At 59.1% G+C, this 57671-nt stretch carries 51 protein-coding genes (2 of these 51 running past the window's edge); 28 read left to right on the top strand and 23 right to left on the bottom strand.

Annotated features, from left to right (window positions below):
• The 11 genes from urtC to ureG form a co-directional block, all read left to right on the top strand.
• Window positions 1–154, top strand: the final stretch of a protein-coding gene (gene urtC / locus KHO30_RS28900) for an urea ABC transporter permease subunit UrtC (RefSeq protein ID WP_211703031.1). The gene continues 1031 nt to the left of window position 1, outside the view; only the last 154 of its 1185 coding nucleotides appear in the window; its start codon lies off the left edge, out of view; its stop codon occupies window positions 152–154.
• Window positions 151–1014, top strand: a complete 864-nt coding sequence (gene urtD / locus KHO30_RS28895; RefSeq protein ID WP_093636302.1) for an urea ABC transporter ATP-binding protein UrtD — start codon at window positions 151–153, stop codon at window positions 1012–1014. Before urtC ends, urtD begins: the two co-directional genes overlap by 4 nt.
• A 56-nt stretch (window positions 1015–1070) precedes the next feature.
• Complete coding sequence (gene urtE, locus KHO30_RS28890) at window positions 1071–1763, top strand: urea ABC transporter ATP-binding subunit UrtE (protein ID WP_074286084.1); 693 nt, start codon at window positions 1071–1073, stop codon at window positions 1761–1763.
• Between the two features lie 174 nt (window positions 1764–1937).
• The gene (locus tag KHO30_RS28885; protein WP_211703030.1) at window positions 1938–2819 is read left to right on the top strand and encodes an urease accessory protein UreD; all 882 of its coding nucleotides are present in this window, start codon (window positions 1938–1940) and stop codon (window positions 2817–2819) included.
• A 227-nt stretch (window positions 2820–3046) separates the two neighbouring features.
• Window positions 3047–3850, top strand: a complete 804-nt coding sequence (locus KHO30_RS28880; protein WP_211703029.1) for a transporter substrate-binding domain-containing protein — start codon at window positions 3047–3049, stop codon at window positions 3848–3850.
• Window positions 3851–4022: 172 nt separating this feature from the next.
• Complete coding sequence (gene ureA, locus KHO30_RS28875; RefSeq protein ID WP_054041799.1) at window positions 4023–4325, top strand: urease subunit gamma; 303 nt, start codon at window positions 4023–4025, stop codon at window positions 4323–4325.
• 17 nt (window positions 4326–4342) lie between these two features.
• A complete protein-coding gene (locus KHO30_RS28870) occupies window positions 4343–4648 on the top strand; it encodes an urease subunit beta (protein ID WP_200618785.1) in 306 nt (101 codons plus the stop codon).
• Between the two features lie 55 nt (window positions 4649–4703).
• Entirely contained in the window at window positions 4704–6410 is a 1707-nt protein-coding gene (gene ureC, locus KHO30_RS28865) for an urease subunit alpha (RefSeq protein WP_093636312.1), read from the top strand.
• A 3-nt stretch (window positions 6411–6413) separates the two neighbouring features.
• A complete protein-coding gene (ureE, locus tag KHO30_RS28860; protein WP_211703028.1) occupies window positions 6414–7085 on the top strand; it encodes an urease accessory protein UreE in 672 nt (223 codons plus the stop codon).
• On the top strand, window positions 7072–7752 hold the full coding sequence (locus KHO30_RS28855) for an urease accessory protein UreF (RefSeq protein WP_093636316.1): 681 nt from the start codon (window positions 7072–7074) through the stop codon (window positions 7750–7752). The genes ureE and KHO30_RS28855 overlap by 14 nt, the downstream gene beginning before the upstream one ends.
• Before the next feature lie 11 nt (window positions 7753–7763).
• Window positions 7764–8417 carry an urease accessory protein UreG gene (ureG, locus tag KHO30_RS28850; RefSeq protein WP_054041789.1) on the top strand — a complete coding sequence of 218 codons (654 nt, stop codon included), beginning with the start codon at window positions 7764–7766 and terminating at the stop codon, window positions 8415–8417.
• A gap of 4 nt (window positions 8418–8421) precedes the next feature.
• Here the strand turns inward: ureG and KHO30_RS28845 are convergent, their stop codons facing one another.
• The 5 genes from KHO30_RS28845 to KHO30_RS28825 all read right to left on the bottom strand — a co-directional run bounded on the left by KHO30_RS28845 (window position 8422) and on the right by KHO30_RS28825 (window position 14278).
• Complete coding sequence (locus KHO30_RS28845; RefSeq protein WP_244864153.1) at window positions 8422–9129, bottom strand: Fic family protein; 708 nt, start codon at window positions 9127–9129, stop codon at window positions 8422–8424.
• Between the two features lie 170 nt (window positions 9130–9299).
• Window positions 9300–10616: a lipid IV(A) 3-deoxy-D-manno-octulosonic acid transferase gene (gene waaA / locus KHO30_RS28840; protein ID WP_211703026.1), complete on the bottom strand. Its 1317-nt coding sequence runs from the start codon at window positions 10614–10616 to the stop codon at window positions 9300–9302.
• 76 nt (window positions 10617–10692) lie between these two features.
• Window positions 10693–11577, bottom strand: coding sequence for a Kdo hydroxylase KdoO (kdoO, locus tag KHO30_RS28835; protein ID WP_211632217.1), 885 nt, complete (start codon window positions 11575–11577; stop codon window positions 10693–10695).
• Between the two features lie 61 nt (window positions 11578–11638).
• Entirely contained in the window at window positions 11639–12640 is a 1002-nt protein-coding gene (waaC, locus tag KHO30_RS28830) for a lipopolysaccharide heptosyltransferase I (RefSeq protein WP_211703025.1), read from the bottom strand.
• Window positions 12641–12883: 243 nt separating this feature from the next.
• Window positions 12884–14278 carry a phosphomannomutase/phosphoglucomutase gene (locus KHO30_RS28825; RefSeq protein ID WP_200650691.1) on the bottom strand — a complete coding sequence of 465 codons (1395 nt, stop codon included), beginning with the start codon at window positions 14276–14278 and terminating at the stop codon, window positions 12884–12886.
• Window positions 14279–14582: 304 nt separating this feature from the next.
• On the opposite strand from KHO30_RS28825, the gene KHO30_RS28820 reads away from it, so the two are divergent.
• The 4 genes from KHO30_RS28820 to galE are packed head-to-tail and all read left to right on the top strand — an operon-like array spanning window position 14583 to window position 18913.
• On the top strand, window positions 14583–15845 hold the full coding sequence (locus KHO30_RS28820; protein WP_211703024.1) for an oligosaccharide flippase family protein: 1263 nt from the start codon (window positions 14583–14585) through the stop codon (window positions 15843–15845).
• Window positions 15842–16672, top strand: a complete 831-nt coding sequence (locus KHO30_RS28815; RefSeq protein ID WP_211703023.1) for a glycosyltransferase — start codon at window positions 15842–15844, stop codon at window positions 16670–16672. The genes KHO30_RS28820 and KHO30_RS28815 overlap by 4 nt, the downstream gene beginning before the upstream one ends.
• A 51-nt stretch (window positions 16673–16723) precedes the next feature.
• Window positions 16724–17872, top strand: a complete 1149-nt coding sequence (locus KHO30_RS28810; RefSeq protein WP_211703022.1) for a glycosyltransferase family 4 protein — start codon at window positions 16724–16726, stop codon at window positions 17870–17872.
• 12 nt (window positions 17873–17884) lie between these two features.
• Window positions 17885–18913 (top strand): UDP-glucose 4-epimerase GalE, encoded by a 1029-nt coding sequence (galE, locus tag KHO30_RS28805; RefSeq protein ID WP_211703021.1) that lies wholly within the window; start codon window positions 17885–17887, stop codon window positions 18911–18913.
• Window positions 18914–19019: 106 nt separating this feature from the next.
• On the opposite strand, the gene KHO30_RS28800 is transcribed toward galE, so the two are convergent.
• A complete protein-coding gene (locus KHO30_RS28800; RefSeq protein WP_244864152.1) occupies window positions 19020–20516 on the bottom strand; it encodes a hypothetical protein in 1497 nt (498 codons plus the stop codon).
• Between the two features lie 184 nt (window positions 20517–20700).
• Window positions 20701–22254 carry a methyl-accepting chemotaxis protein gene (locus tag KHO30_RS28795; RefSeq protein ID WP_211703019.1) on the bottom strand — a complete coding sequence of 518 codons (1554 nt, stop codon included), beginning with the start codon at window positions 22252–22254 and terminating at the stop codon, window positions 20701–20703.
• Window positions 22255–22523: 269 nt separating this feature from the next.
• On the opposite strand from KHO30_RS28795, the gene KHO30_RS28790 reads away from it, so the two are divergent.
• Both KHO30_RS28790 and KHO30_RS28785 read left to right on the top strand, forming a co-directional pair.
• Window positions 22524–23624 carry an MraY family glycosyltransferase gene (locus tag KHO30_RS28790; protein ID WP_054041755.1) on the top strand — a complete coding sequence of 367 codons (1101 nt, stop codon included), beginning with the start codon at window positions 22524–22526 and terminating at the stop codon, window positions 23622–23624.
• A gap of 75 nt (window positions 23625–23699) precedes the next feature.
• Complete coding sequence (locus KHO30_RS28785) at window positions 23700–24701, top strand: glycosyltransferase family 9 protein (RefSeq protein ID WP_211703018.1); 1002 nt, start codon at window positions 23700–23702, stop codon at window positions 24699–24701.
• Between the two features lie 72 nt (window positions 24702–24773).
• Here KHO30_RS28785 and KHO30_RS28780 read toward each other — a convergent pair whose 3' ends face one another.
• From KHO30_RS28780 to KHO30_RS28770, 3 genes are read right to left on the bottom strand one after another with little or no spacing between them, the layout of a single operon-like run.
• Window positions 24774–26660 carry a polysaccharide biosynthesis protein gene (locus KHO30_RS28780; RefSeq protein ID WP_200621934.1) on the bottom strand — a complete coding sequence of 629 codons (1887 nt, stop codon included), beginning with the start codon at window positions 26658–26660 and terminating at the stop codon, window positions 24774–24776.
• Between the two features lie 11 nt (window positions 26661–26671).
• Window positions 26672–27694, bottom strand: a complete 1023-nt coding sequence (locus KHO30_RS28775; protein WP_200621933.1) for an MraY family glycosyltransferase — start codon at window positions 27692–27694, stop codon at window positions 26672–26674.
• A gap of 10 nt (window positions 27695–27704) precedes the next feature.
• A complete protein-coding gene (locus KHO30_RS28770; protein ID WP_211703017.1) occupies window positions 27705–28664 on the bottom strand; it encodes a UDP-glucose 4-epimerase family protein in 960 nt (319 codons plus the stop codon).
• Window positions 28665–29270: 606 nt separating this feature from the next.
• Between KHO30_RS28770 and KHO30_RS28765 the strand changes: the two genes are divergently transcribed.
• From KHO30_RS28765 to KHO30_RS28730, 8 genes are read left to right on the top strand one after another with little or no spacing between them, the layout of a single operon-like run.
• Window positions 29271–30248 (top strand): glycosyltransferase family 4 protein, encoded by a 978-nt coding sequence (locus KHO30_RS28765; protein ID WP_211703016.1) that lies wholly within the window; start codon window positions 29271–29273, stop codon window positions 30246–30248.
• Window positions 30249–30252: 4 nt separating this feature from the next.
• Window positions 30253–32427: a glycosyltransferase family 2 protein gene (locus KHO30_RS28760; RefSeq protein ID WP_211703015.1), complete on the top strand. Its 2175-nt coding sequence runs from the start codon at window positions 30253–30255 to the stop codon at window positions 32425–32427.
• A gap of 4 nt (window positions 32428–32431) precedes the next feature.
• Window positions 32432–34774 (top strand): glycosyltransferase family 4 protein, encoded by a 2343-nt coding sequence (locus tag KHO30_RS28755; protein WP_211703014.1) that lies wholly within the window; start codon window positions 32432–32434, stop codon window positions 34772–34774.
• Window positions 34771–35838 carry a glycosyltransferase family 4 protein gene (locus KHO30_RS28750; protein WP_093636359.1) on the top strand — a complete coding sequence of 356 codons (1068 nt, stop codon included), beginning with the start codon at window positions 34771–34773 and terminating at the stop codon, window positions 35836–35838. Before KHO30_RS28755 ends, KHO30_RS28750 begins: the two co-directional genes overlap by 4 nt.
• The gene (locus tag KHO30_RS28745) at window positions 35835–36818 is read left to right on the top strand and encodes a glycosyltransferase family 4 protein (protein ID WP_093636361.1); all 984 of its coding nucleotides are present in this window, start codon (window positions 35835–35837) and stop codon (window positions 36816–36818) included. The genes KHO30_RS28750 and KHO30_RS28745 overlap by 4 nt, the downstream gene beginning before the upstream one ends.
• Window position 36819: 1 nt before the next feature.
• The gene (locus KHO30_RS28740; RefSeq protein ID WP_093636363.1) at window positions 36820–37875 is read left to right on the top strand and encodes a glycosyltransferase; all 1056 of its coding nucleotides are present in this window, start codon (window positions 36820–36822) and stop codon (window positions 37873–37875) included.
• 17 nt (window positions 37876–37892) lie between these two features.
• Window positions 37893–38486 (top strand): histidine phosphatase family protein, encoded by a 594-nt coding sequence (locus tag KHO30_RS28735; protein ID WP_211703013.1) that lies wholly within the window; start codon window positions 37893–37895, stop codon window positions 38484–38486.
• Window positions 38483–39361 (top strand): hypothetical protein, encoded by an 879-nt coding sequence (locus tag KHO30_RS28730; protein ID WP_211703012.1) that lies wholly within the window; start codon window positions 38483–38485, stop codon window positions 39359–39361. The genes KHO30_RS28735 and KHO30_RS28730 overlap by 4 nt, the downstream gene beginning before the upstream one ends.
• A 37-nt stretch (window positions 39362–39398) precedes the next feature.
• On the opposite strand, the gene KHO30_RS28725 is transcribed toward KHO30_RS28730, so the two are convergent.
• Complete coding sequence (locus KHO30_RS28725; RefSeq protein ID WP_211703011.1) at window positions 39399–40127, bottom strand: class I SAM-dependent methyltransferase; 729 nt, start codon at window positions 40125–40127, stop codon at window positions 39399–39401.
• Between the two features lie 157 nt (window positions 40128–40284).
• Complete coding sequence (locus KHO30_RS28720) at window positions 40285–41457, bottom strand: phytanoyl-CoA dioxygenase family protein (RefSeq protein WP_211703010.1); 1173 nt, start codon at window positions 41455–41457, stop codon at window positions 40285–40287.
• A gap of 441 nt (window positions 41458–41898) precedes the next feature.
• Here KHO30_RS28720 and KHO30_RS39600 point away from each other — a divergent pair, with 441 nt between their 5' ends.
• The 3 genes from KHO30_RS39600 (at window position 41899) to KHO30_RS28710 (ending at window position 45553) form a co-directional block, all read left to right on the top strand.
• Window positions 41899–42030, top strand: a complete 132-nt coding sequence (locus KHO30_RS39600; protein WP_280531449.1) for a hypothetical protein — start codon at window positions 41899–41901, stop codon at window positions 42028–42030.
• Complete coding sequence (locus tag KHO30_RS28715) at window positions 42027–43967, top strand: hypothetical protein (protein WP_211703009.1); 1941 nt, start codon at window positions 42027–42029, stop codon at window positions 43965–43967. The genes KHO30_RS39600 and KHO30_RS28715 overlap by 4 nt, the downstream gene beginning before the upstream one ends.
• A gap of 572 nt (window positions 43968–44539) precedes the next feature.
• Window positions 44540–45553: a methyltransferase domain-containing protein gene (locus KHO30_RS28710; RefSeq protein ID WP_211703008.1), complete on the top strand. Its 1014-nt coding sequence runs from the start codon at window positions 44540–44542 to the stop codon at window positions 45551–45553.
• Between the two features lie 11 nt (window positions 45554–45564).
• Here KHO30_RS28710 and KHO30_RS28705 read toward each other — a convergent pair whose 3' ends face one another.
• The 11 genes from KHO30_RS28705 to KHO30_RS28655 all read right to left on the bottom strand — a co-directional run.
• On the bottom strand, window positions 45565–45987 hold the full coding sequence (locus KHO30_RS28705; RefSeq protein ID WP_211606030.1) for a GtrA family protein: 423 nt from the start codon (window positions 45985–45987) through the stop codon (window positions 45565–45567).
• Window positions 45988–45989: 2 nt separating this feature from the next.
• Entirely contained in the window at window positions 45990–47273 is a 1284-nt protein-coding gene (locus KHO30_RS28700; RefSeq protein ID WP_211703007.1) for an NAD(P)/FAD-dependent oxidoreductase, read from the bottom strand.
• Window positions 47274–47287: 14 nt separating this feature from the next.
• The gene (locus KHO30_RS28695) at window positions 47288–48226 is read right to left on the bottom strand and encodes an NAD-dependent epimerase/dehydratase family protein (RefSeq protein WP_211703006.1); all 939 of its coding nucleotides are present in this window, start codon (window positions 48224–48226) and stop codon (window positions 47288–47290) included.
• Window positions 48227–48392: 166 nt separating this feature from the next.
• Window positions 48393–50057, bottom strand: coding sequence for a hypothetical protein (locus KHO30_RS28690; protein WP_211703005.1), 1665 nt, complete (start codon window positions 50055–50057; stop codon window positions 48393–48395).
• A complete protein-coding gene (locus tag KHO30_RS28685) occupies window positions 50054–50794 on the bottom strand; it encodes an SDR family oxidoreductase (RefSeq protein ID WP_211703004.1) in 741 nt (246 codons plus the stop codon). Before KHO30_RS28685 ends, KHO30_RS28690 begins: the two co-directional genes overlap by 4 nt.
• A complete protein-coding gene (locus KHO30_RS28680) occupies window positions 50791–52110 on the bottom strand; it encodes an FAD-binding oxidoreductase (RefSeq protein ID WP_211703003.1) in 1320 nt (439 codons plus the stop codon). The genes KHO30_RS28685 and KHO30_RS28680 overlap by 4 nt, the downstream gene beginning before the upstream one ends.
• A complete protein-coding gene (locus KHO30_RS28675) occupies window positions 52107–53531 on the bottom strand; it encodes a UbiA family prenyltransferase (protein WP_093636394.1) in 1425 nt (474 codons plus the stop codon). Before KHO30_RS28675 ends, KHO30_RS28680 begins: the two co-directional genes overlap by 4 nt.
• A 25-nt stretch (window positions 53532–53556) precedes the next feature.
• Window positions 53557–54684, bottom strand: a complete 1128-nt coding sequence (locus KHO30_RS28670; protein ID WP_093636396.1) for a glycosyltransferase — start codon at window positions 54682–54684, stop codon at window positions 53557–53559.
• Window positions 54681–55937 carry a glycosyltransferase gene (locus KHO30_RS28665; protein ID WP_093636398.1) on the bottom strand — a complete coding sequence of 419 codons (1257 nt, stop codon included), beginning with the start codon at window positions 55935–55937 and terminating at the stop codon, window positions 54681–54683. Before KHO30_RS28665 ends, KHO30_RS28670 begins: the two co-directional genes overlap by 4 nt.
• Complete coding sequence (gene wecB, locus KHO30_RS28660) at window positions 55930–57051, bottom strand: non-hydrolyzing UDP-N-acetylglucosamine 2-epimerase (protein ID WP_211703002.1); 1122 nt, start codon at window positions 57049–57051, stop codon at window positions 55930–55932. The genes KHO30_RS28665 and wecB overlap by 8 nt, the downstream gene beginning before the upstream one ends.
• Window positions 57048–57671 carry the final stretch of a polysaccharide deacetylase family protein gene (locus tag KHO30_RS28655; protein ID WP_211703001.1) on the bottom strand. It continues 954 nt past the right edge of the window, so only the last 624 of its 1578 coding nucleotides appear in the window; the start codon falls outside the window, past its right edge; it ends in the stop codon at window positions 57048–57050. Before KHO30_RS28655 ends, wecB begins: the two co-directional genes overlap by 4 nt.

Genomic DNA, 57671 nt, shown 5'->3' with positions numbered 1-57671 from the left:
TGCGGTGAACGGCGCGAAGAGCTTTTTTACAGCGAACTTCCCCGAATACTGGCTGTTCTTTCTTGGTCTGATTTTCGTACTGGTCCCGCTGTTGTTGCCGAACGGCATCATGGGCCTGATCGAGATGGTCACGCGCAAGAGGAACCGCTCATGAACGAAAACCCGATGGTTCCTGATCTTGCATTGCCCGAAGAGCCTGCTGAACGGTCGCTGAGCGGTGTCGCGAGCATGGGGCACGCGGTGGTGCCGGGCGAGATCGATATTTCGCACGGGACGATTCTGTACCTTGACGACGTGACCGTGAGTTTCGATGGATTTCGCGCGTTGAATGCGCTGACTCTATCGATCAACGCGGGTGAATTGCGTTGCATCATCGGGCCGAATGGGGCCGGCAAGACGACGATGATGGATGTCATCACCGGGAAGACGGAGCCGGATTCCGGGAAGGTTTTTCTGGGGCAGTCGATTGATCTGACGCGGATGAATGAGCCTTCTATTGCGCGCGCCGGGATTGGGCGCAAGTTTCAGAAGCCTACTGTTTTTGAACAGCATCCTGTGTGGGAGAACCTTGAGTTGGCCATGAAGGCTGACAAGGGATGGTGGGCTTCTTTGCGTGCGCGATTGGATCGTGAGGCGCAAGCGCGAATTGAAGAGACGTTGGCCTTGATTGGCCTGGAGAGCGAAGCGCGGCGGCTTGCCGGTGAGTTGTCGCATGGACAGAAACAGCGGCTCGAGATCGGCATGTTGCTGATGCAGAAACCGGCGCTGCTGTTGCTCGACGAGCCCGCCGCAGGTATGACCGACGACGAGACCATGCAATTGGCTGAACTGCTCAATCATTTGCGCGGGAGTTGTTCGATGATGGTTGTCGAACACGATATGGAGTTTGTCGCGGCGCTATCGGGTGAGAAGGGCAAAGTCACGGTGATGGCCGAAGGGCGAGTGCTCGCCCACGGCACGCTTGATGAGGTGAAGAGAGATGAGACGGTGATCGAGTCTTATCTCGGGCGGTAATGGCCGCAATCAAACCACGGCCGCAGCAAGCCACCAGAATTCAAGGATCGACCAACATGCTAGAAGTAGAAAACCTCAACCAGTACTACGGCGGCAGCCACATTCTTCGTGATGTGAAACTCACCGTGCCTGACGGCAAGCTCACCGTGTTGCTCGGTCGCAATGGCGTGGGCAAGACGACCTTGCTTCGATGCCTGATGGGCGTCGTCCAAACCAAGAGCGGCTCGATCGCCTGGCGCGGTGCGCCGATCACCAAGCTGCCGACTTACTCGCGCGTTGAGAAAGGCCTCGCCTACGTCCCGCAAGGCCGTGACATCTTCCCGCGGCTGACCGTCGAAGAAAATCTGTTGGTCGGTGCGGCCAGCAAAAAAGCCCCGAAGAAAATCCCGGATCGTATCTACGAACTCTTCCCCGTTCTGAAGGACATGCGCAGCCGCCGCGGCGGCGACCTCTCAGGTGGTCAGCAACAACAGCTCGCGATCGGCCGTGCGCTGATGAGCGATCCGCAATTGCTGATCCTCGATGAACCAACCGAAGGTATCCAGCCGTCGATCATTCAGGACATTGGCCGCACGCTGCGTCAGCTGGTCGAAGAAATGGGCATGACCGTGCTGCTCGTCGAACAGTATTACGACTTCGCCAAAGAGATTGCCGATCGGTATTGGGTGATGAGCCGCGGTGAAATCGTCGCGGGCGGTGAAGGCGCCAACATGGATACGGATGGCGTGCGTGCATTGATTGCCGTCTGAGCGGCACAAGCAGTACAAACAGCGCAGCGTGCTATTCTCGCCGCATCCTGTGGCAACGCGGCTCGTCGTTGCCTAACGCGTGCGGGCACGCTGCACATTGACGCGTCAGTTGCCGCGTCCGCTACTGTGCCCAATACCGCGCCCAGCCGCTCATTCATTCGCAAGTCCGCTCGCATGTCGCTTCACGAAAACCACGCTGCACTCGCCACCGCGCAACCCACCGCGCACTCACAATGGCGCGCGCGCCTCGAACTCGGCTTCGTCAAAGACGGCGAACGGACCACGCTCAAGCATCGGCTGCATGACGGTCCGTTGCGCGTGCAACGGCCGCTCTATCCGGAAGGCCATGCGATCTGCCACGCCGTGATCGTGCATCCGCCGGGTGGAATCGCGGGCGGCGATCAACTCGATATCGAAGTGGATGTCGGCGAAAGCGCGCATGCCGTGATCACTACGCCCGGCGCAACCAAGTGGTACAAATCCAATGGCCGTGCGGCACGACAGAATATTGCGGTGCGTGTCGGCCCGCAGGCGAAACTCGACTGGCTGCCGCAGAACAATATCGTTTTCGATCAAGCCAACGCGATGCTGGATTTTTCGCTGACGCTTGGCGAAGGCGCTACCGCGATTGGGTGGGACGCGACTCAGCTCGGGCGGCAAGCGGCCGGTGAGCGATGGTCAAACGGGCAGTTGCGAGCCGTATCGCGGATCGTTGGCGCGAATGGCGAGGCACTGTGGCTCGAGCGTGCGAGCCTCAGCGCGGAAGATTCATTGCGCGATGCCGCGCAAGGGCTTGCCGGGTTTCCTGCGTATGGGACGCTCTGGGCTGTCGGGGCGGCCTGCGATGACGCGCTCACTGAAAAGCTCACTGCCCAGCTACCGTTTGATGATTCGTTGCGGGCGGCCGCTTCCTGTGTCACTGAAGGGGTTTTACTCGTGCGAGCGGTGTCGCGGTCAATGGAGACGCTGCAGCGTGCGCTGACTCAATGCTGGCTTCAGTTGCGCCCAGTCGTGCATGGTGTAGACGCGATGCCACTCCGAATCTGGTCAACCTAATCCGCGCATCAGCAACGGCGCCTTGCAGCGCGAGCGCACCTTTCACCTTCGTAAGACGTCACAAGCACCAATCCAGCGCATCCGACCGCTCCAAGTCGGTGCGTCATCGTGTCTTTCGCCCCGCGAAGCCATGCTGCACCGCCATGGCACATACCTTGCGTCGAATCCCCCACGATGCTGCCGCGTCCTGACGACAGCCGACCACCCGCCACCACCGCTCGCACAACATGACCCGATCGACCCTTCGCCCTGCGCGTCGCGCCTGGCTCGCCGCACTGCTGCTCTCGCCCGTCCTCGCCATCAATGCGCCCGCCGCCCACGCGGATACGCTCGACAACATCACCAAAGCCGGCGTGCTGAAAGTCGCAGTTCCCGAAGACTATCCGCCGTTCGGCTCGGTCGGCGCGGATATGAAGCCGCAAGGCTATGACATCGATACCGCCGCGATGCTCGCGAAGTCGATGAACGTGAAGCTCGAACTCGTGCCGGTCAATAGCGCGAACCGCATTCCGTATCTGCAAACGGGTAAGGTCGATCTGGTGATTTCGTCGCTCGGCAAAACGCCTGAGCGTGACAAGGTCATCGACTTTTCGACGGCCTATGCGCCGTACTACCAGGGCGTGTTCGGTCCCGCCGACATCAAGGTCACCGGCCCCGCCGATCTCACCGGCAAGACGGTCGGCGCCACGCGCGGCGCGCTCGAAGAAATCGGCCTCACGCAAATGGCGCCGAACGCCACCATCAAACGCTTCGAAGACAACAACGCGACCATCGCCGCGTTTCTCTCGGGCCAGGTGCAGTTGATCGCTGCCGGCAATATCGTCGCCGCCGCGATCAATGCGAAGAATCCGCCGCGCCGTCCGGAACCTAAGTTCGTTATAAAGGATTCGCCATGTTTCATCGGCATGAACAAGAATGAAAGCCGGCTGCAGGCGAAGGTCAACGCCGCCATCGCCCAAGCGAAGGCGGACGGCACGCTCAACACGATGTCGAAGAAGTGGTTCGGCGCGCCCTTGCCGACCAGTCTGTAAGCGGGTCGTTAATTCAGCTTGATATCTTTGTAAGCTGATCTGGCAGTAAGCTTGTCGCGGTTTGTTTCGCGTCGTATTTCGATGCGGCCGCGATGGCGCACAACGAAGCGCGACCTCGATCGCATCCAACGCCTGTCCTCGCTGGGACAGGCGTAACCCAACCTGATATCCGATGAAGCTGACACCTCGCGAGAAGGACAAGCTGCTGATCTTCACCGCCGCGCTGCTCGCCGAACGGCGCCGTGCTCGCGGCCTCAAACTGAACTACCCCGAAGCGATCGCTTTCATCACCGCCGCGCTGATGGAAGCGGCCCGTGACGGCAAAACGGTCGCCGAGGTCATGCACTACGGCACCACGCTGCTGACGCGCGCCGACGTGATGGAAGGCGTGCCGGAAATGATCCCCGACATCCAGGTCGAAGCCACGTTCCCCGACGGCACCAAGCTCGTCACCGTTCATCACCCGATCCCCTAATCACGCAAGGCAGCCCCATGATTCCCGGCGAACTCCTCACCGACGACGGCGAACACGAACTCAACGCGGGCCGCGCCACCGTCACGGTGGTCGTGTCGAATACCGGCGACCGTCCGGTGCAAATCGGCTCGCACTATCACTTCTATGAAGTGAACGAGGCGCTCTCCTTCGATCGTGAAGCGGCACGCGGCTTCCGGCTCAACATCGCAGCGGGCACAGCCGTACGCTTCGAGCCCGGCCAGGAACGCACCGTCGAGTTGGTCGAACTGGCGGGCGACCGCGTCGTCTACGGCTTCAACGGCAAGGTGATGGGCAAACTCTGATGCGCGACCCGCGCACGCTTGCTCTGACCACCCTGCTCATTTCCGGACCCACACCATGACATTACGCATCGGCCGCCGCGCATACGCGGAAATGTTCGGCCCCACCACCGGCGACCGCGTGCGCCTCGCCGATACCGAGTTGCTGATCGAAGTCGAACGCGACTTCACGACTTACGGCGAAGAAGTGAAATTCGGCGGCGGCAAAGTGATTCGCGACGGCATGGGCCAGTCGCAACGCGTGCATGCCGACGTGGTCGATACTGTCGTGACGAATGCTGTGATTCTCGATCACTGGGGCATCGTCAAGGCCGACATCGGTATCAAGAACGGCCGCATCGCCGCGATCGGCAAAGCGGGCAATCCCGACATTCAACCGAACGTGACGATCGCGATCGGCGCGTCTACTGAAGTGATCGCGGGTGAAGGCCTGATCGTGACCGCGGGTGGCATCGATACGCACATCCACTTCATCAGCCCGCAGCAAATCGAAGAAGCACTCGCGAGCGGCGTGACGACGATGCTCGGCGGCGGCACGGGTCCGGCAACGGGTACGAACGCGACGACTTGCACGCCGGGTCCGTGGCATCTCGAACGCATGCTGCAAGCGGCCGATGGTTATCCGATGAATCTCGGCTTTCTCGGCAAGGGCAATGTAAGTCAGCCACAGCCTGCTTTGGAGCAGATCGCTGCGGGCGCGATCGGTTTGAAGCTGCACGAAGATTGGGGCACGACGCCTGCTGCGATCGACAACTGTCTTTCCGTCGCCGACGATACCGACACGCAGGTCGCAATCCACACGGATACGCTGAACGAAGCGGGTTTTGTGGAAGCGACCGTGGCCGCGTTCAAGGGCCGCACGATCCACACGTATCACACAGAAGGCGCAGGCGGCGGCCACGCACCGGACATCATCAAGGTGTGCGGCGAAGCGAATGTGCTGCCCTCCTCCACCAATCCGACGCGCCCGTACACCGTCAACACGCTCGAAGAGCATCTCGACATGCTGATGGTGTGCCATCACCTGGACCCGTCGATTGCGGAAGATATCGCCTTTGCCGAATCGCGCATTCGTCGCGAGACCATTGCTGCCGAAGACATCCTGCACGACCTCGGCGCGTTGTCGATGCTGTCGTCGGATTCGCAGGCGATGGGGCGCGTGGGCGAAGTGATCATCCGCACGTGGCAGACCGCGCACAAGATGAAGGTGCAACGCGGCGCGTTGCCTGAAGACAATGCGCGACACGACAATTTCCGTGCGAAGCGTTATGTCGCCAAGTACACGATCAACCCGGCCATCACGCATGGCATCTCACATGAAGTCGGCTCGATCGAGCCGGGCAAGTGGGCCGATCTGGTGTTCTGGGAGCCGGCGTTTTTTGGCATCAAGCCGTCGCTGATTCTGAAGGGCGGCATGATCGCGATGGCGCAGATGGGCGACCCGAACGCGTCGATTCCGACGCCGCAGCCGGTCCACTATCGCGAGATGTTCGCGACGCGTGGCGGTGCGTTGGGACGTACTTCACTGACCTTCGTTTCGCAGTTGGCTGCGGACGCGGGTGTCGGCGAACGCTATGGCCTGAACAAGCGTATCGTTGCTGTGAAGAACTGCCGCAAGATCACGAAGGCGGACATGATTCACAACGCGTGGCGTCCGGCGATCAGCGTCGATCCTGAGACGTATCAGGTTATTGCTGATGGTCAGTTGCTGACCTGCGAACCAGCAACTGTACTGCCGATGGCGCAACGTTACTTTCTGTTCTAAACCATGCGCACTCTCGACAAACTGATTGCGCCGCATTTGAAGTTGGCGCCTGTGCTGGTGAAGCGTGCACCGACTTTGACGCTTGCTTTTGATGACCGCCGTAAGAGCCGTCTCGCGGCAACGCTGGATAACGGTGAGGAGGTCGCGCTGCTGTTGCCGCGCGGCACGGTGCTGCGCGACGGCGATGTTCTGGTCGCTGATGATGGTGGTTTGGTGCGCGTAGTCGCTGCTCCCGAAGCCGTGTTGGTTGTCCGCGCGAAAGATGCGCTGACTCTGACGCGCGCCGCTTATCACCTCGGCAATCGTCATACACCGGTCGAAGTCGGTGCGGATTATCTGAAGCTTGAATATGATCCGGTGCTGGCCGATATGCTGAAGCGCATCGGCGCAAGCGTGGATCAGGTGTCGATGCCGTTCCAGCCGGAATCTGGCGCGTACGGCGGTGGTCACAAGCATGGTCACGATGAGACCTTTGCTGAAGACTATGCATTAGCTCAGCAGGTGTTCGGCGAGCATCATGGGCATGAGCATCCGCACGATCATGAGCATGGGCACAGCCACGCGCACGGTCACTCGCATGACCACGGCCACGACCATTCGCACGATCCCAAAGACGACGATCACGTCCACGACGAATCGTGCGGCCACGGGCATCATCACCATGCGCATCGCTGAACTCACAGCGCTGCTGCATCTCGCGTCGCCGGCATTGCCGATCGGCGCGTTCAGCTACTCGCAGGGTCTCGAAGCGGCGATCGAAGCGCAACTCATCACCGATGCGGATTCCGCACGCGATTGGATCGCAAGCGGTTTAACCGACGTGCTCGCGCGTGGCGAATTGCCGTTTCTCGCACATCAAATGGAACGCTGGCGCGCGCATGACGCAGACGGCTTGCGCGAAGCAAACAGCGAGTTCCTGGCAAGCCGTGAGTCCGCTGAGCTACGACGCGAAACGGAACAGATGGGCTGGTCGCTGCGTCAGTTGTGCGTCTCGCTCGAATGGGGCGGCGCAGACCGACGTATGACGCTGGCATCGCTCAAACCCTTGGCCCAACCCACGGCTTTCGCATTCGCTGCTTTCGCCCACGACGCAGCGCCTGACGCCGCTCTTGCCGCCTACGCATTCAGCTGGGTAGAAAACCAGGCCGCTGCCGCATTGAAGGCGGTGCCGCTCGGTCAACTCGCGGGTCAACGCATCATCGTCGCATTACGCGAGCCGATCGACGCCGCCGTCACACGCGCCTTGGCCACTTCACCCGACAACATCAACACCTTCGCGCCGCAATTGGGCATTCTGTCGGCGCGTCACGAGTCGCAGTATTCGCGGCTCTTTCGCTCTTAAAAAGATCCATCATGAACGCACCTCATCACCCCGCTCACTCGTCTGTCCGCACGAAGAAACTGCCGCCGCTGCGCGTGGGCGTCGGCGGCCCCGTCGGCTCGGGCAAGACCACGTTGCTCGAAATGCTCTGCAAGGCGATGCGCGAGCAATACGACCTCGTCGCGATCACCAACGACATCTATACGAAGGAAGATCAGCGTCTGTTGACCGTAGCGGGTGCGTTGCCGGCCGAGCGGATCATGGGCGTGGAAACGGGCGGCTGCCCGCACACGGCGATTCGCGAAGACGCGTCGATCAACCTCGAAGCCGTCGACCGCATGCTGACGCGCTTCCCTGACGCAGACATTGTATTCATCGAATCGGGCGGCGATAACCTCGCGGCAACATTCAGCCCGGAACTATCGGACCTGACGATCTACGTGATCGACGTAGCAGGCGGCGAGAAGATTCCGCGCAAAGGCGGCCCAGGCATTACGAAGTCGGATCTGCTGGTGATCAACAAGACCGATCTCGCACCGATGGTCGGCGCAAACCTGGAGGTAATGGCTTCAGACGCGAAGAAGATGCGCGGCGAGCGCCCCTTCGTGATGTGCAATCTGAAGGCGCTCGACGGCTTGGATGTGGTGGTGAAGTTTATCGAGAAGAAGGGGCTGTTGAAGGCTTAAGGCCTCACTCACCCGGATGGCATTCAAGCAGGAATGCCATCATCTCCGTCGCGTCTTTCGACAGATAAAATCGCACCATCTTCTCGTTGAAGTCCCCAGCGCGCTGCGCTGGGACACTGATGGCGTCGATACCATTCGACATCAATACGCCGTTCATCATGAAACGTGACGTGCGTTTGTTGCCGTCGAAGAAGAACTGCTGCAACGCGCCAAACAGGAAGAACGCGCAACCCCGTTCAAATGCATTAGAAACCTGATCGGTCAGCGCGCGCGTGCCAGCGGCAAAAACCCGGTTGAGTTCAGGGGCACCCGCCAAGGTCGGTAGCGGTGTGTGCCGTCCTGCTTCACCTAACGCCACATCCGGCGTGTATCGCGTTTCCTCGCCTTCACCGCGGAATGCGCCGCCGCACCTTGATATCTCATCTGACGTGACAAGGCGGAGCAGGTCACAGAACGTCGCTTTGCCGAGCGTGAACCGGCCGTCCCGAACGATTGCAAGCAGGTGTTTGGACGCGCGGATCAGACCTAATATTTGCCCTTGGTCGGATATCTGCCGACCACCAACCGTTACACCATCCAACAGCGTTTTTACTTCCGTGAAGGTGAGTGGATTTCCCTCAAGTACGCCCGCATCCCACACGAATTCCGCAAGCATCCGATGAAAACGGAAGCACGCCCGGTTGATCGAATAAGTTGGGATATTTTGTGGCATCGCACCACGGTCCCATCGAAATCCGAGGTCTGTGAAAAGCGTCATCGCAGGCCGTAGTCAAGTTGCTCGCGTCACACAGCGCCGTTGGTCCAAGAGCCGACTCAGGCTATCCCTGTGGTCGGCGCGCGAAGCGATAACGCCAGCATCGCCTTGGCAGCGCTCTCGAACGACTACTCCGGCAACACCGCCATCAACACATCAACAGTCCGTGCCGTCGCGCCACGATGGCGCGCGGCAAACGCCGAAGCCGCGCCGCCCATCGCGAGCCGCCTCGCTTTGTCGCCGAACAGCTCGCGCAACGCCCGCGCCAGATCAGCCGGATCCTGCACCTGCACTGCTGCACCCGCCGCGACCGCATCCGCAGTCGCTTGCGTAAAGTTGAACACATGCGGCCCGATCAGCACCGGCACCCCAACCGCGCATGCCTCAATCAGATTCTGCCCGCCCAACGGTAGCAAACTCCCACCGATAAACGCCAGATCCGAGGCGGCATAGTAAGCGCCCAACTCGCCCATCGAATCGCCGAGCAGCACATTGACGTTGGAAGGCAAAGCAGGCACCCCACCGCCCACAGCTGAAGCAGCACCCGACGCCACCGTCGCAGCAGGCGCCCAAGCCGAGCGCCGTTCAAGACGCAAACCAGCCTTCTCAACCAGCCCCGCGACTTCATTAAACCGTTGCGGATGACGCGGCACCAGGATCAGCAACGCATCCTCGATACCCAGCGCCGCGAACGCCTGCAGCACCAGTTCCTCTTCGCCTTCACGCGTACTCGCCGCGACCCACACCGGCCGCGTGCCGATCGCCGCACGCCACGCATGGCCACGCGCCGCCAGTTCCGGCGGCGTGCTCATATCGAACTTCAAATTCCCGAGCACGGCGACATTACGCGCACCGAGTGCAGTGAGCCGTTCCGCATCCGAAGGGCTCTGCGCCAGCACTCGCGCAAATCCACCGAACACGCCTTTAGTCGCATGACCGAACTTGGCCGCACGCTTGTACGAGCGTGCCGACATCCGCGCATTCGTGAGCACCAACGGCACATCCGCGCGACGACATTCGTCGATCAGCGTGGGCCACACCTCAGTTTCCATCACCAGACCCAGCGACGGCCGCCACGCGCGCAAAAACCGCCGCACCGCATGCGGCATGTCGTACGGCAGATAACTGCGCAATACACGATCGCCGAAAATCTGCTCGCCGGTGGCGCGGCCACTCGGCGTCATATGTGTGAGAAGAATTCGCGCATCGGGACGCGCCTTCATCAACGCATCGATCAACGGTTGCGCGGCGCGCGTCTCGCCCACCGACACCGCATGCACCCAGATCAGCGGCGCATTGTCTTCCGGCAACCGACCACGCGAGTAACCGAAACGCTCGGCGATATGCTCACGATAGCCACGCTCCTTGCGCGAACGGATCAGCAAGCGCAGCACGGCAAGCGGCGCGACGATCCACCAAAGCGCGTTATAAATCGCCCTCAGCATCGGGACTCCGCACGCCCGAGCGCGAACCCGAAAGCAAACGCGCGTTTCACCGCGCGATCGAACCAGACAGCGGCGCTCAAACGAGAGCCCTGCCCTTCAGGCGCTCGAGAATGCCGAGCGGTGCGCAGTCCGGCTGCACCATCGCCTTGACCGGCAGGAAGAAGGTCTGCTCCAGCATGAACTGGCCGGACATCACCGCATGTGAAGTCTGGTCGGAGAAACACACCCAGACGCTACCCGGCGGAAACGGCATGGTCTCCTGCGGGCTCGACTTCTGATACTCGAGATCGGCCTTCATGCCGTCGTGCAGATTCAGCATCAAATGGTCGTATTCGCTGCGCGGCGATTTGGTCACATGCAGCAGGTTCAGCAGCCACGCCGAACCCGGCATCTGCGGTTTGATGCGCGGCAGGAAGCGCTTGGCCATATCCTCGAACGGTTCGCCGACGCGCCACACGCGCGGCGCGCCGTGCGGATTCACGTTGGTGAACACGCGCAAAATGCGCTCGCCGTAATTCGGCCGCGACGGAAAGGCATCTACATGCAGACGGCTATCGTCCTTACGCCAGGACGTCTCGCGCCCTTCCACCTGATGCAGCCGCAAGCTCGTCGGCGCGACGCGCAACTTGCTGTTGTATTCGGGAAAGAGCCCATCGACGAGCGTGCGCGCATTGGCCTGATAACGCGCGATCAACGCGCGCACGGCCGATTGCGTGACCGCATCACCGGCCACCCCATGCAGCGCGCCGCCATTCGGCTCAAGACTGATGTTCTTGCGATTCGGATCGGCCAATGCAGGATCGAGCAAGGCCTGTTCGCCGCCTTCGATGGCAAAGCGCAGATTCGGGAAATACAGCACCTTGCCGCGTTCGACGCCGGCCAGCAGCGTCTCGCGCGGCACGGACAGATTGCGTCCGTGCCAGTCGGCGTTCGCTACTTCGATGATCTGGGTTTCGTTCATGGTCGCCCTTAAAAACGGATGGAGCGTAAGGCGAAGCACACCGCATTACAGCGTTACGACATTAGAGCAGGCCGAATCCGGCCAACGCGGATTTGACCTCTTGCAGCGTGGGCGGCTTGCCAGCGGTGCCGAGATTGACAACGTTCGGCGACCAGTAGCCGCCAGTGCGCCACGCGGTGGCGAAATTGTACAACTCGACCGTCGGACGCTTCAGCGCCGCCGCAATGTGAACTAGACCTGTGTCAACGCCGACTGTCGCGGCGGCGCCGTCGATGAGGCCGACCACCGCCGGCAACGAGAGCTTGGGCGGCACGATCGCCGCGCCGCCGAATTCCTTCGCCAGACGCTCGCTGGTGACGCGTTCTTCCTCGCTGCCCCACGGCAGCACGATCGACGCGCCGCGCCGCACCAAAGACTGCCCAAGCTCGATCCAGGCGGTGTCGGGCCACTGCTTGTCGGCGCGCGAGGTGGCGTGCACGAACACCACGTAGGGCACCGGCAGATTCAGATTCGCTTCCGACAACGCCAGCGCCGCGCGCCCGGTGTCGATGCCGAAGTCGATGTCGTCGGTGGGTTGCGGCTGCGGGTCGTCCAGCGCGGCGGCCACCAGCTGGCGCGTGCGCTCGACCACATGGGTGCGCGGCTCGATCGGCACGCGCTTGTCGTAGAAGAAGCGCACCGGCCATTCGTAGCCCGCGCCCTCGGTCCGGTTCGCGAGGCCGACCAGCGGCCCGCGCGCCATGCTCGCGACCCACGCGGTCTTGATGAGCCCCTGGCAGTCGATCACGAGGTCGTAGTTCTCGGCGGCGAGCGCGCGGCGAAACGCGCCGATCTCGCGCCAGTTGTCGACCGAGAGGATGCGTTTGCGCCAGCGCCGCAGCGACACTGGAATCGCCCGCCGCACGCCGCTGACGAGCTCCACGAGCCCCACGAAGCTTTCCTCGACGAGCCAGTCGATCTGGGCCTCGGGATGGCGGCGTCGGATGTCGGCGATCACCGGCATGTTGTGAACGACGTCGCCCAATGACGACACCCTCACGATTAGTATCTTTTGCACGCTCAAGTGTGGGAAAACCGGCTATCCGGCCCGAAGATGCGTTGAGAAAGCCCCCAAACCTGTCGCTTCGCGCCAGGCCCCCCGAGGGGGAGTGAGAAAACTTGGGGCGGCCCGGCGTTTTCTCACGAGGACGGCAATTCTATCGCGACACAGGTAAATGGCACGAAAAAACGCGGCGCGGTAACTGAAACCCGCGCCGCGTTCGACTGCAACCGCGGTTCACGAAGAACCGCGCCGCCGCTAGAGCTTTTAGAACGGCAGCTTCGCGTCCGGCTTCTCAGCCATGATCACACGGCGGAAGTCCTCCTGGATGCGCTTGAGCGCTGCGTCGCTATCGGCTTCGAAACGCATGACCACCACCGGCGTGGTGTTCGACGAACGCGCCAGACCGAAGCCGTCCGGGTACTCGACACGCAAGCCGTCGATCTTCACCACATCGTCCGCGCCGGTGAACTTCGCGTTTTGCTGCAAACGCGCGATCAGCTCGAAGTTTTCACCTTCTTCGAGCTTCAATTGCAGTTCCGGCGTGGAATTCGAGTTCGGCAGCGAGTTCAGCAGCTTGCTCGGATCCGCCACACGCGTGAGGATTTCCAGCAGACGCGCGCCTGTGTACAGGCCGTCGTCGAAACCATACCAGCGGTCCTTGAAGAACACGTGGCCGCTCATTTCGCCTGCCAGCGGCGCGCCGGTTTCACGCAGCTTCGCCTTGACCAGCGAGTGGCCGGTCTTCCACATCAGCGGTTCGCCGCCCTTCTCCTTGATCCACTTGCCCAGATTGCGTGTGCACTTCACGTCGTAAATGATCTGCGCGCCCTTGTTGCGCGACAGCACTTCTTCGGCGAACAGCATCAGTTGGCGGTCCGGATAGATGATCTGGCCGTCTTTGGTGACGACGCCGAGGCGGTCGCCGTCACCGTCGAAGGCGAAACCGATTTCAGCATCCGTTTCCTTTAGCGCGCGGATCACGTCCTGGAGGTTTTCCGGGTGAGCCGGGTCCGGGTGGTGGTTCGGGAAGTTGCCGTCGATTTCGGTGAACAGTTCAACCAGTTCGCAGCCAAGCTTCTTGAAGAGCTTCGGCGCGAGGCCGCCAGCCACACCGTTGCCGGTGTCGACCACGATCTTGATCGGACGCGCGAGCTTGACGTCGCTGGTGATGCGATCCAGATAGGCGTCGGCGATGTCGTACTCGGTGTACGTACCGCTGCCCGCAGAGAAGTTTTCGTCGACGATGCGCTGATGCAGCGCGAGGATCTGTTCGCCGTAAATGGCCGCGCCGCGCAGGACCATCTTGAAGCCGTTGTAGTCAGGCGGATTGTGGCTGCCCGTCACGACGATGCACGAATCGACGCGGCGCTCGCCGCCGTCGAGCTGCAACGGCACGTTAGCCGCGAAGTAGCCGACCGGGGTCGGCACCATGCCGACGTTGACCACGTCGACGCCCGCCGCACGCAGACCGTCCGATAGCGCCTGGATCAGATCGGGACCCGACAGGCGGCCGTCACGCGCCACCACCACGGCGTCGCCGCCTTGCGCCCGCACTTCGCTGCCAAAAGCGAGACCGATCGAACGCGCTGCATCAGTGTCGAGCGTCTTGCCGATCACACCGCGAATGTCATACGCCTTGAAAATAGATTTGGAGATCATGATGGCTCACTTGCGTGCAATGGAAAATTTTGACCGGCGTATAGCCGAGGGATCGGTAAAACTACCTGCTAAACCGAGCGATGCGCCCTTGCCGGAAGCGATCCGGTTCCAACTTATAATTGCGCCTTCCGGACATGCCCTAATAGACGCCCATTCTAATGCTTAGACGCCCTGCTTTTGCAATGTTGCCGCGACAGTCGGCCAGGTCGGCTGTTACACATTGCGCCCTGGCGCACGTTGCGTCACCCGCACAACACCTGCAACACCTACCACGCGTGCAACCGCATAGGCGAGTGTCGACCGGATGCTGACGCTCAAACGCTTCGCCAATCCCGACGTCACCCGCGCCTTCACCAACATCGTCTGGCTCGGGCTGGAGCGGCTCACGCAGATCGGCGTGGCGATCGCGATCAGCGGCATGCTGGCGCGCTACTTCGGGCCTGACACCTTCGGCAAATGGCAGTACGCGAACACGCTGCTGCTGGTGCTGTCGCCGATTACCTGGGTGTGCGGGGCGGAAATTCTGGTTCCGACCATCGTCAGCCGGCCGCCCACCCAGCTGGGCACGGTGCTCGGCAGCGCCTTTGCGCTGCGCTTTTCGGTTTCCGTCGCGGCGCTGCTGCTCACGTGGCTCGGCATTGCGCTGCACTTCTTCGACCCGCTGGTGGGCGCCATGCTCGCCGGACTTGCGGTGACGATGCTGTTTCGCGAACCGTTCGTCGGCGTGATCAATGCGTGGCTGCAAAGCATGACTTACAGCAAGCCGCAGTTGCTCACCAGCATGAGCACCGCGGTGCTGAAGGCCGGCATCGTCTATCTGATGGTACGCGCCATAGCAACGCCCGCGCGCTTCGGCTGGCTGTGGGCCGCGGAATCGGCGCTCATTGGCGCGGTTCTCCTGATCTATTACACCCGCCGGCATGGCGGCAAGCTCGGCTGGCACGTCGACCGTTCGCTCTTCAAGCACTTCGCTACCGCAGGCACCGTGTTCTGGATCGGGCTGATCTGTATGTATCTGTTCCTGAAACTGGACCGACTGATGCTCGAGCGGGCGATTTCCTTCGCCGACCTCGGACGCTATTCCGCCGCGCAACAGCTCAACGAAAACTGGATCACGCTCGCGCTGATGCTTGCGCAGACGATTGCGCCCGCCTTCATCTACCGCGTGCAAGACGCCGCACAATTGCGCCGCAACGTGTGGCGGCTAACGGCCATGACCGCCGCGCTGATGGTGAGCGGTGCGATCGTGCTGGATCTGCTGGCGGGGATCATCATCCGCCGCGTGTTCGGACCGGATTTTGAAGGCGCCATCGAGATTTTCCGCTGGGCCGTCTGGCTTTCCGTGCCGGCCGGCATCGAAGCGATCGGCAATCTGATCGTGCTGAAATATCAGGCCAAATTCGTGTTGCTCTCGAAGTGGCTGCTGGCGCTGGCCGTCGCGTTCGTGGTCAATCTGCTGGCGATTCCGCGGCTTGGCGCTTACGGTGCGCTGGTCGGTCTCGCGGCCGGTTATCTCGCCGCCGCGTCAGTTAATCTTTATTACATTCGTTTCAAATTGCGCCCATGACGAATTCATCCGCCGCCGCGCAAATTTCTCTCGACGACGTCGCCGTCCTGATGCCCGCGTACAACGGCCAGGCCGACGTCGATCTCACGCTGGCCTCGTTCAGCGAAAGCGCGCTGATCCACGTATTGATCGTCGACGACGGCAGCACGCCGCCGATCGTCGCACCGTCGATCCCCAACATGAAGATCGAAGTGCTGCGCATGCCGCAGAACGGCGGCATCGAGCGCGCGCTGCAAACCGGCATCGACGCCCTTGCGCAGCGCGGCTTTCGCTACGCAGCACGCATCGACGCGGGCGACCGCAGCGTGCCGCAGCGCCTCGCCAAGCAACGCGTGTTCATGGAGTTGCATCCGCAAGTGGCCGGCCTCGGCATGTGGACGCAGGTCGTCACGCGTGAAGGCAAACCGCTTTTCATGCTGACGCCGCCCGCGGAACCGAACGAGATCCGGCGTCTGCGCTTCTTCCGCTCATGCCTCGCGCATCCTTCGATGATGCTGCGCGTTGACGCGGTTCGTGCGGTCGGCAACTATCGCGCGGCCTATCCTTCCGCCGAAGACCTCGATCTGTTCCTGCGCCTGATGGCACGCTACGACTGCGCGAACCTGCCGGAACTCGGGCTCTATTACGAGCTGAACGAAGGCGGCATCAGCGCGACCAAACGGCGCCGCCAGGTCAGCTCGACGCTGCGGCTGCAACTGCGCTACTTCAACGTCACCAATCTGTACGACTGGCTGGGTCTCGCCAAAAATCTGCTGCACTTCGTGACGCCTTACCGCGCCTTGCAGCGGGTCAAACGCACGCTGCTCGCGCCGCGTGTGGGCCACTGATTCCGCTACACCGTCATTCACCCTGTCATTCACCGTCGAGCCCGTTCCCGCATGAAGCCTGCCTTTAAATCGACGCCCGCGCTACGCATTACACTCGTCTGTAACACCGCCTGGGCAATCTATACGTATCGGCAAGGGCTGATCCGCATGCTGGTTGGCCGCGGCGTCGACGTGACGGTGCTCGCGCCGCGCGACCGCACGTTCGAGCTGCTCACCGCGATGGGGTGCCGCTGCATCGAATTGCCGGTGGCCTCCAAAGGCACCAGTCCGCGCGAGGACCTGCGCACACTTTTGTCGTTGTATCGTTTGTATCGAAGCATCCGCCCGCACGTTGTGTTCCACTACACGATCAAGCCGAACATTTACGGCTCGGTCGCCGCGAAACTGGCGGGTGTGCAGTCGGTGGCGGTGACGACCGGGCTCGGTTACGTATTCATCCAGCAGAGCCGCGCTGCGCAAGTCGCCAAAAAACTGTACCGTTTCGCCTTCCGCTTCCCGCGCGAAATCTGGTTTCTGAATCGCGACGACCAGGCCGCGTTTGTCGAGCAGAATTTGTTGGTGCATCCTGAACGTGCGCGTCTCCTACATGGCGAAGGCGTGGATCTCGAACAATTCGCCTTCACGCCGCTGCCGGAGCGGGCGGAATTCAAGTTCGTGCTGATCGGGCGGCTCTTGTGGGACAAGGGCGTGGCCGAATATGTCGAAGCCGCGCGGCGCTTGCGTGAACGTTATCCTCAGGCGCGGTTCCAATTGCTCGGTCCGGTCGGCGTCGACAACCCCAGCGCGATCACACGCGAAGAAGTAGCCGCGTGGGAGCAGGAAGGCATCATCGAGTATCTTGGCGAGGCGCACGACGTGCGGCCCTTTATCGTCGATGCGGACTGCGTCGTCCTGCCTTCCTATCGCGAAGGCGTGCCGCGCACGCTGATGGAAGCATCGGCGATGGGCCGGCCGATTGTTACGACGGATGTGCCCGGCTGCCGTGAAGTGGTGGCGGACGGCGTCAATGGATTGCTGTGCGAAGTGCGCAATGCCGCGAGTCTCGCGGAGAAGCTGGCGCAGATGCTCGACATGAGTGGCGCCGAGCGCCGTGCAATGGCTGAACGCGGCCGACAGAAAGTCGCGGAAGAATTCGACGAACGCGTGGTCGTCGAAACGTATAAAGACCTGGTGCAGAAAATGACGGGCGTTTTACTTTAACGGAGCAACAGCATGACCACGAAGGGTACGATTCTGGTAACGGGCGGTGCAGGATTTATCGGCTCGCACACATGTGTCGAACTGCTCAACGGCGGTTACGACGTCGTGGTAATCGACAATCTCGTGAACAGCAACCGCGAATCGCTGCGGCGCGTGGAGAAAATCACCGGCAAGGCCGTGAGCTTCTACGAAGCCGACGCGCGAGACGAAGCGGCGCTCAATCGTATTTTCGACGCACACCCGATCACCGGCGCGATTCACTTTGCCGCGCTGAAGGCGGTGGGCGAATCGGTCGCGAAGCCGATCGAGTACTACAGCAATAACGTCGGCAGTTTGCTGGCGCTGCTCGGCGTGATGCGCGATCGCAACGTGAAGCAGTTCGTGTTCAGTTCATCGGCAACGGTGTATGGCGTGCCGAAGAGCTCGCCGATCGACGAATCGTTTCCACTGTCGGCAACCAATCCTTATGGGCAGTCGAAGTTGATTGCCGAGCAGGTATTGCGTGATCTGGAATTGGCGGATGCGTCCTGGCGGATCGCGACGCTGCGCTATTTCAATCCGGTTGGCGCGCATGAGAGCGGGTTGATTGGCGAGGATCCGGCGGGTATTCCGAATAACCTGATGCCGTATGTGGCGCAGGTTGCTGTCGGCAAGCTCGAGAAGCTGCGGGTGTTCGGTGGCGACTATGAGACGCCGGATGGCACCGGCGTGCGCGACTACATCCACGTTGTGGACCTGGCACGTGGGCATCTGGCGGCACTGGATGCGCTGGTTAAGCGTGATGCCAGTTTGGTGGTGAATCTTGGGACGGGCCAGGGGTATAGCGTGATCGACGTCGTCAAGGCGTTCGAGAAGGCTTCGGGGCGCCCTGTGCCTTATGAGATTGTGGCGCGCCGGCCGGGCGATGTGGCTTCGTGTTTTGCGGATCCGGCGGCGGCTTTGAATGTACTTGGATGGCGCGCTGAGTTTGGGATCGAGCGGATGTGTGCGGATCACTGGCGTTGGCAGTCGGCGAATCCGCAGGGGTTTGCGCAGGCGTAACCTCGGATATACGTCTACGCTTCTGCGTGCGCTTGTGTTTTTACTTTTGCGCACGCAGAAGTCGTTGAATGGCGAAGGCAGCACCCTCACTACAGCAGCGATTCAGTTACTTCACGGCGCCTTCCGGGTAGAAATACAAACCCGCGACATTTGCCGCACTGACCAATCCTTCCTTCGGCACCGCTGACACAAGATAGCGTCCATGCGCGGCGCTGATTTGCGCCGCTGTGCAACGCGCCGATTGCGAGAAGACAAGCTGCCAGTTCTGTGCGATGCAAAACGGCGTGGCTCCCTGACGCAGCGCATAAACCCGCGTGCCCACCACGGTCGCCCAGAGGTGCTCCCAGTTTGCAGAACCGTCGAGATCGAACACAAGACCATCGGCTCCAAGCTGCTTGATCGCCGCGTAGACGGCTGGAATCTCCGGGTCGTTGTATTGAGAAACGTATTCAGGCGGCTGATGGATACGAACTCCGGCGAAAACAGCCACCGCGACACAGACGACCACCGTCACACGGATTGGCACGCCCGTCACGTTGTCGAAAACGCGCTTCAACAGCAACGTCAGTGCAAGCGCTGGCACCGCGTAATAGAAAATCCCGACGTAGATGAACGAAAAATTGTCGACGCCGAAGACAGAATAAAAAAGGAAGCCAACCGTCGCGCTCGCCAATGACAGCACGATTGCTCTCTCCGCCCCAATGCGATCTTCACTCTCCCGCCCCGAATTGTTGGTCGCGAGGACGGCACAGGCAGCGGCGCCGAACAGAATCCCAAAGAGGCCGTTACTCCAGAACAGACCAACGAAACGTATCGCGTCCCCGAGATGGTTCGCGTGATGCGCATGGCCAAAAGCGGCATATTCAGCCACTGGTCCAGGAAAATGAAGAATGGTCTGGATCGCGAGCGGGACAAGAAACAGTGCTGCAATCACGACAGCGATCGCAATCGCCCGAAAATTCCCTACGAGATAGTCACGACTCAATACCCAATTGCCCCGCGTGTTGCCGGTCCGAGCATAAAGCCACGTATTCGCAACGACCGCACATGCGAGCATGATTGCGGCTATCCCGAAGAAGGACGCATGACCATTCAAAAGGAACCCCAGGCTGACTGCAAGCAGCACGAGTCCGTCTCTGCGCCCCATGATCAGAGCAGCAAGGGCCACCGTAAAGGCGGCAAACGCAAAGTAGTAAAGATGCGGGAACCAGGTGCCCGCGAACGCCTGATAGTTGATGTACGCGGTGACACCGACAAACAGAGCCGTGGTAGTGACGGCAGCCGGCATCGACCCTTGCATCCTTCGCAAAAGCACACCGATCGAAGCAATCCAGAATCCGGAAAGCAACGCCACCGCATAAATCTGCCCGGAGAACGGCGAAGTGACCCAGCGCGTCAGATCAAAAAATGCGGCCTCGCCTGCTGCAAGCACATAAAGGAACGCCGGGCCCGGATGGTTGAATCCGATTCGAGAATAATTGCCGACTAACAGGCTGAATTGCTTGGCCTGAAGCACCAGCAGGGAATTCGCCGCAAAATCCCCGGTTTCATGAAGCTGGACGGACGAGAAGGTCTGCCCGAACACGATGATAAACAGCGCCACGCAAATCGCTGAGACGACAAAAGCCACCCACCCCTTGAGCACGGCGCACCTGTTTTCATGTTATTCGAATGCGGAGCTGTCTTTCGACGTCGTTCGGGCTACGCAACTCTTCGAATAGCCTCGCGAAATCAGCCGCAAGCGAAAACGGTTATGGAAAAACAGGATTGTAAATTAGACCGCCTTATCAAGCCTCATCGAGATGGAACACCGCAACGGCATCCTTCAGGATGATGACCTGCTCTTCGAGGGATTTTGCTGCGGCAGCGGCCTCCTCAACGAGCGCCGCATTGTGTTGCGTCACCTCGTCGATCTGTGTGATGGCCTTGTTGACCTGTTCGATACCGTCGCTCTGTTCATGCGCGGAAGCCTCGATCTCGTTCATGACGCCGGTGACGCGCTGAACCGCGTCCATGGCTTCGTGAATTGTCTTCTGTGCGTCGGACACGAGCGATGCCCCCTGCTCTACCTTGGCGGCCGATTCGCCGATCAATTCCTTGATTTCCTTCGCCGCCGAGCCGGAGCGCTGCGCGAGGCTACGCACTTCCGAGGCCACCACCGCAAAGCCGCGCCCTTGCTCGCCCGCACGGGCTGCCTCGACGGCCGCGTTCAAGGCGAGGATGTTGGTCTGAAACGCAATCCCCTCGATCATGCCGATGATCTCAGCCACCTTGCGCGACGATTCGCTGATCCCATCCATCGTCTCAGTGACGCGCGACACTACAGCGCCACCACGCGTTACCGTATCTAACGCACCCTGCGCCAACCGGTTTGCCTGCTTCGCGTTATCTGCATTCTGCTTCACGGTCGCGGAGAGCTGCTCCATGCTCGCCGCGGTCTGTTGAAGCGCCGCCGCCTGCTGCTCCGTCCGAGACGACAGGTCGGCATTGCCTGCCGCAATCTCGTTCGCACCTTGCGTAATCGCCGTCGTACTGCCGCGCACCTTCGCTACCGTCTCGACGAGACCGTCACGCATCTTCGTCAATGCGCCGAGTAACTGGCCCATCTCGTTGCGCGACTTGTTTTTGATTGAGATCGTCAGGTCACCCGCCGCAATGCGTTCGAAGTGTTTTATGGTCGCATTGACGGGCTTGACCACCGCCGCCGACAAGCCGACCCGCGCCATCACACCGATCACGATAGAAATCGCGCCGATCCCCGCGAACAGTAGCGTCGCAAGCTGGAACCGCTGAGCTCCCTTCTCGGCCTGCTTGTGCTGGCTGTCCGTCTGCAAGCGCTGCAGCGCGTCGATGGCCTTCGAATAGGTCGTGTAGAAGGCGTTCGCGGTTTCGCCCTGGATGTTGCGGAAGGTATTGAAGTCGAAGTCGTTGAGCGCCTTGAACGCCGGCTCGATCGCCTTATCGACGAGCGCGCTGCGCGCCTGCTCGACGTTCTGCGCGAGCTTCTTCTCGTCCTCGCTTGCGAACGGGCCGGTCATGTAATCGGCGAAGTCCTTGTTCGACTCGACCAGCACCTTATGCGCGGCCGGCAACAGGTCGTCCGTCTGCTTGCCGACGCTGAAGAGCGTCTGATAGGAGCCGAGCGCAAGCTGTACTTGCAGCAGCTTCTCGGAGCTCGCCTTCAGATGCGACAGCGCTGCGGCGCTGTGCTGGGTTTCGTCGAGGCTGCTATTCGCCAGTTTGAGCGCGCCGTAGCCGACGCCGATCACGGTCAGCAGGAAAACGACGAATACGCTGATCACTAGCGTCAGGCCGCCACGAATGGTGATGTTGTTAAGCATTGGTTCTCCGGAACGTCTCATTGATCGGCGGCGAACCCCGTGATGCGCCGGCGATCGTCTTTTTCGCCAGCAACCTACACCTCACCGCATCTAGGTTAACGGCCCTCGCGAGACCTCGCTGCATAGGTGGAATCCATGACAGGCGTGGCTTTGCGGGCTGGCAAAGCTTCACTATCTGGGATTTTTCGCCGGTTTGGCACGAGCGCTGCTTTTCTGGGCCTCATGCGTTTCGTTTGTATAATTCGGCGTCTTCGCTCAGGCCCACTTTCATGCTTAGTTTTGCGCTCGGCTTCCTCGTTTCACTGCTGATCACGCTGTTGATCGTGCGCTATGCGCATTTGCATGAAAAATTCTCGACCGATACCGATCTGGCCGGCGTGCAGAAATTCCATGTGCGCCCGGTGCCGCGCATCGGCGGGGCCGGAATTCTGGTCGGGCTGATCGTGTCTGCCGTGCAGTTGCATCACGCGTATCCCGCCGTGTCGGGCGGCATCCTAGGGCTGATCGCGTGCGGCATGCCGGCATTCGGTTCGGGATTGGTCGAGGATCTGACCAAGCGCGTCTCGCCGCTCGCACGGCTCGTCTGCACGATGGCGGCCGCCGCTCTCGCCTACTTCCTGCTGAATATCGCCGTGACGCGCATCAGCGTGCCGCCGCTCGACTTTCTGCTCTCGTATGCGGTGATCTCCTGTGCGGTCACCGTGCTGGCCGTCGCGGCGCTCGCCAACGCGATCAATATCATCGACGGCTTCAACGGCCTCGCTTCGATGGTCGCGTTCATGATGTTCGCTTCGCTCGCTTACGTGGCGTTCCAGGTGTCCGATCCGATCGTGCTGTCGGCTTCGTTCATGATGATGGGCGCGGTGCTCGGCTTCTTCATCTGGAATTTCCCGGCGGGGCTGATTTTCCTCGGCGACGGCGGTGCGTATTTCATCGGCTTCATGCTCGCCGAGCTTTCGATCATGCTGGTGATGCGCAATCGCGATGTGTCGGCGTGGTATCCGGTGCTGCTTTTCATGTACCCGATCTTCGAGACCTGTTTCTCGATCTACCGGAAGAAGTTCATTCGCGGGATGTCTCCTGGGATTCCCGACGGCGTGCATCTGCACATGCTGGTTTACAAGCGCTTGATGCGCTGGGCGGTGGGTGCCCGTACCGCTCGTGAGCTGACGCGGCGGAACTCGCTGACGTCGCCGTATCTGTGGCTGCTATGCCTGATCGCAGTCGTGCCGGCGACGTTGTTCTGGCGGCACACGCTGCATCTGTTCTGCTTTGTGGTGGTGTTTGCGGCGACTTATGTGTGGCTCTATATGAGCATCGTGCGGTTCAAGTCACCGAGGTGGATGGTGGTAAGGAAAGGGAAGCGATAGTCGAAGCACATATCTGCCTGAACGCAGGCGGCACGAATATCATCAGTTGCATCCATGAATCGCCAAGGGTCCGAAATGAACCGGACTTTTGGCGTTATCCCGATCGACATGATATCTATTTCGTCCGTCAAGCGAATCGCCTTGATGCTTCTCTCCGGCCAGCAGCTTTTGATAGCTCATGCCGCGCCACAGAAAGTCAAAAAATTACTCTGGTATTACGACTGGGCCACGATCGGTGACTCCATTATGGATCTGTCACAGAGGCTTCTGATCGACCCGCGCATATCCATCGATCTATGCATGCCACACGGTCCGGTGGAACTTTTTGTGAGGGATACCCGGTTCCGACGCGTGTCCCGTTCGCTGGACGATTGCGATGCGCGGTACGACATGGTGATCGTCCAAAGCCTCACTACGAAAACCATCTTAAAGAAGATTCAATACCATCCGTTCACTCCATGGTTTTCGATCATGGGGCACCGCAGGGACGAGAATTTTTCGAGAATTCAGCTTTCGTACGAACAGATTAAGCGCGTGTTCAAATCGACGCTCGAATCTGGCCCGATCGCACCCACGTTGACGATCTCTGACCAGGGCGCCGGAAGCGCTGAAATATTTACGATTGCGGTCGCGGTGGGGGGCGGCGACAAGCGACGCAGGTACGAAAACTGGGCGATGCTTATCAAGCAGATTTCGTCGAGTTGGCCTAAGCAGGTCCCGAGCCCGCGGTTCATTCTGATCGGCACGGGAGAAATTGCGCTCGATACGGTGAGAGCGGTCCGTGACGACATTGCTTGCGGCCATGTCGAGTCTTACGTAGACCTGCCGAATATCGCCGCGGCAGCCGAGTTGATAAAGCAGAGTTCCTTTTTTATCGGCGCGGATGGGGGGCTTATGCATATCGCCGCAGCACTCGGAAAGCCCGGTGTCGCGATCTTCTGTCAAATCAAGCCCGAGTGGCGACTCCATGCCCAATCGACGATACGGACCGTTTCCGCTGAGCAGGATATCGACAGCGTTCCGATCGAGAGAATCGCCAGCGAGGTGACTGATTATTGTCGCGAGTTGCTGCGGTAAACGAGGCTGGAAGGGACGGCGCGCTCTGGGGGCATCCGCGGGACACGCCCCCCCCCCAAGAGCACATACGATCTAGGAGGCCCGCGTGACTTGCGTGACGCTACCGACACTGCGCAAAGCGGGTGCAGCGGCCGGTTGATATTCCGGCACCCAGCGACGCAGGTCGCGGCGGACTTCGTCGTCGCTCGGCACGCGATGCTGCATTAGCCAGGGCAGAAGGTTGTCGATGAAGCTGTCCGGCACTTCACGCGCCCGCGCGATACGCAACTTCGGATGCGGCGTACGGGTGGTGGTTTCGTCGTCCGCCAGCAATTCTTCGTACAGCTTTTCGCCGGGGCGCAGACCGGTGAACACCACACGAATCTGCTCTTCCGTAAAGCCGTAAAGACGGATCAGATCATGCGCGAGGTCGGCGATCCGCACCGGCTTACCCATGTCGAGAATGAAGATTTCACCGCCGTGCCCCATGCTGGACGCCTGCAGCACGAGTTGCGACGCTTCCGGAATCGTCATGAAAAAGCGCGTGATTTCCGGGTGCGTAACCGTCACCGGGCCGCCGCGAGCAATCTGTTCCTGAAACTTCGGGATCACACTGCCGGCGCTGCCGAGCACATTGCCGAACCGAACGGTTTCAAACTGCGTGCGTTTTGCGCCCTGCTGCAACGCTGAACAAGCCATTTCCGCAAGACGCTTGCTCGCGCCCATGACGTTGGTCGGATTGACCGCCTTGTCCGTGGAAATCAAAACGAAATGGGCGACGTCGTGGCGAATCGCCGCGCGTCCCACGCGATACGTGCCGAGCACGTTATTGCGCACCGCCTGCCAGGTGTTCACCTCTTCCATCAGCGGCACGTGCTTGTAGGCCGCGGCGTGGAAGACGATATGCGGGCAGTAACGCCCCATCACCTGATCGAGAAGCAAGGAATCTTTCGCGTCGCCGATGATCGGCACTACCGATACTTCGGGATATTTATCGCGCAGCTCTTCGTTGAGGCGGTAGATCGAGAACTCGGAGACGTCGAACGCCACCAGTTGGACCGGCCCGTAGCGCAGAATTTGGCGGCACAGTTCGGAGCCGATCGAGCCGCCCGCGCCAGTCACCATCACGACACGGTTTTTAAGCAGCGCTTCGACGTGCTGCGTGTCGATCATGACCGGATCGCGGCCAAGCAGGTCTTCGAGATCGATCTGCCGTACGCGCGACAGGAAAGCCTGGCCTTGAGTAAGCGGCGTGAGCGCCGGCAGCGTCATCGCGCGTACGCCTGCGCGCACGCACAGCGTGGCAATACGGCGATGTGCTTCCACCGAAGCCGAAGGCACTGCAATGATGACGTGCTCGACCTTCATTTCAGCCGTGATCTTCTGCAGATCGCTGATAGCGCCAAGCACACGGTAGCCGTAGATTTCGCGACCCTGTTTGACCGGGTCGTCGTCCAGCAGACCAGCGAGGCGCCATTCTCCGGAACGTTTCAGCTCCCGCACCAGATTCGCGCCGGCGTTACCCGCGCCGAGCACCAGCACAGGCTTGCCCTGCCCCACGAGGCCGCCGTAGCGATAGAACTCCTTCGCAGCGCGATACAACGCGCGCGAGCCGCCCATTGACAGGAAAAGCAGCATGGGCGAAACAATCAGGACAGAGCGTGGCACGACCGGGGCCGGCTGCAATAGCGCCGAGCCAATGACGACCACTACCGCACCGACCCCAATCGCCTTGGCGATTCTCACGAGGTCGGGCAGGCTGGCGAAGACCCACATGCCCCGATACAGCCCGTAGCTGCGGAACATCACGGCATAGATCACCAGGACCCACACCAGTGCATGGAGTCCGCTCGACCAGAACGGGGCGGGCACGGGTCCGTTGAAACGGATCACGTAGGCCAGCAACCAGGCCAGCGCCACCGCACACAAGTCGAACGCAAACGCACTGAACGAAAGCCATCGGGCTTTGAATCTTTTCATTGCGCAGAACCTCAAGATTGCCCGGAACGGGACACATGGCGCCGCCAGTAGCGATCAATGAAAAGCCCGGCGAGCACGAGCACAGCAGCCCATGCGGCGACGACAAGCCATTGATAAACCACAGCAATACCTAGTGCCCATAAAGCAAGCATTATGCCCGCGACCATGAACAAATACCAAATTCGGGCCGTTGATGCGTGCCCGAAACCGCCCTGCACCAGTCTTTGATAGTAGTGTTCCCGGTGCGCCTGCCAAAACTTTTCACCACGGAGCAGCCGTTTAAGCAGAGTAACCGACGCGTCACCGATAAAGGGAGAAAAACTTACCGCCGGGAACCAGATTGGCCACACGCCTTCGCGCCAACCCCAGTAGCCGAGGGCACCAGCCAGAAAGCCCAAGGGGATCGAACCCGCATCGCCGAGAAAAATTCGGGCGGGATGAAAATTGAACAGCAGAAACCCCGCTGCCGCCCCCGCCACCACCAGACAAGCCAGCGCCAGCGCGGGGTCCGGATGGGTCGAAATGGACGCGGCGATTGCGTAGCCGCCAAAGCCGAACAGGGCCATACCACCGGCAAGACCGTCCGAACCGTCCATGAAATTGTACAAATTGACCAGCCAGATGAGTAAGAACGCCAGGGCTGCCAGGGCCCACCAAGGCGCTGCGGCCGGGTAGACGACGATCAGCGCAACCACGGCCGCGGCGTGGCCGCCGAACCGGACTCGGGCGGGCAAACCGCGGCGGTCGTCGATTTGCGACAACGCGGCCAGCAGCGCCGCCAGCAGTGCGGGCAACCATAGGACGGGCGCCGCGAGCCAGATCAGGATCACGACCACCGGCACGATGCCCCAGCCGCCTACGCGCGGCGTTGGACGTGTGTGCAGCGAACGGTCGTTGGGGATGTCGGTGGCTAGGCGCCAGGCCAGGCCCGTGCGGAGCAGAAACCATAGGATCCCCGCACAGGCACACAGCGCTAGTAAGCCCCAAAGGAGTAGGTGCACGAAAGGAGCGGTAAGGAACGAAGCGATCGGCATTGAGGATGGTTCAGTGCGTTGAGCGGTACCAGGCGGCTGTCTCCAGCAAGCCATGTTCGACGGTATAAGGCGGGTACCAACCGAGGCGCTCGCGGATATGAGAGCTGTCGAGGCGTAGTTCACCGATCAGCCGGTCGACCTGGGCCGAGCGGCCGGTCAGACGGCCGGCAAGGCTCAGTAAACCCACGGGAACGGGTATCAGGCGCACCGGCGCGTGCAGTTGGGTGGCGAGTGCCCGGGCCAGCTCTGAAACGCTCAGATCGCGGCCATCAGTGACGTGGAAGGTCTCGCCAACGGCGCGTGGGTCGGTTGTGCAGTGCACGAGCGCGTCGGCCAGGTTGTCGACGAACAGGAGGCTGCGACGGGCTGCAATTGAGCCGAGGGGCAGCGGAACGCCGTTAGCAATGGCGCGCATCAGCTGCAGGAAGTTGGCGCGCACGCCGGGGCCGTAGACCAGCGGCGGACGCACGATCACGATTTCGAGGCCCGATTCGTGACCGTAGTCGATCAGCGCGCGCTCGGCTTCGAGCTTGGAGATGCCGTAAGGGTCGGTGGGCGCGGGTTCGTCTGCTTCGGTAATGGGCCGGCCGGCGCTGCTTTCGCCTACTGCTTTGATGCTGCTGACAAAAACGAAGCGGCGCGCGCCCGCGCGGCGGGCGGCAGCGGCGACACGCAAAGCGCCTGTGACGTTGGTGGCGCGATAGGCGGCGAAAGGATCGGCCGTCGTTTCGTGCTTCATGTGCACGCGTGCTGCGAGGTGGATAACCGCGTCGCAGCGCGTTGCCACCGGCCAGCGTTGGTCGATGCCTTCGAAGTCGTTAGCGTCGAAGAGCCATTCGCGGACGCCTTCGACCGTGGTTTGCGGGCGGCGTACTACGCCGACGACGCTGTCGCCGCGCTGCAGCAATGCCCGGGATACCGCACGGCCGACGAAACCGTTGGCGCCGGTAATCAGCACACGTTGAGTCATCGGGCAGCGTCCAACTGGCGAAGTGACCACGCTCCGGCATGGATTACCGCGCCTACAAACGGCGGGACAGGCTGATGAGACACGATACAATCTGGCATCGGCGATGCTTCTGTGGAAGTCTGTTTGGGAAGCGTATTGTATGCGGGCAGCTTCCGCTGCAACCCGTTTCTCGTAAGCGTTAGGCGCTAAAATGCGCGAGTAGCAAACAGGCTGAAAGCACGGCGGAGTCTCGGGTCGTGATGATAAAACGGACGGGCCCCTCAGACGCCCGCTCGAACACTTCTTAACATCTCAAACATATTCGCGCATGTGGAATTCGCAGTTTAGGTCCGACGTGCTCGACGACAGCACAATCAACTTCGCTCCAGAGCGACGTGGAGGCGCGGCGACCCGCGCTCCGGTGAGTCGACACTTAGTTACCACTGTTACCACTGGGCTTTGCATCGCACCGCCGCGCGTACGTCCTGCGACGTACCGGCCGGATCGCCATCAGGCATCTTACGGATCGCCGTTCCGCGCCGCGTGATCGCGAGCGCATCATGCGCGCCTGTGCGCTGGCAGAGATTGTCGATCTGATTAAAAGTTTGAGCAGATAGAGTCCCATTCATGAAAGTGCTGTTCGCCACTTACCCAATGGCCTTCCACACCCCCGGAGGCGGAGAAATACAGCTGCTTGCGTATCGCAAGCATCTACCCGCGCACGGAGTGGACGTCACGCTGTTCGATCAATGGAACCCACGGTTCCTCGAACATGACGTGGTCCACTTCTTCTCGTGCGTCGGCGGCTCAGTCCATTTCTGCAACTTCGTTAAGCAGTTGGGCTTGCCCCTAGTGGTCTCGTCCAGTCTGTGGGTGACGGAAGAGACCAAGCATCTCTATCCGATCGGCGAGATCCATCACCAGTTTTCGTTGGCGGACCGCGTTGTTGCGAACTCCGACATCGAGTGCGAGACACTCGCACGGATCTTTGACCTCCCACGAGAAAAATTCGTCACGGTTCTGAACGGCGTCGAGGAAAGCTTTTACGAGCCGGTCGCGCCCGAGCTGTTTCGCAACGAGTTCAAAATTCACGATCGCTTCGTGCTGAACGTGGGCAACATCGAGCCACGCAAAAACCAGTTGGCGCTGGTCAAGGCGATGAAATCGTTCCCCGAACTCAAGCTCGTTCTGATCGGCCACCAGCGTGATCCGGAATACGCGAAGGCGTGCTTCGCGGAGGGTGGCGACCAGCTCATTTACGCAGGCACGTTAGCCCATGATTCGCCGGCACTTCGCTCCGCGTACGCGGCATGCGAAGTGTTCGTTTTGCCGAGCACGTTGGAAACACCGGGGCTCGCTGCACTCGAAGCTCATGCAGCGGGATGCCCCGCCGCGGTGACCGAGGTGGGGTCGACACGCGAATACTTCGGCGACGAGGTGGAGTATCTGGATCCCTCAAACGTCGACAGCATTGTTGACGCGATACGCCGAGCAGCAAAACCGCGAGGTTCGCGCACGACGCACGCCGCTGAGGCTCACCGTCGACACCTGAACTGGCAAACGGTGCTCACTCAATTAGAAACGACTTACCGCTCCCTGGTGTGAGAATATGAAATTTCAGTTGCGTCCTTTAAAGAACGTTGAAAAAACGTCGAGTGCGGCTTTCCCGTGGCTAGCGATCAATAACGATCCGCAGTTCTGGATCAAAGGCTGGAAGAAGATGGTGGGCAGACATGTCCGGGTCTCCTTTCAGTTGCAGACTGACAAGCTGCCGGCGTCGCCTTGCGTCCTTTACTACGACGCAGGCCACGGCATGTCCGAAGCAACGGCCATCTACATGACGGTCGGTTCGGACGGCACGGTCAAGCAGGATCTGCTTCTGCCCTTCACCACGAACGCGTTGCGCCTGGATCCGATCGCACAGGCCGGTCCCTTCTCCATTAGCAATTTCAACATCGAGCTTCTGGCGCGTGAGGTGCCGTTCGTTCTGCATCGGCCACGCCACATGCTGGCTTCGCAACCAAGCGTTGTCGCCAACACACCCGCGCCTGTGGCCGACGGCCGTCGCGACTATCCGAAGTGGATCAAGTCGCACGAGCCACAACGCTCCGCATACACCGCGCTGCGCAAGCGTGTGTCGGGCTGGAAGGACAAGCCGCTATTCAGCGTGCTGATGCCGACATACAACACGCCGGAGCGCTGGCTTCGCAAGGCAATCGATTCGGTCATCAACCAGGTGTACGACAATTGGGAGCTTTGCATCGCGGACGACAACTCCTCCGACCCCAGCGTTCGAAAAACGCTTACGGAGTACGCGCGCAAAGATCCCCGCATCAAGGTGACCTACCGCACCACGAACGGCCGCATCAGTGCTGCGAGCAACAGCGCGCTCGAACTGGTCACGGGTGAATTCGTAGGCCTGCTGGATCACGACGATGAACTTCACCCGCTCGCGCTGTTTTGCGTCGCAGAAGCATTACAGGAGCATCCGGAAGCCTCGTTGATCTACTCGGACGAAGACAAGATTTCGGTGGACGGCGTACGTTCCGAACCGTACTTCAAGCCGGCGTTCAACTACGACCTGTTCCTTAGCCAGAACATGATCACGCACTTCGGTGTGTACCGTGCTTCGGCAATGCGAGAAATCGGAGGATTCCGCGACGAGTTCAACGGCTCGCAGGACTACGATCTGGCGCTGCGATTCCTTGACTACTGCGGCGAAGGCGCGATTCATCACATTCCGCGCGTGCTCTATCACTGGCGCGTACACCCGCAAAGCACGGCATCCACGCATGAAGCCAAGCCGTATGCACATATCGCAGCGATGCGTGCAATCGACGAGCACTTGCAGAGAAAAGGCGTAAAGGGCCATGTCGAACCGGCGCCCGGAGCAAGCGGTTACAACAAGGTGTGCTACGAACTCCCGGACGCACAACCGTCGGTCGAGATCATCATTCCGACGCGCGATGCTGCTCGTCTGGTTGAACAATGTGTAGCGTCGATTCGCGAAAAGACCACCTACAAGAACTTTCGCATCACGATCATCGACAATGGTTCGGTCGAGCCGGCAACGCACGAACTCTTTGCCCGCTTGCAGGCAGACGGCGTCGTGACAGTGAAGCGGGATGATGCCCCGTTCAACTACTCGGCACTGAACAATCGCGTAGGGCTTGCGAGTACAGCCGATTTCGTCTGTCTGATGAACAACGATATCGAAGTCATCACACCGGAATGGCTGAGCGAAATGGTATCGCTCGCGCTGCAACCCGGCGTGGGCTGTGTCGGCGCAAAACTACTCTATCCGAACGACACACTCCAGCATGCCGGCGTCATTATCGGTGTCGGGGGTGTTGCCGGTCACTCGCACAAACATAGCGCCAAGCCTCAGCCGGGTTATTTCTCGAGAACACTGCTGCGCAGTTCGATGTGCGCAGTGACCGCCGCCTGCCTCGTGGTACGGCAATCGATTTTCAAGCAGGTCGGCGGACTCGACGAACAGCTACAGGTCGCGTTCAACGACGTCGACTTCTGCCTGCGCGTTCGCAAAGAGGGGTATCGCAATGTGTGGACCCCTTATGCCGAGTTGTATCACCACGAGTCTGCGACTCGCGGATACGAAGACAATCCGGAGAAGATCGCCCGATTCAATCGGGAAGTCGCGTACGTGCAGAACCGCTGGGGTGATTTCTTGTTGAACGACCCATGCTACTCGCCGAACCTGACGCTGGAACACGAGGACTTCTCCTTTGCGTGGCCTTCCCGAGTTGCCGACCTGATCCAGTAAAGAAATGACAAAAACAACCGAGTGGCTGGATCAAGCACGACACCCGTCCGAAAGCGAACGATTCGCGTTGCCCAGCGCCGTTTACTTTTTGCTTAAGTTTCGTGCGGACCTCGCTGAGTTTTCCTGCAAGACGCTGACCGACCGGATCGCACTGTATCTGTGGTGGGAATCCGTCGCGCGTACAGACTACCCGGACTTCGACTGGAAACCCCGATCGCAAGACCTTGCTTATGTCGAGCAACTCGACAACGCAACGCTGATCTCGGAACACCCCCGAAGCATTGCATATTGGCTGAAGAGCACAGCGCCGAGCATTCTGGACGGAAAGCATCTGACCGCAACTTTGCTCGAGCCGGCCGATATCGACGGGCCAAGTGGTTTCGACTTACCTGCGTTCCTTTCGGTAATCGTCGAAAACCGAACCGATTTGAAACAGGTTTTTGACCTGACGACCGTTGCCGGTCGACTGGGGTGCGTGAGCTGGTGGCAAGAGCGCGGTCAAGTCGAATACCCGAGGATCGCCTGGTCTCCGGCAGAGATCTTTCACGCGCTTCTCGAAACACACGAAAGCAGTAATGCCGACGAAGTGCCGTGCCCGCGTCTGCTGCACCTCATCAGAAACGAACGCGCCGATTTGCGGCAAGCTTACGACCTCGAGACCTTCGGCGGTCGAATCGCATTTCTGGGCTGGTGGCGCGATCACAGAAAGGACCAATACCCGAGCATCAGATGGATACTTTCTGGCGTGCCTGAGGGTCTCTTTGAGCTCGAGGACTCCGATAACGCCACAGGGATCCCTCTTCCCCTTTTTCTGATTCTGATGTGTCGCGACCGGGCTGATTTGCGGCAGGCGTTCGATCTGAAAACATTGACTGGACGCCTGGCCGCGCTGACCTGGTGGGATAGCGAAGGACAGTTCGCCTACCCGGTTATCCAATGGTCGACAAACACCCTCTTGCCGACCTTGCTGGCATCAGAGTCGGCCCCCGGAACACCCGCGTCTGCCGTCCCCCGATTCCTCGAATCGATCCGGCAGGACCGCGCTGACCTGACCGCGACATTTGACACCAGCACGGAGGCCGGAGCAACCGAGCTGGTACGCTGGTGGCAAAACCACGGCAGAAACGAATATCCAACGCTGGGTTCGATCTCCATTGCTACCGTTAGCGCCAATTCTCACGGCAGCGGCAATCAATACGTTATGTCGATCGAGCGCGCCTGGCGCGCCCGCCCGTTCGGGGTCAACATTGTCGGATTTCCGCAGGGAGTGCTCGGGCTCGGCGAAGACGCAAGAATGGCGTCGAAAGCTCTTGGGCTCTCCGCGATCCCATGCGCGCTGATCAATGCGCCCATGGCAGGCCCAGCGAAACTCGATACGTCCGTCGACCACCTCCTAAGCGTCAACCTCAAGTACGGGTTGAGCGTCTTTTGCCTGCCGCCGCCCGAAATGCTGCGACTTTCGCTCGAGGGCGGACGCAACCTCATCGAGGCTGACACGTACAAGATCGGCGCGTGGCCGTGGGAATTGCCACAGTGGCCGAGCGCCTTCGGCCAGCTTCATCGGCTCGTCGACGAAATTTGGGCGCAGAGCAGGTTCGTACAATCGGCATTCGCGAGACAAGGGGACACTGCAGTCCATCACGTTCCGATGGCAGTGAACATCCCAGCGCCGGTGAATCCCGACCGCAGCCGGTTTGGCTTACCGTCCAACGAGTTCCTGTTCTACCTGATGTTCGACGGCAATTCGTGGCTGACGCGCAAGAATCCAATCGCCGGTATCCATGCGTTTCAGAAAGCATTTGGCGCCCAGACCTCCGGCGTCAGTCTGATCGTCAAAGCGATGAACGTGCGAGACAGCGATCCGACGTGGCGCGCAGTGTGCGAACTCGCTGCACAGGATCCTCGAATCCGTATCGTCTCGGAGCGATTGAGCCGTCAGGATACGGTCGATTTTATGGCCGCATGCGACGCTTATATCTCGCTCCATCGCAGCGAAGGGTTCGGGCGCGTGATTGCTGAAGCCATGCTATTGGGACAGCCTGTCGTAGTAACGAACTTCTCTGGGAATGTGGATTTCTGCGACGAGCAGACATCCTTTCTTGTGGATGGAGACCTCGTCCCCCTGCGCGCAGGCGACTATCTGTTTTACGAGGGTCAGTACTGGTGCGATCCCGACGTGTCGACTGCGGCGGAACAGATCCGTACGGTCTTCGAAGACAAAGACCGCCGGAAACGCGTTGCCAAGGCCGGCCAGGCGCGTATTGTCCGCGACTATTCTATTGAGGCAGTCGCTCGTGCATACGCCGATAGACTGGCGGAAATCAAAGCAGGAGTCGTGTCTCCATGAGAGTGCTGATCTGCGCGCCAGACATCTTCAGCGGCGACGCTGTCGGAAACCATTGCCTCGGCGTGGCTCGAGCTGCGCGGCGGCTTGGCTTCTCCGCGGAGTTGTACGCACAGAACCACGATGCCGCTAACGAGAGAGTGCATCCTCTCAGCGAACTATCTTCCGCGGTTCAGCCCGACGATGTCCTCTTCCTTAGCTATTCAATTTTTGATCCGAACCTGGATCAGATAACGAAGTTGAATTGCAAGAAGATTGGCTATTTCCATGGCGTAACAGATCCGGAACTACTACGCGCTTTCGAACCACGCACTGCTCAATTGTGCCAGGACGCGCTCGCGCAGTTACCCGCCCTCGGCGTCTTCGATTTACTCGTTGCGAACTCGCATTTTTCGGCCCAAGCGCTTGAAGGCGTAGCTGGGCATGCAACGATTGAAGTTGTCCCGCCTGTCTTCGCCGACATGCCCGCATTCAGCCGCAATCCGAACTCGCGCAGCGCACCGCGCGCGAACGCCGAATTGCTGATGGTTGGCCGCGTCGTTCCACACAAGCGGATCGAAGATGGCATCGAGATTCTGCACAGGTTACGCAACCTCGGCGTGCCTTCAACGTTGTCCGTCATAGGCAGCATGCCGAACTATGACTACTCGAAATACCTGATTAACTATGCTCGCAGACTCGGCGTGCTCGACCACGTCGATTTCAAGGGCACGCTCGATGACTGCGATCTGCTTGATTGTTTCGAACGATCAGCTGTTCTGTTGGTGACCAGTCGTCACGAGGGGTTTTGCGTGCCCGTACTTGAAGCGATGCATTATGGGAAGCCCGTACTCGTGCGTGCGGGCACGGCAGCCGAAGAGTTGTGTCTCGCCGAAAGCGTATTGCCGGATGACGCGCCTGCCGATTCATGGGCAACGCTGCTCGCGCAATTGGTCGATGTCACCGGGGGCAAGGCCGGGCAGTCGCGCGAAATCTACTTGAATCGCGCCAAGGATATCCTTCTGAAGACCAGCGATGAAGTGTGGCGCAATCTGTTCACACAGCTTGCGACCGGGAGAACGACATGACGGGTTTGAAATTCCTGCTCACCACGTACAGCACAGCATTCACTGTAAGCGGCGGAGGCGAGTCCGAGCTCGTACAGGTCGCCGAAATCATGAAGGCTTCCGGTGTTCATACGGACATTTACGGCATCGGCAGCCGGCCACTCAGTTTCTACGACGGCATCATCCATTTCTCGGTACACGCCGACGGAGAAGCCATTCTCCGAGAGGCCAAACTTAAGAACAAGCCTGTCTTTCTTTGGCCGAATGTCTGGTGGACCGACGCACCAACCGCTAACGAGGTTGCGAGAATTGCCGAGATCACTCGTGGCGTGCACAAGCTGTTATTCAAATCACAAGCGGAACTCGCCAACTTTACGCAGTATGTCTCCGTGCCGGAGGACAAACTCCTGGTGGTTCCGACATGCGTTTCCGATCGCTTTCTCGCGCCGGCAGACAACGATCTGTTGTCGACGATCTGCAACGCGACTAACTTCGCACTATGTCTCGGCCTGATTGAACCGATCAAAAACCAGTTGCAACTGATCCGGGCGTTGAACGAACTTAAGCTCGAAGGCGTATTCGTCGGCGGTGCGAGAGACGACGAGTATTACCGGCAATGCGTAAAGGAAGCACACCCCGGCATCACCTTCCTACCCTTCGTGCAGCCATGCAGCGCGCTCCTGCGTTCGATCATTTCCAACTGTGCAGTCATAGTAGAAGCCAGCATCGATCCTCCAGGGCGTTCGAGCCTCGAGGGCGCGATCATGCGGAAACCACTTGTTATTGGAGACGGCCCTTGGCAAAGGGAGCATTTCGCAGACGGTGTCTGGTATGCGCCCACCGATTCGGTACAAGGATTAGCAAAGGCGATCGAAGGCGCAATGACAGACGCGGATCGTGAATCGAAAATCTTGCAGACGTACGAGCGTGTGCTGGACCGGCATTCAGCTTCAACCATTGGACCACAACTCGCCGAGATGCTAGCAAGAGAAAGTATTTGACATGCCAAGAATCCCACGATTACTGGTAGTGCAGCGAGTTTCGCTATCACACGACAAATTGATGTCGAGGTCGATTGCCGCCCGCTTTGGTCCCCTGCTCGGTTATATGGCCAATCACGGCATGATCGAATGGGAGGAAATTGTCGAAGGCGACATTACCATCGGCCAGCTCAGGCGTTTTGACGCGGTGTTGTTCAACAAGCACACCTCCAACCGGGCGGTAGATTTGATGCGCATGGCCAACGATCTAGGCCTGCGTACGATCTATGATATGGACGACTGGATCATTGACTTGCCGATGTACAGCGTCACTGATCTGAACGACGACCTGTTGGCGAACATAACCTGGCTGCTGCGACATGCTTCCGTGGCGACAGTGTCCAACGAAGCACTGCGCAATAAATTGCAGCGTATTCGTTCGTCTGTGTCCATCATTTCCAACGGGTTTGATCACAGCGCTATTCCGTCGGATCCGAGCGATTGGCGAGAAGTCCAACCGCCAAAGATCATGTTTTCGAACACTGACGGCATCAAGCTTGTCCACTTCAGAAAGGACTTTTTCAAGGTCCTTGTGGACTTCATGAATCGGCATACGGAAGTGTCGCTGGAATTTTGGGGCGACGGCTTTCCAGAGATGTCCCGAATTCCGCGGCTGGCGGCCAAGGGCTTTCTCGACAACGCGGCGTATAAGTCCGCCATACGCGACGCGGGTTATCTGTTCTCGGTTGTTCCGCTTGGCGGTCGGGAAGATCCTGAAGCGCTGTTCTTCAATAGTTGCAAGTCATGTATCAAATACATCGACTATGGCAGCCTCGGCATTCCGGGCATCTATTCGAAAAGCCCCGTATACGAAGATGCCGTGACGCACGGAGTGACGGGCTATCTCGTGAACAATACAGCTGACGAGTGGGCTGAAGCCATGGAACAGATGTATCAGGATAGCCAGTTGCGACAGGAGATGAAACGCAATGCGTTCGACGATGTGCACCAGCGGTTTGGACTTGCGGCACCTGCGCAGACGCTGATGACACTTTTAACCAGCGAAAACTCAATCTAGTCGACTCAATCCGAACTATGGACCTTCTACTGATCAGGCACGGCCAGTCGACCGCGAATGCGCAAGGACTGCTCATTTCGACCAACCAGGACCCACTCACGGACCTGGGCAAAACACAATCCACACGGCTTGCGAAGACACTGGAGCGGTTTACTTATCAACCGTCCCCCCTCTTTTCCAGCCCGTGGAAGCGTGCCCATCAGACAGCGCAAATCGTCTTCGGTGAATCAGCGCCCATGAAGCTTGACGCCCGGCTTGCCGAGACCAATCCCGGCATCTACGCCACGTGGCGTGAAGCTGACTTTAACGCCGCGTATCCGACGTTCAACGAGGACATCACCAATCGCTATGAGGGAGGTGAGTCGCATCTGGATATGGCCGATCGCGTGCGCAACTGGGTAGATCTCGAAGTACTGCCCCATGCGTCGGAGCCGGGATTGACTGCCGCAGTTGCACACGGCGGACCCATTAGCGTGGTTCTACAGCACCTGCTGGGCATTCCTATCGAAACGCGCTACCCGAGCTTCACCGTACCTAACGCGTCATTCACCTACCTGAAGTGGCGCAGCGACCTGAAACGCTATTGCGTGGAGCGCGTAGGCCAGGTATGAACAAGAGCGTTGCGATCTACGAACCGCTTTATGCGCAGGATCAGGCACTCGCCGACCCTGAATTTATTCCATTAGTGCGGGCGGAAAACGCGCGGGCGGAGTGGCGTGAATTCGGGATCCTTGTCGACATGTATCGCAACAAGGTTCATCTACGCCACGACTTCACGGGCCTGTTCTCTCCGAAGTTCAACCTGAAGGCAAAGATATCAGGCGCACGCTTCCTCGAATTCGTGCGCACACAGGCTGATGCGGACGTCTGCTTCATCAATCCATTTCCGCAGATTGCCTATTGGTCGTATAACGTCTGGATGCAGGGCGAGTATGCCCATCCTGGACTTACCCGTGCGGCGCAAGAACTGATCAACGCTTGCAAGTTGGGTTGGAAGCTCGGCGAGACGCCGAGGCACGATTCCCGGTACCTCGCCTATAGCAATTTCTGGGTGGGATCCCAGCAGTTCTGGGAACGTTACGTAGGCGGCGTTCTGGTTCCGATCGCCGAGTTTCTGGAGTCTGAGCCGACTCACGTCGCTGCGCGAAACGTCATGGAGGAAACCAGCCATACGGATCCAGCGCCCTTTCTGCCGTTCATCGTCGAGCGTCTATTTAGTACTTTCGTTTCGACGCATGCGAACACGAACACCGTGGCCTATCCGCTCACGCACGAGCAAATAAAGGGCTATTGCAACAACGATTTTGAGCGATTGCTACTGGACCGCATGCGAGCCAGAATTGACGCCGCAGATTCTGGCCATGCTTTCGGATCAGATCTCATCGAACAAATGGATACGGTCTGCGCGCTGTGGCAACAGCATTTCTTCGACTACTATGCTTTGCGACCGCATCCACATACGATGAATGTCGTTACTCGAGGTTAGCGTCGGGTGCTAACGACGCCAGGCGGCTTAAACCAGATTATTTCCTGATTAGAAATACGTCCTGGTGATTGTCCCAGCCGCCCGGGCGATGCTCGACGATAGTCAGGTCGTTTTCCGCGCAGACCTCTTTCACCCAATCGCCGGGTGTGAGCGAGATACCGTAGCTATCGCCAATGTAATCTACGGTCTTTGCCTCAAGCGAGTGATCGACTCGATAGTTCACAAAACCAAACTGATTTGCGTCGTAGCTGTTCAACAGATGTTGACGTGCGTCCTCGCCCACTTGATAGCAATCCCCAATACCAAGATGTTCGCGAGATTTCTCACCGTGCGTGGTGACTACACCGACGCCTCCTGGTTTGATCTTCGAAAAAAAATGTCCGATGACCGAGCGCGCATTGTGACTGGATAAATGGGTAACGAGCGAGCCTAGCGCAGCAACGTCGAATGTTTCTCCAGGGACGTTTTTGAACTCGTAAACAGGATCAGTGATGTGGTACCCAATGGTCCCGAAGGTTTCAACGCAGAAATCTACGGACGGGGCCATGATATCCGCCACGTGAATGTGGGAGGGGTCAAATCGCTCCGCCAACTGACGCGTTACACGGCCATATCCGCACGGGAGTTCGAGAATCGTTGGCGATTCGGCGCCCGCCAGTTCAGCCGCATGTACTACGAAGTCAGCCATCTGCTTGCCGACCGAAGCGTAGTGTTCCAGCGAACCGTGGAACATGTCGTCGTTAGGGTGGATCGGCGCGGCGTGCATCGGTTATCTCCTCATCTTTGTTTGGGCAACAGCAGGAGGAGCAATTGTACAAGGCGCGCGCCAATGTTGTTTTGTCACACTTGGTAACGACGACCATTAACTATCTACCGAGACCAGTATGAAATGACGCTGGTCTCGGGTCAGACAGCTTCATTGATCAGTCGTTGGCAGGAGCACCCATAGGGCGACCTTCTGCGCGACCAAAGTGGATGAAATGCTGATAGGCATCTACCACATCGGGATCTAGATCAGGGTTCGCCCGAAAATAAGCTGCAGCGTCAAAAATCTGTGTCATGGACATGCCGCGGCCTTCATGCTTTCCGTTCCGGGCGTAGTGGAGATATGGATCAATTCCCGCCTCGGCAACGTCAGGGTGTGCGGCCAGATAAGCTTGCGCATCAAAGACTGCAGGCGTTACGGATGCCGGCATGCCGATCAGGTCGTGATAGCACGTGCAGCCCTTGGCAAAGAAGTGGCAAACGAGTGCCTTTCTACTGACATGCTCCGGATTCTGCATCTTGCTTCCGCCATGCAGCAGGTTGGCGTGCCAAAGCAATATGTCACCTTTCTTGGGAAGAAAGTACTTTGTTTCTAGTTCATGCTCACGGATCAGGCGCTGAATTGTAGGTTCGTAGACGTTGTGATATGCCGAGTATCCAACGTCATAAGAGATGCCTAAATCGTCCGCCATCTGATAGGGAAGCTTGTGGCTCCCTGGATGATAGACAAGTGGCCCCGACTCCGAGTGAATGTCTTCAAATGCAATCCAGTTCGCGACCAGGTAGCCGGTCGGATAGGTCGACATATGAATCGAGTCGGAGTGTTGAAGCTGTTCGCTGCTCTTATGGCCGATGATGGTCTGGAAAGGCAATGCGCGGACGCCCAAGAGAAGGCTAACCAATTCGCCCATCCGCTCATCGAAAAGCATCTGTTTGATGTTCCCCACGGAGAAATGCGGATTTAGAATGCGCCCATGCGTGGTATCGCCGTCGAACAGAGGCTCATGCGGCGGCTTCACGATTCCGGCGGCGATCGCATCTTCGTACGCATTCCACGCATCATCAAGTTGCGCGTCATCGAAGAACTTTTCTAGGATCACATAGCCGTCGCGCTCCCACTTGCGACACAACTCGGCTTCCTGCTCGTTTATCTCGCCCGCCCGTAGACGTGCCTCAATTTGCTCCTTGGCGTCTGGGAGATCGAGCCATGGATGGGGGCCCGAGGCGGGAAAGTCTTTGTGTCGGAATCTCTGCGTCGTTAAATCCAGCGGAATCTCGGGTGATACTGGATGGTCATAAAATCGCTTCTGTTTTTCAACTTTTTTGAGCATTTTTTTAGCGTGGGTTTGAGTCAGAAATATCCGACCTCTGTTGAATTTTGAACTGCTGGCACGGATGTACCCGGCAGTATATCCAAATATGAAATCGCCTACCCCTGAAGGGTGCTGGCTCAGAATCCGAGCCCAAAGTACAGCATTTCGGCGCACAAGCTTCCCAACAACACGGCACCGGGTTCTCGTGGCTACGTCGTAAGCGCCACGAGCCGGGCGAAAAGGTCAGCGAGGGATTCGGTACGGCACTCGCGCGCGCCCATTTTCGAAGAGCACGCAGTCGCGCATCCTTTCTTTTTGGGTTGCTGCTTGCCAATGTCAGATTTGATACGGCATCCGCTCGCTTCTTTCGCGATGCCCTCACCGTTACGCACTAAAAACAGCGTTTACCGATTCTGCTACCATTCGGCCATCTTTACCCAACGACTTGCGGAGCCAGTCATGGACATTGACTGGCGCGCCATGTTTGACATGATCATCTTCTCACTTCTTATGCCTATAGCGCTGCTCGGCGCCGGCCTGCTTCTGATGAGTGTGGCTGAAAACAACATCGAATTCGCCAGGAAATCATGATCGCAACGCAAACCAGTGGTGCCCGCTATACACCGCAAGATTGGCTGATTCGATCGTTGGCTGTGGTCGCCCTTCTGATCTCCGGTCTCATAATCGTGCCATTCCAGCCGTGGTTTGCCGAAGCTCCCGGCCTGGACATGTCCTGGGCCTTCGCGATGAATGTTGCTGTTGCCGAACACATGGTGTTTGGCAAGGATGTGATCTTCACCTTCGGTCCATGGGCGTCCGTCTACACAACGCTTTATCATCCAGCGACTGACGCAATCATGCTGGTTGGTAGCGCGATCACCGCAGCGGGTTTATGCGCCGGATTCGCGCTCCTCGCTTTTGATCGACGGCCCGCGCTACTTCTTCTTCTACCACTTGCGATTTCCGAATCAATTCTCCGTGACACAATTTTCTTTGCGGTGCCTTTGGTCGTTCTGCTCGCTACGGCACGCCTAACTTGCGCGGAAAATCACCCCAATTTCCTGAAGCTTACTCCGGCACGCGTCATCCTTTTTCTGGTGTCGGTTTGCGGGGTTTCAACACTGCCGCTTATCAAAGGAAGCTTTGCTGGGCTGGCATTTGGCGAACTCGGATGTGCGATTCTAATGCTTATCCTGGCGCGCCAAATAGCGCTAGCCGCAGGGTCAGTCATTGTCGCAATCGCATCCTTGTGCATCGGTTGGAGCGCGAGCGGGCAGTCCCTCGTCAACCTGCCTAATTTCTTCGCGGCCCAACGACCCATCATCTCTGGCTATTCCGAGGCAATGTCAGTTCATGGGCCCTTCTTCGAAGTAGGCTTGTGGATCCTGCCTGCCCTGGTAGCGCTATGGATGTTTTTCGCAAATTCGGGGCGGGGACACCGACGTCTGTTGCCAATGCTTGGCCTTACTTTCTACCTCTTTGTTGTATTCAAGGCCGGTTTTGTGCGCCAGGACGGTCATCAGCGCATGTCCTCAGCCTCACTCCTGTTTGTAGCTCTCTCGCTCGCTACAATGCTGCGCAAGCGCGATGCAGTTGTCTTGGGGTGTGCGTCCATTGTCATTTGGTTATCGCTTGAGTTCTCTATGGGGGAAGGGTCACTCAGATACATAGTCCACCGCCCTCACTGGTCATACGTAATGACGTCAGATGGACTGGCGCGCCGCCTCAATGATCCAGCCTATTTCGGCAATGAGTTCACAAATGGTCTCATGAAGGTTAGGCAAGCCGAACCGGTAAGCGGAATCCAGGGTACAACGGACGTGTATCCAACTGATCTGTCCGTGCTTTTCGCGAATGATATTCCGTGGTCTGGGCGTCCCATCCTGCAAAGCTATTCAGTGTATCGCCCGCAACTTGACCAAGCAAACGCGGACCATCTGACTGGCAAATTTGCTCCACAGAATGTTCTCTTCTCCGTCGGGGCGATCGACGACCGATTCCGTGCGCAAGAAGATGCGCTGAGTTGGGGAGTCCTGCTGACGAATTACTCGATCATCGGGCGGCAGCAGAATTTCATTCAGATGGAAAAGACGTTGCCTCCAAGGGCAACCAGTACGACACCTCTCGTCGATACAGATGCGAAGACTGACGAACCTATCGTCGTTCCTGCTCACGACGGCATAGTGATCGCGCGCATACACATGCGCCCCACATTGTTAGGTCAAGCGACACTAATGGCTTATAAGTTGCCTCTGGTATATATCGAAGTTACCTTGACCACTGGCAAAACCCTTCGTTACCGATATATCCCAGAGATGGGAGAAACCGGTTTCGTGCTGTCTCCCCTGGTGGTATCCAACGATGATTTCGTTGCGATGGCGGCCGGACATGCTACGGCGAGCGTCAAAGAGATTCGTCTCGTTTCACCAAGCAATCTCCTTTGGAAAAAGAATATTCATGTGACGCTAGAGACCCTTCACGTGCAGCCACAAGCAGACGCACAAAAATTCTTTTCCTCCGCGAAGTAACAGCTGATTCAGGCTGATAACGCTGTAAGACGCGCTCGGACATTCTCACTTAAGAGTCGAAGAGAGGCCTCCAGCGCGTGTCGGACGTTCCCGAGGCGATCAATGGCACTTCGCCAGACGCGGACTGAATCAGATCGCCAACGCCACAAAGGAGCGGCCTGTTTCAGCTTATATCGGTCAGCTCGGCCACTTCTGCCAGATCCCCAAAAATCAACGCAGTCCGCTGATGTCCGCATTGCCGGATATCACCTTTTAATCGCCCTTCCTGACAGTAGTTCGTAGTATGACAAGTAAAACAAATCGCTTCTGGTCGATCCTGGCACTATCATGGGCAAATTAGCGAACGAGGTCGGAATCGTGGACCCGCTACCCTGCAACATCTCTGCACCTAGGTGTTTACCCAAACCAACCTCACATGTAGGTCCCGATCGTTTTCACATCCGTTCACGGGGCGATCCCGAATGCTTCCAGTCTGCATACAAATCATGCGGTGATTTCACGCTCAAGTATCAGCTTTAGCCAAGGAAGGTGGACGGCGTCATTTCAGTGCTCACTTCGCGAGGAAATAGTTGATGAATCGCAAGCAGAAATTGCTCGACGGCCTGAATCTGAAACAACTGACTGGCATTGAGATCGGGCCTCTATTTCGTCCTGTAGTGACGAAATCAGAGGGCGATGTTATCTACATCGATCATGCCGATACCGAATCTCTAAGGGACAAATATCGGTCCAATTCCGCGGTCGACATCAACGCGATTGTCGAGATCGACGCCGTATGGGGCGCCCAGACACTGCGTGAGTGTCTCAAGAACAGGACCGTAGACTACGTCATAGCGTCTCACGTAATCGAACACGTCCCCGATCTGATCACATGGCTGGAGGAACTCCACTCCATTCTGAATCAGCAGGGAGAGCTGAGACTCGTCGTCCCCGATAAGCGCTTTACTTTTGATCTCATCCGCCGCGAAACGGAGCTATGTGACGTTCTAAGCGCCTACATTGCGCATGCCCGTGTACCGCAACCCATATGCATTCTTGACCATCTACTCAACGTCTCCCACGTCGATCCCAAACGCGCGTGGGATACCGAATTGAGCGCAGAATCTGTCGAGCGCTGCCATTCATTTGCCGACGCAATTCCGCCTGCAACCGATGCGTTCCAGAACGGCACGTACCACGATGTGCACTGTTGGACGTTCACACCCCGCTCATTCGCGAGTCTGTTTGAAAGTCTGGCGCGCGCCGGACTCGTCCACTTCGCCTGTGATAATTTTTTCGACACAGAGCGCTACGAGATCGAATTCTTCGTCACGCTAAAAGCTTCTGAAGATCAACAGCAGATCGTCAACAGCTGGGCGGGCATGAAGAACGCGACGAAGACGTCCGTGCCGCGCGATGCCGCCTCAAGTAGCGAGCCGCTCGCAGACCTACTCAACCTTGAGCGGTCACGCAATCTCGCGGCCTTGAGGAAATTGGAAGCGGCACACCGGACGATCCAAGAGCTCCAGGACTCCACTTCGTGGAGAGTGACTGGACCGCTGCGGTCGCTGGGTTCAACGTTGCGCCGAAAGAGGCAAAGGGCGTAGCCAATGCAGCCCTAGTGCGATCGAAACGATAGCTTTTTGTGACCAATGTAGCTGGTGAATACGGGCACGATCACACCCACGAGGTGAGCGATTTCCTTCTTGTGCCACACGATTCCGAGCCACGGCAAGAGATGAAACGCCAGCACCACGCTCACCACCCACGTCTGCAACACGGCGACGAGATTCACCAACGTAAAAAACATCGCAGACCGCGATGTGGAGTGAACACTCTCCGTAAAGACGAATAGTTTCGTCAGAATGAAGGCGGTGATCATGCCTGCGATATACGCAAGTACGATCGCCGCGGTAAACGGCATCCAGTTATTGAAGATGATCCGGCTGCCGAAATTCACTCCGGCCGCAACCCCGCCAGCCAGAAGGAATTTGAGGAAACGGGGTGACACCAGTCGCCCCTTCGCGGTCCCTGCGGGCATCGTCACAGCATCCTCGCCATCTTTCGCGCCAGACCGATGCTTTCAGAAATACCGCGATCTTCCGGGTAGTAATAAGACGTATCGGCCACCAGAAGCCCCTTCACAGGAAGCTGGATCGGCGGAAGCCGGTCAAGGAAGCCCGGCTCGCAAATCGGCTGTGCGTAGCGGTAACGACTCGCGCGTACATCGATGAAATCGTCGCTGGTCAAAGCCGGATTGATTTTCATCAGATAGCGCTTCACCTTGTCGATGAAAACACTGTCCGCTTCCTGATATTTTGCATGCTCGCCTGGCACGTAAAACGGGACATACACAATGTGCTCATCGAGCGGGCGGAGATTGGTGTACTCAACGAGGCCAGGAATATCCATATCCGGATCGTTGACGTTCAGCCAGAAGTTCTTCGTCACTGCCTTCTTCAGCTTGGCGATCACACAAACCACCGCCACGTTCTTCACGCTCTGGAACGCGGTCGAAATGTCAGCGGGCAAATCCGGAATGACGCGCGGGACATACGGCAACGGAATCGTGCTGATAACCTTATCGAAGGGCAGCACTTCCCCGTTGACCTGCACGCCCTTGACGGCGCCGTCCTCGATCACAACTTTCTGTGCCGGCGAACCCAAACGGAATTCACCACCGTTAGCTTCGATGTAACGGCGCATGCCCTCGAGCAATGTATCCGAGCCGCCCTCGAGATAGCCAAGCTTCTCGCGGAACAAGTCGTAGCGCGACCGGCCGATACGGCGGATGCGACTCCAGATCCACGCAGCCGACAAGTTGTACGCATAGTCGTAGAACTTGTAGTCGAACAGCCGGCGCCACAATACTTCCCACGCCTCTTCACCAATCCAGCGGCGAATCCAACCGGACGCTTCAACGTGGTCGAGCGGACGCCAGTCGTCGCGCTTGGTGGACAGGAACGCGTGCAGGCCGTAGCGAATCTTCGCCGTCAGACTCAGCCCTTTGAACTTGAGCAACGCGATCGGGTTTCCCCAAGCCTGCACATGCCCCTGGTAGTAGTAGCCCATCTTGGTCTCGACCCACTTCAGTTGGTCCTCGATACCAAGTTCACGCAGCACTTCAAAGAACGCGTGATCGGAGATCGCGTGGAAGTGGTAATAGCGCTCGATCGACAACCCACCGAAATCGAAGCACGCGGCCATGCCGCCTACGCGGTCGTCTGCTTCGAATATAACGGGCTTGCGCCCGTCTTTAACCAACTGGTAGGCGACCCCAAGGCCCATGGGGCCCGCGCCCAACACCGCGATCTTTTCGTCTGTCATCACTATTTCCTACTTCAAAATTCAAGCGCGATCTGGCTGTACACAGGGTCGTTGAAGGTTTCATGCATCGCCTTGGCAAATGGCGTGGCCTTGATCTGGAATATGCCCTCCCAGTCGATCACCTCGAACTCATCGCCGGCAGTCAACGCTTTCAACTGATCCGCCGTGAAAGGCGGGTTCTTGTCGAACAGCGCGTACACCTTCAGCAGCACATAGAACAGTCCGTACGGAATGCGCACGATCGCGCAACGGGCATTCGTAGCCGCCTTGATTTGACGAATAATGTCGATGTAGTCGACTTGCTCCAGCCCCGTGATGTTGAACACCTTGCCGCTGATTCGCGATTCGATGCAACTGATAATCACGTTGCAGAAATCCCCTGCATAGAGCGGCTGACGCATGTAACGCCCACTTCCGGGGATCGGAAAGACCGGCACGCGCTGCATAAAGCGCGAAAGCCAGCCAAGATGTTTGCGGTCGAACCAGCCGAACATGAGTGTCGGGCGCAGCACCACACATTCAATGCCTGACGCCAGCACCATCTCTTCCTGCTGCTTCTTGGTGTCGGTATAGAAATCGTCGCCCACGGATTCCACGACAGATGAACTGATGTGCACCGTGTACGGGATATTGAATTGCTTGATCGCCGCCAACACGTGAGTCGTAGACGTCAAATTGTTGCGGATGAATGGCTCGATCGTCGGACCGCCAATCTGGGCCTGCAGCATCACGACAACGGCCGCGCCTTCAAAATAACGAGTCCAGTCGCCCGGCTCAGCCAGATCAGCATACTCGACCGTGATGTCAGGGTGCACGCTGCGCAGGACTTCGATATTGGCGCGGTGTTTGTCGAGTACGACCAGGTTCGTATACCCGCGCTGCTTGAGACGAGCGACAAGGTTCTGGCCGACAAGGCCGGCGCCGCCTGGGAGAATGATGCGCGTATCGTTCATTGATCTATCGTTCAGATTACTCGAGTTTAGGTAATGCGCCGCACACGGGCCAGCACATGCTCGCGTCAGATAACGCGACATTTTAAGCTTTGTGAAACGCCCCTTCTGAATTGGGGCTGCAATTCAAATTCAGCGCTGCTGCCCGGTTCGGGCAGCAGCATCCACACTACTGCGCAACTTGCTCCGGCACTTTGCCTGTCACTGTCAACGCACAGTAGGTACCTCCGTGTTTCGCCAGGACGCGGATGGTCTTGTCATCGGCACGGAAAAAACTTGTCCAGCCAACACGGTCATCGTTGAGCTTTAGCGCCGCCTCGACATCTGGGCGACGACTGCCGACGACCCCGTAACCGCGCAACTCGTTTTGCGCATTGACGATAACAACGTCGGCCGGCTGCACCTTCGCATCCCGATCGAAAATCCAGCCGGTGGCCGTATACCGACCCGGTGTACCGGTCAGCTTGATCCGATCGATCGCACCTTCGCACGAGCGACTCACCGCAGGTTGTTCCGGCGCACACGGGTAGTCTGACGTGCATCGCTTAAAGATCGACAGGTCCCGCGCCCGCGCGGCTTGCGCAATAACCCGAAGCGGCTTGGCTTGGGGATACACAGCATATGTCCATTCGCTATCGTATACGTCCTCGCGCATGGCGAGTCCGGCCGATTTCACGGCGAACAACTGATCCTGGTCCGGGCTAAACGCGGCTCCCTGACACGACAAAACCACCGCGAGCGACAAGGCAAACAGCCCGGCGTTCACGGCGCGAGCCTGCGGGCGCCGTGCGTTGACCCAAAAGTAAAGCAGAAGCGACAACCACGCAAATAGTGACGACGTGGTGTAACGATGCGCGAACGCTGATTCGACGCCAAAGGGCAAGCGCCCCCCGGCAGTAATGAACGCGCAGCCGCATACAAAGACGGCGAAAGCGAGCAACGCAGGCGCGCGAACCTCACGGGTTCGCCCGAACCACAAACCAATCAGTGTCGCGACCAAAACAATAGCGCCAGCCAGATATGTCAGCGAAAGCTGCGCCGTCGCGGCCCAAACCGGACCACCAAGATAAAGCAGCACGTACTCGGCCATCTCTATCGGATGATGGCGTACAGAACTCAGCAGACTTCCGTGCGCCGGTGGCGACACATAGTGCCTGAAGTATGCGGCCCAAACCAAGGCGGTTGCGAATCCTAGCAGCGCGACGCGCCGCTTTGAGAGACCGAGATAGAGTGAGAACGCAATCAGTACTGGCAGCACCAACAGTCCACTGGCCATCCAGCACGCGGCAAACGACCCATATAGCAAGGCCAGCAAAAACTGACGGCTTAGCCCAGACGTGTCACGGCTACGTGCCAATGCATCAAACGCCAGCATCGCGAACAGATAGGCGCCGAACCACTGATTCTGAAACCCCCAGGTCAGGTTCTCATCCTGCATCCAGGAGAAGGCCATCGTTGCTGTGACGCCGGCAAGCGCAATCCCTTCGGTCCAGTTCAGGCGCACACCACGCGACGCGATGCGGCCGACCGTTACTGACAGAGCCCCAAGCAGGACAAGATTCGCCACGAGATCGACGACATTACGCCCGCCGAACCATCGAATGTCCGTCCAGAAAATCAACCGTGGCAATAGCAGTCTATGTTCGTTGTGTTGCTCCCACAGTACCGACCAATGGTCTGCAAAGCGCATATAACTACCTAGGGAGCCATCCCATTGATCCCAGTACGGAACGGGAGAATAGCTACCTACGACGCCTATGACACAACTGACAATCACGAACAAACCACAAAGCCCAAGCGCGCAGGCAGCAATTGCTGCCAGACGTTCCCTCACAACGAAGCCCTCTTAAACAAGAACCCCGGCACCGACCGAATGATCAACATGATCCCCGACCAGAACCACGGCGTATAAATCGAATCCTTCCTCTTCTCGACCGCACGAACGATATCGTTCGCAACGCGCTCAGGCGTGGCGACAAGCGGTCCCGGCAACGGCATACCGGCCGTCATCGGCGTATCCACGAACCCCGGCTTGATGGTCAGCACATGCACGCCCGACTTGAACAGCCTTGCGCGCAAGCCTTCACAGAACGTAGACACTGCAGCCTTCGCGGTACCGTAGACATAGTTCGAAGGCCTGCCCCGATCTCCCGCCACCGACGAAATCACCGCAATCACACCGGTCTTCGCGCTTTCCATAAGGTTCGCCAACGGCGTCAGCAACGCAATGACTGACAACCCATTGGTAGACAGCTCACGCAACGCGACCTTCACATCCTGTTCGCAGGCTTTCTGATCGGACAATGTGCCATGCGCGATCAACGCGACATCGATACCGCCAAGCGTACCCACGCACGCATCGAGCATCGCCTGATGCGCATCGAAGTCATTCATGTCCAGCACGTGGCCCGTTGCCGCCTTGGCGCCACGCGCCACGAGATCCGCGGCAATCTGTTCCAGGCGCTCCGCCTGCCGCCCGACGAGAAACAGCGTCGCGCCTTCGGACGCCCAACGGCGCGCACAGGCGATGGCAATTGCGGAAGTCGCACCGACTATCAGGACTTTTTTCATGTTTGTGTTGTTCGTTGCCAAAAACGGGACATCAGCGCGGGATCGCGCAATGCCTCCAACTGATGCCACGCCGGATACGCGAGCTGGAAATCGCTCGCGGACATATGTGCGTCCTTTGCCGGGTACAAGCGTCCACCGGCTTCCCGGACAATCGCGTCGAGCCGCTCGAACAGCCGACGATTACTTTCATCGTGCTGCGGGAAATCCAGTGCGAGCGACGCCCCTTCCATCGGAAAAGACAACAGGCCCGGCGAGACCGCATCGCCGCAGCGCTTGAGCACGGCCAGAAAGGAGCCCGTACCGCTTTGCCCGATTGCCTCCAGAATGGCGTGCATGGCGTCGCGGGAGTTAACCTGGGGCAGCACGCATTGATACTGTTGGAACCCACGCTTGCCGTAAATCCGGTGCCATTCGAGCAGGCTGTCGAGCGGATAAAAATAGCTGTCGTAATCGACTTCGCTTTGCACCGTTTTCTGCTGCTGACGGTTGTAGTACAGCGCATTGAATGCGCGCAGCGTGAGCGGATTGATCAGCGAGATCGGCGGCGTGATCGGCACGGCACGCTTCTTCTTGACCGGAAGCTGCAGACCGCCCCGCTCCGCATGATCGCCAACCATGAAGATGCCGCGCCCAAGCGATGACCCACGGCTCAGGCAATCGATCCATGCCACGCTGTATTCGTGCTTGCTGTCGAGCTCTTCCGACAACGCAAAAAATTCGTCGAGATTGCCAAAGCGGATGCTCGTCACCGAGACGCGGCTCGAGCGAATCGGCATCAACTGAATTTCCACCCAGGCGATCACGCCGGTGAGTCCGAGGCCACCAATCGTTGCGGCAAAGTACTCGGCATTTTCCTCGGGCGAACATTCGAACGCCCCACCGTCCGAGCGGAACAACGCAAAGCGGCGCACGTGACGGCCGAACGTGCCTCGCACGTGATGGTTCTTGCCGTGCACGTCGTTGGCTACTGCGCCGCCCAGCGTTGCGTACTTTGTGCCGGGCGTGACGGGCAGCATCCAGCCGCGCGGAACCGCGATTTGCAAAATGTCGTCGAGCGTCGCACCAGCCTCTGCTCGCACCACGCCAGTTTGCCAGTCAGCCGCAATAAATCGATCGAGCGGCCGCGTATACACAACCTGATCACTCGCAGCGAGACAACTGTCGCCATAGCTACGGCCATTGCCATAGGCCAGCGTCGTACCGTTGGCGCCGGCAACCTGCGCCAGTACCGGTTGCAGGCGGTCGCGCCACTGCACGGCATGGCCCGCCTGCGGATGATCTGGGTAACGCCCCCAGGACTTGAGCGGCTTCGTCATATGGCGAACCAGAACACCAGTCCCATCAGCGCGACGGTCAACAAGCTCGTGCGGTCTTTGGCAGCGAACACCACTGGGTCGTCATGCATCAGCCCGCGGTGCGTGATGAGCCATGTGCGGCTGATCCAGTAGAGCAACAACGGACACGCCAGCCAGATCACCTGCGGATGACTGTAGAGATGCGTCGTCTTTGAGTCCTGAATGTAGAGCGCGAGCACCAGCACCGAAAGATAACCGGAGGCGGCGCCAAGTGACGAGATCATCGACAGGTCGTCGGCTATGTAGCCGCGGCCGCGCGCTTTCGCGCCGCCTGCTACGCGCGTCGCATGCAATTCGGCATAGCGCTTCACCAGCGCCAGGCTCAAAAACAGAAACATCGAGAAGCCCAGCAACCAGAACGTCAGGTTCATCCGGAACGCCGCCGTACCGGCGATGATGCGCGCGGTGTAGAGCATCGCCAGCACCACGACATCGAGAATCACGCGGCGTTTGAGCACAAACGAGTACAACATCGTCAGGACGTAATAGCCTGCAAGCACGGCGGCAAACCGCCACGGCAGCCAGATCAGCGCCCCCGCGAACGCACCGATCGCGAGGACCGGAAACGCCACCATGCCCCAGACGATCGACAACGAACCCGAGGCGAATGGGCGCCGCCGCTTGGTGGGATGATGCCGGTCGTCGTCGAGATCGAGCAGGTCGTTGAGCAGATAGACACTCGACGCGCAGAGGCCAAACAGCACGAACGCGAGCACGCCACGCAGGTCGAGTTCCAGCGATGAAACTTGATGCGACGCCAGCAGCGGGATAAAGATCAGCAGATTCTTGAGCCACTGGTGCACGCGCAGCGCTTTGAGCCACACGCGGAGTGGGTTCTTGCGAGTCTGCAGCACGCTCTCGACGTTGCCGATTTTCTGCGCGCGCCGCGCTACGCCGGGCGAGGGATTCACAACATACGCGCGCTCAGCCGCTTCCCAAACCGCGATATCGTCGTGTGAGTTGCCGGCGTAATCGAAGCCCTTGTTGCCGAACTCGCGCACCAGCGCATCACGCTTGCGGCCTGACGACAGATTGACCTTGCCGTCGGTGGCAAGCGTCTTGTCGAACAAGCCGAGATGCCCGGAGATCGCCTCGGCGTAGCGGGCATCGCTGGCGGTCGCAAGCACTAGCGAGCGGCCGGCCGCACGCTCGCGCTTGAGCCACTCGATCACTTTCGGGTCATAGGGCAAGGTCGAGACGTCAACGTGCGTAGCCGCGGCAAGCTTTGCCTTGAGGTGCGCTTTGCCACCTTGGGCAATCCAGACCAGCGGACGATAAAAGCGCAACGGGTTCGCCTTCAGATAGGCAAAACCCGTCTCGATCAGCATATCCGATCGTATCAGCGTGCCGTCCAGATCTACTGCCAGTGTTTTCCATTGCATTTCGCTAATCCTTCCCCTCGCCGCCTCACGCGACTTCCCGGTATAGCGCACTATATGCTTTGCCAAGCGCCGCGCCCGAAAACAGCGTTTCGTATCGCTCACGAGCGGCGCTTCCCATAGCCGCCGCTACCGCATCGTCGCTCAGCAGCACATTCATTGCGCCAGCCAGTTCTTTTGATTGTTCCGGTGCGACGACAAAACCCGTCACACCGTGTTGATTGACGTAGGACGTTCCCGATCCCACTTCGCAGCACACCATCGGCTTACCGAACATGGCGGCCTCGGCCAGCACCATGCCGAATGCTTCAGAACGCAAGTGTGACGGCAATACCATCGCGCGGCATCCTTTAAGCAGGGCGACCTTTTCTTCGTGCGTCACCTGTCCGGCAAAAACGACATTGGTCGCGCCCAATTGCTGCGCCAGCGCCGCGAGGCGCTCCCGTTCCGGACCGGAGCCCGCAATCACGATTTTCGCATTCACATGGCTTGCTGCCTCGATCAGCGTGTGCAGGCCCTTGTAATAGCGCAACACGCCGAGCGCGAGAAAATACGGTTCGCCGGCCGCAAGACCGAGACGATTTGCGATGTCGCGTTGCGCATCCACGGAATGCGGCTCGTCGCGGTAATCGATGATGCCGAGCGGAATGGTCTTCAACCGTTCCTTCGTCACGCATTCCGTCAGCGCCTCGCTGGTCTGCGCATAGGCAGGCGAGGTTGCAACCACCGCGGACATGCTGCGTAGCGTGCGTCGCATCAACGGCCCGTAGACGGCGCCTAGCGCCTTCTGCCGCACGATATCCGAGTGATATGTCATCACTGTGGGCTTTTTCGTTCGGCCCAGCAGATGCAGTACATCGGCGAACGGCCACGGAAAGTGGAAATGCACGACGTCGGCCCAGTCGGCCATCTGCCGGTACTTCATCAACGCACCCGGGCCGCCCAGATCGCACGAGGCCGGCGCCGCCCAGGATTTCGCGCGTACGACGCGCCCCTCGGGATAATCGATCTCGCCTGGCTCGGGTGTCGGCGACAAAGTCAAAATGCGTGGCTCGACGCCGCACTCGCGCGTCGACAACGCGATCTGGCGAATCGCTTCCTGCAAGCCACCTGGCGGATCGGGGAAATAGGTACGGTAAACATGAACCACTTTCACGTGCGCACCTCCGCGCCGTGGTGCTGTTGCACACTGCCGTTGCCCGATTCACGGCCATGGAAAGTGATCTGTAGCATCTTGTCCAGCCGGCGCTCCCACGTGTTGTCGCCCACCGCTGCCCGCGACTCATCCGCGCTCAGCTTGCCGCGTGCAAGCTGTTTCTCGATTGCGGCGATAAAGGCTTCGAGGTCGCCCCCTACTTCGAGACCCGCACGCGGCTCTTTCGCAAAGTCCAGCGGCGTCGAGACCACTGGCAAGCCCGCCGCGAGGAATTCGTAAAACTTCATGGGGAACATCGAACGGGTGTACTCGTTCAGCAAGGTCGGCAGCACGCCGACCTGCATGCCACGCATATAGCGCGGCAAAGTCTGATAGCTGCGATAGCCGAGCAGATGCACGTTCGGCAAGCGCGCCAGTTGCGCGAGCAATTCGCTACGCTGCCCTTCACGCTCCTCGCCGATGATCACCCATTGCCACTGCGGCCGGGCCTGCGCGGTCTGCAGGAGCAACGGAAAGTCGACCTTGAAGTCGGACAGCACGCCGTGATACACGAGCCGCGGCTCCGGAATCGCGGCAAGCTCGGGCGGTAGCGCCCCTTTTGCACGCGCCTCGCCGAAATGCGCTTCGTCCACCACGTTGCCGAAAAAATGCGTGTTGGGGTTAAACGGCTGGCACGTTTCCTTCAACGACATCGCCGTCGTGAAGACTGCCTCGCAGCGCCCCACCAACGCTTGCTGCGCGTTACGGAACGCCGCCACGTCGACGCCGGGAATCGCCGCGATATCGTCAACGCAGTGATACACGAGCGGCCCGCGAGGCAGCGTCGCAATCGCATCGAGCATGTACGGGTGATAAGTCCAGACGACAGGATCCTTGAAGCGCTGCGACTTCGCGAAACGGGTCACGGAAAAGCGCAGCAACGCCTGGTTCAGTGAGCGCACAAACGGCAGGTGGTGCCCGGCCGGCACCATCAACGGCGACAACACCCAGATGTTCTCAGCACGCCGCGGCGGCCCGAGTACGAGCGATTGCACGCCGCGCCACAGACGACGCCACAAGCGGGCCCAGTCGCGCCCGCTACCTACCTTGGGCGAACGGAAACCGACGCTCTCCACGTAAAGCACCCGCCAGCCGCGTGCGGCCAGAATGCTCGCCGTATGCTGCTTGTTCGTCCAGTACGGTTCGTCCCAATCAGCGGTCGAAAACAACACGCAGTCCCGCGCGGCAAACGCCGTGTCCTTGCCTTCAACCACTGAACACCTCGACCGGCCGACCCAGCAGACTGTCGAGAATACGCTGCGAGGCCAGCCCGTCACCGTAGGGGTTCGCGCGATTGCGCAGCGCCTCGCGGCGCGCCGGATCGTCGAGCCAGCCAATCACCGCGCTTTCGATGCTGTCCGACGCCTGGCCGGCCAGTGTCGCAAAACCTGCATCCACGCCTTCGCGCCGCTCGGTGTGATTGCGCATCACGACCACCGGCACGCCGAAGGTCGGCGCTTCTTCCTGAATGCCGCCGGAGTCGCTAACGACGACCGCGCTGCCGCTGATCAGATAGAGGCTGGTCGGATAATCGACCGGCTCGATCAAGGCGAGGTTGGGGATGCCGTTCAGTTCACGCAGCACTGGCTCGCGCACGGCCGGATTCAGGTGCACCGGGAAGATCCAGCGATATTCGCTATAGCGCTGGCACAGGTCGCGCAGCACGCGGCAAATGTCCTGCAACACATCACCGAAATTTTCGCGCCGATGACAGGTCACGAGGATGTGCTGCTGCTCGGCGCCCGTCCATGGCGGCAGCGGACTTTGCGGCGGCGTCGCGTCCCAGCTCCGGCGCACTGCGGCAATCGCGTCCACCACCGTATTGCCGGTAACGACGATTTTTTCCGCGGCAACACCTTCGCTCAACAAGTTCTCACGCGCGAGCTCAGTCGGCGCGAAATGCAGCGTGGTGATGCGGCTCAGCAGGCTGCGATTCGCTTCTTCGGGGAACGGGCTCTTGAGATCGCCCGTGCGCAATCCGGCTTCGACGTGGCCCACGGGAATGCCGCGATGAAAAGCTGCGAGACCCGCGCAAAACGCCGTCGTCGTATCGCCTTGCACGATCACCCAGTCGGGACGCACCTGCTCGAGCGCCCGATCGAGCGCGGACAAAAGCCGCGCGGACAATGCGTTCAGCGATTGCCCGGGACTCATCGTATCGAGCGTAATGTCCGGTTCGATGCCGAAAAATTCGAGCGCCTGCGCAGCCATGTCCTTGTGCTGACCGCTCGCACAAACGATGGTGTCCACTTCGGCACGCAAGGCCCGCACCACTGGCGCCAGCTTGATGACCTCGGGCCGCGTGCCCATTACCACCATGACTTTCATTGCAATGGCTTCCCTGCCTCGACCTGCACGTGAGCACCGCGAAACTCGACGCCGAGCGTCAACGGCGAGGCGCCATTCGACGGCGTCAGAATGCGGAACGTACCACCCTCTTCAATCACCTGGGTCAGCGACCTGAACTTCAGAAAATCGAGCGCCGCGTCCTCATGCATGAAGAGCGGTTTTTGCGCCTTGCTTCTGATGTACGCGATGAATTTCTCGTGAGCATCGATGCGCAATGCCTCATCCGGCCAGCCATATGCGTAGCGTTCGGAGAACGGATGGTCGAGGTAGCCGAACAGCGTGTTGGTGGCGTAAGCGTAGTCGAAAGCCTGCTTGAAAATAGCAAGCTTGTCGCCCTCGTTGAGCATGCATTCGCCGTGCAGCATGCACTGCTGACTGTGTCCGATGAAGCCTGCCGGCAAGCCGGCCAACGCGCCGCCACGCGCCGTCAGAAACTCCGGATCATTGCGGATGATCCCGCCGATGCAACCTTCATAACCGGCGTCGGCGAGGCCGCGCATCGCATACGGTGGCGACTGGTGAAACGGCGACACGGCGTAACGCACTGGAACGCCCGTCACCGCTTCGAGCAAGGCCGCCGAATGCGCGCCTTCAGCAAG

The organism is Paraburkholderia aspalathi (genome assembly GCF_905220735.1).
GTDB lineage: Bacteria > Pseudomonadota > Gammaproteobacteria > Burkholderiales > Burkholderiaceae > Paraburkholderia > Paraburkholderia aspalathi.
Note: the sequence above shows the minus strand (reverse complement) of the source record. Positions and strands in the feature narration are given on the sequence as shown.

What these genes read in the sequence shown, in the direction of transcription:
- KHO30_RS28675 (WP_093636394.1), bottom strand. Translation starts at nt 53,531, where the DNA reads ATGCAATGGAAAACACTGGCAGTAGATCTGGACGGCACGCTGATACGA.
- KHO30_RS28755 (WP_211703014.1), top strand. Translation starts at nt 32,432, where the DNA reads ATGACAAAAACAACCGAGTGGCTGGATCAAGCACGACACCCGTCCGAA.
- KHO30_RS28845 (WP_244864153.1), bottom strand. Translation starts at nt 9,129, where the DNA reads ATGCCACAAAATATCCCAACTTATTCGATCAACCGGGCGTGCTTCCGT.
- KHO30_RS28750 (WP_093636359.1), top strand. Translation starts at nt 34,771, where the DNA reads ATGAGAGTGCTGATCTGCGCGCCAGACATCTTCAGCGGCGACGCTGTC.
- KHO30_RS28715 (WP_211703009.1), top strand. Translation starts at nt 42,027, where the DNA reads ATGATCGCAACGCAAACCAGTGGTGCCCGCTATACACCGCAAGATTGG.
- KHO30_RS28760 (WP_211703015.1), top strand. Translation starts at nt 30,253, where the DNA reads ATGAAATTTCAGTTGCGTCCTTTAAAGAACGTTGAAAAAACGTCGAGT.
- KHO30_RS28730 (WP_211703012.1), top strand. Translation starts at nt 38,483, where the DNA reads ATGAACAAGAGCGTTGCGATCTACGAACCGCTTTATGCGCAGGATCAG.
- wecB (WP_211703002.1), bottom strand. Translation starts at nt 57,051, where the DNA reads ATGAAAGTCATGGTGGTAATGGGCACGCGGCCCGAGGTCATCAAGCTG.
- KHO30_RS28855 (WP_093636316.1), top strand. Translation starts at nt 7,072, where the DNA reads ATGCGCATCGCTGAACTCACAGCGCTGCTGCATCTCGCGTCGCCGGCA.
- KHO30_RS39600 (WP_280531449.1), top strand. Translation starts at nt 41,899, where the DNA reads ATGGACATTGACTGGCGCGCCATGTTTGACATGATCATCTTCTCACTT.
- KHO30_RS28680 (WP_211703003.1), bottom strand. Translation starts at nt 52,110, where the DNA reads ATGACGAAGCCGCTCAAGTCCTGGGGGCGTTACCCAGATCATCCGCAG.
- KHO30_RS28705 (WP_211606030.1), bottom strand. Translation starts at nt 45,987, where the DNA reads ATGCCCGCAGGGACCGCGAAGGGGCGACTGGTGTCACCCCGTTTCCTC.
- ureA (WP_054041799.1), top strand. Translation starts at nt 4,023, where the DNA reads ATGAAGCTGACACCTCGCGAGAAGGACAAGCTGCTGATCTTCACCGCC.
- urtE (WP_074286084.1), top strand. Translation starts at nt 1,071, where the DNA reads ATGCTAGAAGTAGAAAACCTCAACCAGTACTACGGCGGCAGCCACATT.
- urtD (WP_093636302.1), top strand. Translation starts at nt 151, where the DNA reads ATGAACGAAAACCCGATGGTTCCTGATCTTGCATTGCCCGAAGAGCCT.
- KHO30_RS28780 (WP_200621934.1), bottom strand. Translation starts at nt 26,660, where the DNA reads ATGAAAAGATTCAAAGCCCGATGGCTTTCGTTCAGTGCGTTTGCGTTC.
- ureC (WP_093636312.1), top strand. Translation starts at nt 4,704, where the DNA reads ATGACATTACGCATCGGCCGCCGCGCATACGCGGAAATGTTCGGCCCC.
- KHO30_RS28725 (WP_211703011.1), bottom strand. Translation starts at nt 40,127, where the DNA reads ATGCACGCCGCGCCGATCCACCCTAACGACGACATGTTCCACGGTTCG.
- KHO30_RS28735 (WP_211703013.1), top strand. Translation starts at nt 37,893, where the DNA reads ATGGACCTTCTACTGATCAGGCACGGCCAGTCGACCGCGAATGCGCAA.
- galE (WP_211703021.1), top strand. Translation starts at nt 17,885, where the DNA reads ATGACCACGAAGGGTACGATTCTGGTAACGGGCGGTGCAGGATTTATC.
- KHO30_RS28695 (WP_211703006.1), bottom strand. Translation starts at nt 48,226, where the DNA reads ATGAACGATACGCGCATCATTCTCCCAGGCGGCGCCGGCCTTGTCGGC.
- KHO30_RS28885 (WP_211703030.1), top strand. Translation starts at nt 1,938, where the DNA reads ATGTCGCTTCACGAAAACCACGCTGCACTCGCCACCGCGCAACCCACC.
- KHO30_RS28775 (WP_200621933.1), bottom strand. Translation starts at nt 27,694, where the DNA reads ATGCCGATCGCTTCGTTCCTTACCGCTCCTTTCGTGCACCTACTCCTT.
- KHO30_RS28745 (WP_093636361.1), top strand. Translation starts at nt 35,835, where the DNA reads ATGACGGGTTTGAAATTCCTGCTCACCACGTACAGCACAGCATTCACT.
- KHO30_RS28825 (WP_200650691.1), bottom strand. Translation starts at nt 14,278, where the DNA reads ATGATCTCCAAATCTATTTTCAAGGCGTATGACATTCGCGGTGTGATC.
- KHO30_RS28785 (WP_211703018.1), top strand. Translation starts at nt 23,700, where the DNA reads ATGAACCGGACTTTTGGCGTTATCCCGATCGACATGATATCTATTTCG.
- KHO30_RS28880 (WP_211703029.1), top strand. Translation starts at nt 3,047, where the DNA reads ATGACCCGATCGACCCTTCGCCCTGCGCGTCGCGCCTGGCTCGCCGCA.
- KHO30_RS28870 (WP_200618785.1), top strand. Translation starts at nt 4,343, where the DNA reads ATGATTCCCGGCGAACTCCTCACCGACGACGGCGAACACGAACTCAAC.
- KHO30_RS28685 (WP_211703004.1), bottom strand. Translation starts at nt 50,794, where the DNA reads ATGAAAAAAGTCCTGATAGTCGGTGCGACTTCCGCAATTGCCATCGCC.
- KHO30_RS28740 (WP_093636363.1), top strand. Translation starts at nt 36,820, where the DNA reads ATGCCAAGAATCCCACGATTACTGGTAGTGCAGCGAGTTTCGCTATCA.
- KHO30_RS28810 (WP_211703022.1), top strand. Translation starts at nt 16,724, where the DNA reads ATGAAGCCTGCCTTTAAATCGACGCCCGCGCTACGCATTACACTCGTC.
- KHO30_RS28820 (WP_211703024.1), top strand. Translation starts at nt 14,583, where the DNA reads ATGCTGACGCTCAAACGCTTCGCCAATCCCGACGTCACCCGCGCCTTC.
- kdoO (WP_211632217.1), bottom strand. Translation starts at nt 11,577, where the DNA reads ATGAACGAAACCCAGATCATCGAAGTAGCGAACGCCGACTGGCACGGA.
- KHO30_RS28765 (WP_211703016.1), top strand. Translation starts at nt 29,271, where the DNA reads ATGAAAGTGCTGTTCGCCACTTACCCAATGGCCTTCCACACCCCCGGA.
- KHO30_RS28770 (WP_211703017.1), bottom strand. Translation starts at nt 28,664, where the DNA reads ATGACTCAACGTGTGCTGATTACCGGCGCCAACGGTTTCGTCGGCCGT.
- KHO30_RS28790 (WP_054041755.1), top strand. Translation starts at nt 22,524, where the DNA reads ATGCTTAGTTTTGCGCTCGGCTTCCTCGTTTCACTGCTGATCACGCTG.
- KHO30_RS28700 (WP_211703007.1), bottom strand. Translation starts at nt 47,273, where the DNA reads ATGACAGACGAAAAGATCGCGGTGTTGGGCGCGGGCCCCATGGGCCTT.
- KHO30_RS28795 (WP_211703019.1), bottom strand. Translation starts at nt 22,254, where the DNA reads ATGCTTAACAACATCACCATTCGTGGCGGCCTGACGCTAGTGATCAGC.
- ureE (WP_211703028.1), top strand. Translation starts at nt 6,414, where the DNA reads ATGCGCACTCTCGACAAACTGATTGCGCCGCATTTGAAGTTGGCGCCT.
- KHO30_RS28720 (WP_211703010.1), bottom strand. Translation starts at nt 41,457, where the DNA reads ATGCTCAAAAAAGTTGAAAAACAGAAGCGATTTTATGACCATCCAGTA.
- KHO30_RS28815 (WP_211703023.1), top strand. Translation starts at nt 15,842, where the DNA reads ATGACGAATTCATCCGCCGCCGCGCAAATTTCTCTCGACGACGTCGCC.
- waaA (WP_211703026.1), bottom strand. Translation starts at nt 10,616, where the DNA reads ATGCTGAGGGCGATTTATAACGCGCTTTGGTGGATCGTCGCGCCGCTT.
- KHO30_RS28710 (WP_211703008.1), top strand. Translation starts at nt 44,540, where the DNA reads ATGAATCGCAAGCAGAAATTGCTCGACGGCCTGAATCTGAAACAACTG.
- ureG (WP_054041789.1), top strand. Translation starts at nt 7,764, where the DNA reads ATGAACGCACCTCATCACCCCGCTCACTCGTCTGTCCGCACGAAGAAA.